This window comes from Lentimicrobiaceae bacterium, assembly GCA_023227965.1.
Classification (GTDB): Bacteria; Bacteroidota; Bacteroidia; order Bacteroidales; family JALOCA01; genus JALOCA01.
Genome location: JALOCA010000004.1, coordinates 57,672 through 115,342, shown reverse-complemented (window position 1 = coordinate 115,342; position 57,671 = coordinate 57,672). Strand labels below are relative to the sequence as shown.

42 protein-coding genes (1 of these 42 only partly in view) are annotated in these 57,671 nt (G+C 38.1%); 24 read left to right on the top strand and 18 right to left on the bottom strand.

Features of this window, described 5'->3' with window-relative positions:
* Nucleotides 1-12: 12 nt before the first annotated feature.
* The gene (rlmH, locus tag M0R21_02615; protein MCK9616705.1) at nt 13-486 is read left to right on the top strand and encodes a 23S rRNA (pseudouridine(1915)-N(3))-methyltransferase RlmH; all 474 of its coding nucleotides are present in this window, start codon (nt 13-15) and stop codon (nt 484-486) included.
* A 13-nt stretch (nt 487-499) separates the two neighbouring features.
* Nucleotides 500-1,093, top strand: coding sequence for a non-canonical purine NTP diphosphatase (locus M0R21_02610; GenBank protein ID MCK9616704.1), 594 nt, complete (start codon nt 500-502; stop codon nt 1,091-1,093).
* Here M0R21_02610 and M0R21_02605 read toward each other — a convergent pair.
* Nucleotides 1,090-2,079: a D-alanine--D-alanine ligase gene (locus M0R21_02605; GenBank protein MCK9616703.1), complete on the bottom strand. Its 990-nt coding sequence runs from the start codon at nt 2,077-2,079 to the stop codon at nt 1,090-1,092. The genes M0R21_02610 and M0R21_02605 overlap by 4 nt on opposite strands.
* A 150-nt stretch (nt 2,080-2,229) precedes the next feature.
* Between M0R21_02605 and M0R21_02600 the strand changes: the two genes are divergently transcribed.
* The 3 genes from M0R21_02600 (at nt 2,230) to M0R21_02590 (ending at nt 6,153) form a co-directional block, all read left to right on the top strand.
* Nucleotides 2,230-3,039 (top strand): PASTA domain-containing protein, encoded by an 810-nt coding sequence (locus M0R21_02600; protein ID MCK9616702.1) that lies wholly within the window; start codon nt 2,230-2,232, stop codon nt 3,037-3,039.
* A 100-nt stretch (nt 3,040-3,139) separates the two neighbouring features.
* Complete coding sequence (locus M0R21_02595; protein ID MCK9616701.1) at nt 3,140-5,104, top strand: T9SS type A sorting domain-containing protein; 1,965 nt, start codon at nt 3,140-3,142, stop codon at nt 5,102-5,104.
* Nucleotides 5,105-5,127: 23 nt separating this feature from the next.
* Nucleotides 5,128-6,153 (top strand): RluA family pseudouridine synthase, encoded by a 1,026-nt coding sequence (locus tag M0R21_02590; protein MCK9616700.1) that lies wholly within the window; start codon nt 5,128-5,130, stop codon nt 6,151-6,153.
* 28 nt (nt 6,154-6,181) lie between these two features.
* Here M0R21_02590 and mqnE read toward each other — a convergent pair whose 3' ends face one another.
* The 3 genes from mqnE to M0R21_02575 all read right to left on the bottom strand — a co-directional run bounded on the left by mqnE (nt 6,182) and on the right by M0R21_02575 (nt 10,961).
* Nucleotides 6,182-7,279 (bottom strand): aminofutalosine synthase MqnE, encoded by a 1,098-nt coding sequence (gene mqnE, locus M0R21_02585; protein ID MCK9616699.1) that lies wholly within the window; start codon nt 7,277-7,279, stop codon nt 6,182-6,184.
* Nucleotides 7,280-7,313: 34 nt separating this feature from the next.
* The gene (locus M0R21_02580; protein ID MCK9616698.1) at nt 7,314-9,197 is read right to left on the bottom strand and encodes a T9SS type A sorting domain-containing protein; all 1,884 of its coding nucleotides are present in this window, start codon (nt 9,195-9,197) and stop codon (nt 7,314-7,316) included.
* Nucleotides 9,198-9,581: 384 nt separating this feature from the next.
* Nucleotides 9,582-10,961 (bottom strand): MFS transporter, encoded by a 1,380-nt coding sequence (locus M0R21_02575; GenBank protein ID MCK9616697.1) that lies wholly within the window; start codon nt 10,959-10,961, stop codon nt 9,582-9,584.
* A gap of 366 nt (nt 10,962-11,327) precedes the next feature.
* On the opposite strand from M0R21_02575, the gene M0R21_02570 reads away from it, so the two are divergent.
* From M0R21_02570 to M0R21_02560, 3 genes are read left to right on the top strand one after another with little or no spacing between them, the layout of a single operon-like run.
* Nucleotides 11,328-14,015 carry a PAS domain S-box protein gene (locus M0R21_02570; protein MCK9616696.1) on the top strand — a complete coding sequence of 896 codons (2,688 nt, stop codon included), beginning with the start codon at nt 11,328-11,330 and terminating at the stop codon, nt 14,013-14,015.
* Between the two features lie 11 nt (nt 14,016-14,026).
* Entirely contained in the window at nt 14,027-14,458 is a 432-nt protein-coding gene (locus M0R21_02565; protein MCK9616695.1) for a response regulator, read from the top strand.
* 22 nt (nt 14,459-14,480) lie between these two features.
* The gene (locus M0R21_02560; protein MCK9616694.1) at nt 14,481-16,772 is read left to right on the top strand and encodes a PAS domain S-box protein; all 2,292 of its coding nucleotides are present in this window, start codon (nt 14,481-14,483) and stop codon (nt 16,770-16,772) included.
* A 202-nt stretch (nt 16,773-16,974) separates the two neighbouring features.
* Here the strand turns inward: M0R21_02560 and M0R21_02555 are convergent, their stop codons facing one another.
* The 3 genes from M0R21_02555 to M0R21_02545 form a co-directional block, all read right to left on the bottom strand.
* Nucleotides 16,975-17,535 carry a hypothetical protein gene (locus M0R21_02555; protein MCK9616693.1) on the bottom strand — a complete coding sequence of 187 codons (561 nt, stop codon included), beginning with the start codon at nt 17,533-17,535 and terminating at the stop codon, nt 16,975-16,977.
* 134 nt (nt 17,536-17,669) lie between these two features.
* Nucleotides 17,670-18,857, bottom strand: a complete 1,188-nt coding sequence (gene ygeW / locus M0R21_02550) for a knotted carbamoyltransferase YgeW (GenBank protein MCK9616692.1) — start codon at nt 18,855-18,857, stop codon at nt 17,670-17,672.
* 39 nt (nt 18,858-18,896) lie between these two features.
* Complete coding sequence (locus M0R21_02545; protein MCK9616691.1) at nt 18,897-20,084, bottom strand: YgeY family selenium metabolism-linked hydrolase; 1,188 nt, start codon at nt 20,082-20,084, stop codon at nt 18,897-18,899.
* 333 nt (nt 20,085-20,417) lie between these two features.
* Between M0R21_02545 and ppdK the strand changes: the two genes are divergently transcribed.
* Nucleotides 20,418-23,207 (top strand): pyruvate, phosphate dikinase, encoded by a 2,790-nt coding sequence (ppdK, locus tag M0R21_02540; protein ID MCK9616690.1) that lies wholly within the window; start codon nt 20,418-20,420, stop codon nt 23,205-23,207.
* 158 nt (nt 23,208-23,365) lie between these two features.
* Here ppdK and M0R21_02535 read toward each other — a convergent pair whose 3' ends face one another.
* A complete protein-coding gene (locus M0R21_02535; protein MCK9616689.1) occupies nt 23,366-24,244 on the bottom strand; it encodes an SPFH/Band 7/PHB domain protein in 879 nt (292 codons plus the stop codon).
* A 319-nt stretch (nt 24,245-24,563) separates the two neighbouring features.
* Here M0R21_02535 and M0R21_02530 point away from each other — a divergent pair, with 319 nt between their 5' ends.
* The 7 genes from M0R21_02530 (at nt 24,564) to M0R21_02500 (ending at nt 35,418) form a co-directional block, all read left to right on the top strand.
* On the top strand, nt 24,564-24,794 hold the full coding sequence (locus M0R21_02530) for a hypothetical protein (protein MCK9616688.1): 231 nt from the start codon (nt 24,564-24,566) through the stop codon (nt 24,792-24,794).
* Between the two features lie 309 nt (nt 24,795-25,103).
* Complete coding sequence (locus M0R21_02525; GenBank protein MCK9616687.1) at nt 25,104-26,012, top strand: carboxypeptidase-like regulatory domain-containing protein; 909 nt, start codon at nt 25,104-25,106, stop codon at nt 26,010-26,012.
* A 212-nt stretch (nt 26,013-26,224) separates the two neighbouring features.
* Nucleotides 26,225-29,413 carry a UvrD-helicase domain-containing protein gene (locus M0R21_02520; protein ID MCK9616686.1) on the top strand — a complete coding sequence of 1,063 codons (3,189 nt, stop codon included), beginning with the start codon at nt 26,225-26,227 and terminating at the stop codon, nt 29,411-29,413.
* 224 nt (nt 29,414-29,637) lie between these two features.
* Nucleotides 29,638-30,519 carry a Fic family protein gene (locus tag M0R21_02515; protein MCK9616685.1) on the top strand — a complete coding sequence of 294 codons (882 nt, stop codon included), beginning with the start codon at nt 29,638-29,640 and terminating at the stop codon, nt 30,517-30,519.
* A 324-nt stretch (nt 30,520-30,843) separates the two neighbouring features.
* Nucleotides 30,844-31,473 (top strand): hypothetical protein, encoded by a 630-nt coding sequence (locus M0R21_02510; protein ID MCK9616684.1) that lies wholly within the window; start codon nt 30,844-30,846, stop codon nt 31,471-31,473.
* A gap of 1,759 nt (nt 31,474-33,232) precedes the next feature.
* Nucleotides 33,233-33,859, top strand: coding sequence for a helix-turn-helix domain-containing protein (locus M0R21_02505; protein ID MCK9616683.1), 627 nt, complete (start codon nt 33,233-33,235; stop codon nt 33,857-33,859).
* A gap of 116 nt (nt 33,860-33,975) precedes the next feature.
* Nucleotides 33,976-35,418, top strand: coding sequence for a putative Ig domain-containing protein (locus tag M0R21_02500; protein MCK9616682.1), 1,443 nt, complete (start codon nt 33,976-33,978; stop codon nt 35,416-35,418).
* Nucleotides 35,419-35,554: 136 nt separating this feature from the next.
* Here M0R21_02500 and M0R21_02495 read toward each other — a convergent pair whose 3' ends face one another.
* Together M0R21_02495 and M0R21_02490 are read right to left on the bottom strand one after the other, a co-directional pair.
* A complete protein-coding gene (locus M0R21_02495) occupies nt 35,555-36,904 on the bottom strand; it encodes an ATP-binding protein (protein ID MCK9616681.1) in 1,350 nt (449 codons plus the stop codon).
* Nucleotides 36,894-38,267 (bottom strand): sigma-54 dependent transcriptional regulator, encoded by a 1,374-nt coding sequence (locus M0R21_02490; protein ID MCK9616680.1) that lies wholly within the window; start codon nt 38,265-38,267, stop codon nt 36,894-36,896. Before M0R21_02490 ends, M0R21_02495 begins: the two co-directional genes overlap by 11 nt.
* 158 nt (nt 38,268-38,425) lie before the next feature.
* Here M0R21_02490 and M0R21_02485 point away from each other — a divergent pair, with 158 nt between their 5' ends.
* The 7 genes from M0R21_02485 to M0R21_02455 all read left to right on the top strand — a co-directional run bounded on the left by M0R21_02485 (nt 38,426) and on the right by M0R21_02455 (nt 45,779).
* Nucleotides 38,426-39,118, top strand: a complete 693-nt coding sequence (locus M0R21_02485; GenBank protein ID MCK9616679.1) for an ABC transporter ATP-binding protein — start codon at nt 38,426-38,428, stop codon at nt 39,116-39,118.
* Nucleotides 39,119-39,230: 112 nt separating this feature from the next.
* Complete coding sequence (locus M0R21_02480) at nt 39,231-41,585, top strand: ABC transporter permease (GenBank protein MCK9616678.1); 2,355 nt, start codon at nt 39,231-39,233, stop codon at nt 41,583-41,585.
* Between the two features lie 1,288 nt (nt 41,586-42,873).
* Nucleotides 42,874-43,065, top strand: a complete 192-nt coding sequence (locus M0R21_02475; GenBank protein ID MCK9616677.1) for a hypothetical protein — start codon at nt 42,874-42,876, stop codon at nt 43,063-43,065.
* 2 nt (nt 43,066-43,067) lie between these two features.
* The gene (locus M0R21_02470) at nt 43,068-43,709 is read left to right on the top strand and encodes a hypothetical protein (protein ID MCK9616676.1); all 642 of its coding nucleotides are present in this window, start codon (nt 43,068-43,070) and stop codon (nt 43,707-43,709) included.
* A gap of 20 nt (nt 43,710-43,729) precedes the next feature.
* Nucleotides 43,730-44,182 (top strand): hypothetical protein, encoded by a 453-nt coding sequence (locus tag M0R21_02465; protein MCK9616675.1) that lies wholly within the window; start codon nt 43,730-43,732, stop codon nt 44,180-44,182.
* A gap of 179 nt (nt 44,183-44,361) precedes the next feature.
* Nucleotides 44,362-45,390, top strand: coding sequence for a HipA domain-containing protein (locus tag M0R21_02460; GenBank protein MCK9616674.1), 1,029 nt, complete (start codon nt 44,362-44,364; stop codon nt 45,388-45,390).
* Complete coding sequence (locus M0R21_02455; GenBank protein MCK9616673.1) at nt 45,387-45,779, top strand: HipA N-terminal domain-containing protein; 393 nt, start codon at nt 45,387-45,389, stop codon at nt 45,777-45,779. Before M0R21_02460 ends, M0R21_02455 begins: the two co-directional genes overlap by 4 nt.
* 161 nt (nt 45,780-45,940) lie before the next feature.
* On the opposite strand, the gene hydA is transcribed toward M0R21_02455, so the two are convergent.
* The 7 genes from hydA to thrC all read right to left on the bottom strand — a co-directional run bounded on the left by hydA (nt 45,941) and on the right by thrC (nt 55,605).
* Complete coding sequence (hydA, locus tag M0R21_02450; GenBank protein MCK9616672.1) at nt 45,941-47,266, bottom strand: dihydropyrimidinase; 1,326 nt, start codon at nt 47,264-47,266, stop codon at nt 45,941-45,943.
* Between the two features lie 95 nt (nt 47,267-47,361).
* Nucleotides 47,362-47,721, bottom strand: coding sequence for a four helix bundle protein (locus tag M0R21_02445; protein ID MCK9616671.1), 360 nt, complete (start codon nt 47,719-47,721; stop codon nt 47,362-47,364).
* A gap of 204 nt (nt 47,722-47,925) precedes the next feature.
* On the bottom strand, nt 47,926-49,197 hold the full coding sequence (locus M0R21_02440; protein ID MCK9616670.1) for an amidohydrolase family protein: 1,272 nt from the start codon (nt 49,195-49,197) through the stop codon (nt 47,926-47,928).
* A gap of 1 nt (nt 49,198) precedes the next feature.
* The gene (xdh, locus tag M0R21_02435; GenBank protein MCK9616669.1) at nt 49,199-51,763 is read right to left on the bottom strand and encodes a selenium-dependent xanthine dehydrogenase; all 2,565 of its coding nucleotides are present in this window, start codon (nt 51,761-51,763) and stop codon (nt 49,199-49,201) included.
* A 13-nt stretch (nt 51,764-51,776) separates the two neighbouring features.
* Nucleotides 51,777-53,096: a carboxypeptidase-like regulatory domain-containing protein gene (locus tag M0R21_02430; GenBank protein ID MCK9616668.1), complete on the bottom strand. Its 1,320-nt coding sequence runs from the start codon at nt 53,094-53,096 to the stop codon at nt 51,777-51,779.
* A 7-nt stretch (nt 53,097-53,103) separates the two neighbouring features.
* A complete protein-coding gene (locus tag M0R21_02425) occupies nt 53,104-54,360 on the bottom strand; it encodes a carboxypeptidase-like regulatory domain-containing protein (GenBank protein ID MCK9616667.1) in 1,257 nt (418 codons plus the stop codon).
* Between the two features lie 12 nt (nt 54,361-54,372).
* Nucleotides 54,373-55,605, bottom strand: coding sequence for a threonine synthase (gene thrC / locus M0R21_02420; protein MCK9616666.1), 1,233 nt, complete (start codon nt 55,603-55,605; stop codon nt 54,373-54,375).
* 102 nt (nt 55,606-55,707) lie between these two features.
* On the opposite strand from thrC, the gene M0R21_02415 reads away from it, so the two are divergent.
* Nucleotides 55,708-55,908, top strand: coding sequence for a hypothetical protein (locus M0R21_02415; protein MCK9616665.1), 201 nt, complete (start codon nt 55,708-55,710; stop codon nt 55,906-55,908).
* Between the two features lie 37 nt (nt 55,909-55,945).
* Here M0R21_02415 and gyrB read toward each other — a convergent pair whose 3' ends face one another.
* On the bottom strand, nt 55,946-57,671 hold the 3' portion of the coding sequence (gene gyrB, locus M0R21_02410) for a DNA topoisomerase (ATP-hydrolyzing) subunit B (protein ID MCK9616664.1). The gene runs 239 nt beyond the window's last position; the window shows 1,726 of its 1,965 coding nt (coding positions 240-1,965); the start codon falls outside the window, past its right edge; its stop codon occupies nt 55,946-55,948.

Sequence of the window (57,671 nt, the reverse complement as noted above, 5' to 3'; positions counted from 1 at the left end):
ACAGCCGAAGGTATGAAAATAACACTTTTACTTTCCGGAAAAACGGAAGATGAATACCTTACAAAAGGGATAACGAAATATACCGGAAGGCTGGTACATTACATACCTTTTGAAATCATCGTTGTACCTTCGCTTAAAAATAGCAAAAACCTTGCCATCGAACAGCAGAAACAAAAAGAAAGTGAGGCTTTTATAAAGAGCATACCTGCTGCGGGTTACGTTGTTTTACTTGATGAACACGGTAAGGAATTCACTTCGGTTGCTTTTTCAGAATTTCTGCAAAAACAGATAAATTCCGGCGTTCGCAACCTATATTTTATTATAGGGGGTCCTTATGGCTTTTCGAACGAAATACTGCAAAGAGCCGACCAACTACTTTCTCTTTCTCAAATGACCTTTTCGCACCAGATGGTGAGATTGCTATTTGTTGAGCAATTGTACAGGGCTTTTACCATTCTCAAAAATGAATCTTATCATCATTTCTAAATACTTTATAACCATGAACAAAACCCCTCTTGTTTTTGCGACCAACAATGCACATAAAATTGAAGAACTGCGTAATATTATCGGAAAGCGCTTTGAAGTATTAAGCCTTAAAGATATAGGATGTGAGGAAGACATACCGGAAACTGCCGACACACTTGAAGGAAATGCTTCCCTGAAATCAAAATATATTTTTGAAAAATATGAACTAAACTGCTTTGGTGACGACACCGGCTTGGAAATTGCCGCTTTGAACGGGAAACCAGGGGTGTATTCGGCGCGTTATGCCGGAGAAAACAAGAGTTTTGATGATAACATTGATAAAGTATTGAATGAATTGGCACATTTTACCGACCGTACGGCTTGTTTCAGAACTGTAATTTCGTTGATTTTTCATGGGAAAGAATTTTTTTTTGAAGGAAAAGTTTGCGGAATCCTGCGCCACGAAAGGGCTGGGGGAAAAGGTTTCGGCTACGACCCCATTTTTCAGCCCAAAGGCTACAACATCACTTTTGCCGAAATGGGAATGGAGGAAAAAAACCGTATCAGCCATAGGGGGATGGCTGTAAATAAACTGATTGATTTTTTAATGCGTGCCGGTAACTCTTAGGCTTTTTTACAAGCTAAGGCATCTTCAATCAACATGGAATAAAGGTTACTGACATTCCATCCCATTTCGCGAACCATTTTCGGAATAATACTTTCTTCTGTAAATCCGGGAACGGTGTTCATTTCAAGAAAGAATAAGCCTTTTCCGGTAAGTATGTAATCGAACCTTACCACACCTTTGCAATTTAATTGTTCGTATAAAAAAGAAGAAGTGACTTTGCACAGCGTTTCCTCCTTGGCAGATAAAGGTGCCGGAACAATTTCAACGGATTTTCCTTCAGTATATTTGGCTTCATAATCGAAAAATTCGTTGTGCGTAACGATTTCACACAGAGGCAAAACATATGTTTTACCCAGCGATTTTATAACTCCGCAGGCAATTTCTCTGCCTATAATAGCTTCTTCTATAAGTATTTCATTATCTTCTGCGAAAGCTTTTTGCATGGCAGCCGGTAGCTGTTCTACTTTGGCTACTTTTGAAACTCCAACACTGGAACCAGAACGGACCGGCTTTACAAAACAGGGCATCTGAATTTCGCTGACAATTTTTTCGAGTGTGATATTGCTGTCGTCCTTCACCGTGAGAGATTTGGCAGTCTGAATATTGAAGGAACTGACAATACAGTTGGTGAAATTTTTTTTGAAACCTGCCGAAGATGTGAACATATCGCAGGAAGTATAGGGTATATTGAGCAGGTCGAAATACCCGGGCAATTTCCCGTCTTCGCCAGGACTGCCGTGAATAGCTATGAAAACACAATCAAAATTAATTTTTTGATCAGCTATCTTGATACTGAAGTCGTTTTTATCTACTACGCTTATTTCGTTTTCATTACCTTTGTATAGCCATGTATCGCCTTTAATGACAATAGGATAAACATTGTAAAGATCAGGGTTGATGTTTTTTTTCACCGCTATTCCGCTCTTTATCGAAATTTCATATTCCCCGGAATCACCTCCGGCAACAAGTGCAATATTCTTTTTCATCATTTTTACAATATATGGCAAAAGTAAATACATTTTACGCATTACACAATAATGCATAAACTTATTATCTTTGCGGCATAAAAACAATAAAAAGGGTAATTTACTGTTATTCTTTTACCTGTTGTCAACCTATTCCTGAAATACACTGTCATGGGTTTCATTAGTTTTGTAAAAAAAAGAGTTTATCTTAAGCATTTTCTTATTTCTGTAATTATCACATTTATTTTAATATTCATTGTATTTCAGTCATTCAATTATTATACCCACCATGGCGAGGAGTTTGTTGTTCCCGATTATGTAGGAATGAAATATACGCAAATCAAGGATTTGCCCAGTAAAGATTTCATGATTAAAATTATTGATTCAATATATGATCCAAAACGTGAACCCGGAATGGTTTTTTCGCAGGAACCTTTACCCGGTTCAAAGGTAAAACGTAACCGGATGATATATCTTACTGTGATAGCCGTACTTCCCGAGCGGGTGAAAATGCCTGACCTTACTGATTTGTCGCTGCGGCAGGCTTCTGCTACTCTGGAAACTTATGGGCTTAATGTGGGCGAACTCAGCTACAAGCCTGATATAGCTAAAAATGCAGTTTTAGAACAATTGTACAGGGGAAGGCAGGTTATTGCCGGTACTTTGCTAAATAAAGGGTCGGAAATTGACCTTGTATTGGGTTCGGGGCTGGGCAATGGAAAAATTCCTATTCCTTTTTTAATAGGATTGAAACAAAGCCAGGCAAAACGCCTGCTTGGGAAAAATGCTTTGAATGTGGGTACGGAAATATTTGAAGATGAACGCGACACTACGCATGCCCGTATATACAGACAAAATCCTGTTTACAGCAACTCTACTTATGTGAATCAGGGTGATGTAATTGATGTTTGGTATCGTTCTGATGAAGAGTTTGATTTTGATTTATATATAAAAAAATATAAAAGCGATTCTCTAAAATAGTATTCAGATAAATGAAACGGACATATTCGTCAATGAAAAACATGGATGAAAAACTCATATGCGGATTTTGCCCGACCAATAAAAAACAAATTATTTACGAATGAAAAAAACACTTTTTTTGGTTCTTATTTTTTTTTCCATAGGAAGTATATACTGCCAGGAGCAGATATCCGGTTTATCAGGCAATCCTGTTATCCGTGAGAGCAAAAAATTACTTCTCCACGAAAAAGGTAAGCTTACCCAGGATACTTTGTTGCTTCCTTTCTTTGAAGATTTTTCCGGTCAGGATATTTTTCCGTCTGTTGACAAGTGGGCTGACGATGCTGTTTTTATTAACAATGATTATCCTTTATACCCGGTTAGTATAGGCGCTGCTACTTTAGACGCCGTTGATAATGACGGAAATATTTATAAAAATGCCAGTATTTTCCCATTCAGGGCTGATCAGCTTACTTCGTTGCCCATACGACTCGATTCGGTTTTTTCGCCATATCCCAGGGCGTTGTCGCCTAAAGATTCGGTTTTCCTGAGTTTTTATTACCAGCCCCAGGGTAGGGGCAATGCTCCTGAAACCGGTGATTCTTTAATACTCGAATTTTTGGTACCCAGAGAATTCGATACCATCTTTGGCACCACTGATACTACCATAGTTGAAAAATGGAACCGGATATGGAGTTCTGAAGGTATGACTGTAGATGCCTTTAAAGTTAAGTATGGAAGTTATTTTCATCAGGTTATACTTCCCATAACCGACAGCAATGCTTATTTTTATAAAGATTTCCGCTTTCGTTTCGTAAATTATGCCAGCATATCCGATAATACTCTGCCGGGCTGGCAAAGCAATTGCGATTTCTGGAATGTGGATTATGTTTATCTTAATTATGGCAGAAACCATGCAGATACAACATATAAGGACATAACATTTGTGGGAAGGGCTCCTTCCATGCTAAAAAAATATGAAGCTATGCCTTATCAGCATTACTGGTCCAGTTATGACAAAGAGATGAAAGATTCGCTCAACATCTACATAAGTAATCTGGGAAATACAAATTACAATTGTACTTATCAGTACAACGTAGCCCGTGAAAATGGATTATCGGTATCTGATTACAATGGAGGAAGTTATGTGGTAAAACCCTTTTATGAGGAAAATTATGTAACCCATCAGCCTTTTGCCCGTCCCCCGGTTGACTTCCTTTTTCCGATAGGAACTGAGGACAGTATCCAGTTCATAATAAAGCATTACCTTACCAATGATACCAGCCTCAGACACCTGGAAAATGATACAATTTCTTTTTTACAAAAGTTTACCAATTATTTTGCTTACGACGATGGTACTCCTGAAGCCGGTTATGGATTAACCCCTGCCGGTGCTCGGCTTGCTTACCGCTTTCAACTGTCGCGCCCCGATACCCTGCGTGCTGTCCGCATTTATTTTAATTCTTTGTACAACGAATCTACTCCCATAAACTTCAATTTATGCGTATGGGCTGATGAACGTAATCTGCCCGGTGAATTGTTGTACAGCAAATATGTTTCAACACCGGATATTAAAAACCATTTTGCAACATACTATTTTAATGATTCTTTGCTTATATTTGACGATCAGCATCGTACATTTTATGTTGGTTGGCAGCAAACAACGGATGATAACCTGAATATTGGTTACGATTTGTACAATAATGCCGGGAGCAACACTTTTTATAATACGGGAAGCGAGTGGTTGCAGAGTATTTATTCAGGTGCCTTGATGATACGACCTGTAGTGGGAAAGGAATTGCAGACACATGGTATTGATTCTCCAACTTTTACTGAAAAAGTTTCTTTGGTTGTTGCACCAAATCCATCGTCGGGAAGGCAGATATCGGTGATTTTACCTGCCGGTTTTCCGGAACAAAACACTTTGATAAGCATTTATTCTGTTTACGGAAACCTGGTTATGCAAAAAATCTTTACTTCAAAGGTTTTTGATGTCAGCGGTCTTTCAGCAGGAATGTACGTGCTCAGGGCTGAAAACACTGTAACAAAGCAGTCCTACACAGGTAAAATGGTACTTACCGATTAATTTTACCATCACTGCCACAAACGATGGAAGAAAACACTGGAATTTCAGAAGAAAATAGTGCGTTGTATGAGCACTACCGTTTTGTGGTTGATAAAGGGCAAAGTTTGCTGAGGATAGATAAGTTCTTGTTTAGTAAAATAGAAAATATTTCGCGCCACAAAATACAATTGGCAACTCGCGCCGGTTGTATTATGGTAAATGATGAAGCTGTAAAACAAAATTACCGGGTAAAACCTCGGGATATTATTACGGTTTTGCTTACTTTCCCTCCGAGAGATACAACCCTACTTCCCGAAAATATTCCTTTAAATATTGTTTACGAGGATGATGATATTATTTTGGTAAATAAACCGGCAGGAATGGTAGTGCATCCGGCTTATGGTAATTTTATGGGAACATTAGTCAATGCTTTACTATACCACTTTTTGCAAAATGGAGAAAAGAAAGCACATCCCTATCTTGCCCATAGAATAGACAAAGATACCTCCGGAATTTTACTGGTGGCTAAAAATGAACTTGCACAAAGTATTTTGGCAAAGCAATTTTTCAATCATACCGTTGAAAGAAAATATGTTGCTTTGGTTTGGGGCGATTTTTCGGAAGATGAGGGAACTCTTACAGCCAATGTGGGCAGAAGTTTTAAAGACAGGAGAATTATAACTGTTTTCCCCGATGGAGATTTTGGGCGGCATGCCGTTACCCATTATGAAGTGATTGAACGTTTTGGATATGTTACCCTCATCGAATGCCAGTTGGAAACGGGTCGCACTCACCAGATACGGGCACACATGAAATATCTCGGGCATCCTCTGTTTAATGATGCCACGTACGGAGGAAATGAAATTATCAAAGGAACTACCTTCAGTAAATACAAACAATTTATACACAATTGTTTTACCATTATTCCCCGTCAGGCATTACATGCCCGTTCTTTAGGGTTTATTCATCCCGCAACAGGAAAATTTATGCTGTTTGATTCAGTTTTACCTCCAGATATGCAAGAGGTTATAGAAAAATGGAGACGGTATGTTAAAGGGAGTTCTGTTTAAGGGAAAAACAGGACTGTATTCTTGTATTTTAGCTGTCTATTTTTATTATATTGTACAGGGAGTCTCTTTCTGCCGGAATCCTTCCTGCCTGTGCAATCAACTTTATCATTTCCAATGAAGACATTTCGGGTTTTGTATCTTCTGCACCTGCAAGGGAATAAATTTTAGTTGTATCGTTAATTGTACCATCCATATCGTCAACCCCAAACGAGAGGGCTAATTGTGCCATTTGTTTGCCCAGCATGGGCCAATATGCTTTAATATGTTGAATATTATCGAGGTAAATACGCGAAAAAGCATAATTTTTCATGTCTTCAATTACAGATACTTCCCCTATTTTGCTCATTTCATTATTTTTACTCCGGTATTTCAGTGGAATAAATGCCTGAAATCCCCCGGTGCGGTCCTGTAACTCACGCAGGCGAGTAAGATGGTCAATGCGGTGGGTGTAATTTTCCACATGCCCGTACAGTATGGTGGCATTGGAAGGTATCCCGAGTTGGTGGGCTGTTTCGTGAATCTCCAGCCAACGGTCGGCATTATTTTTCTTGTTACAGATTTGTTTGCGGATTTCTTCGTCAAAAATTTCCGCCCCACCTCCGGGAATGGAATCGAGCCCACAGTTTTTCAGATACTTTAATCCTTCTTTTAACTTCATTCCAGCTTTGCGGATCATAAAATCCAACTCAATGGCAGTGAATGCTTTAATGTGAATATCAGGTTTAATCTGCTTAATCCGTTGCATCAATTCGCCATAAAAAATTGCATCCCTGTCGGGATGGACGCCACCAACTATATGTACCTCAGTAATGGTATCTCCTGCATTTTTAACCTTTTCGAGCATTTCCTCCGGAGTAAATTCCCATCCGTCAGTTCCAGGTTTTTTGGAATAGGAACAAAACCTGCAATTGTAAATGCAAATATTGGTAGGCTCGATGTGAATATTCCGGTTATAAAATACATATTTGTCATTTTTTTGTTCTCTCACAACATTGGCTAACAGACCTAACAGGGGAAGGTCGGCTTTTTCGTACAAAAAAATTCCTTCAGCAGGAGTCAGTCGTTCTGCCCGGAGGATTTTTTGGGTGATACCATCAAGTGAAGGTAATAAGGTAGCGCTTATCATAATAAATTGAAGAATAAAAATCTTAGTTGAAACTTCAACGAGCGCAGACAATTTTTAGTGCGTTTGTATGCCCGTTTTTTTCTACCCTAAGCATGTAAACACCAGAAATACATTGGTTAAGTACAATTTTTTTCCCATTGTTTTCGTCTACTGCGTAAAATTTCACCGCTCTTCCGTACGGGTCGTAGAGCGAGATGTTTACATTATCGTCTGAAGATAATTTTCCCATGACAATATGAAAAGTATAGTCTGAAAATGGATTTGGATACACTTTCGGAGCAACGAATACAGAAAGTGTTTTGTTGTGGGTATAAAATTCGTTTGCAACGGTAAGAGTGGTGTTAAAAACCCCGATAGTATCATAAGTAACGGAAGGAGGTTCCTTTCCTGAAAAAGAAATAGGGTAGCCTCCTTCGAAAAGCCAGTTGTAAGTGCTTATATTTCCGACAGAATAATCGGTAAACCGGATGCTGCCACCCACGGGTATGGTATCGGCATCAGCAGTAAATTCGGCATAAACAGCATTGGGATTGTTTGAAATGCCATCAAGATAAGAAACTCCGGTATTATCGGGGTCGAGCCAGGGTTTCAACTGCTGGTCGTCAGTGGTGCCGTTTGAAGCCCAATGGTAGGGAAACATTCCGAAATAATCTTTTTCATTAGGAGAATTACAGGAAGAAAGCCCGCCTGTAAGCGTGCCAACAATTCTTCCGTATGAATCTAAAAGCGGAGAGCCTGAGGAGCCTCCTTCTGTTACACCATGTCCGTTTGCAGTTTCGTTCCAGCCTACTTCCCAATGTGATTGCAATCCGTTGTTCATCCATTCAGCGGATAACAAAGGTTGTGTATAGGTTGAGATTTTTTTCACGTCTCCTGCCGGATGGTGGATACAGACTCCGTTTACACTGGGCTGAGCCAAAATACTCCAGCCATTAAAATATGGATTGTATTGAACAGGAATATCATTATCGAGTAAAACCAGGTAAAAATCAGAACCGGTTGAGCCACTGTTACCCCCGTGGGCAATACGGACAGCTCCGGTAAGCGACTGCGACACAGGGGTACTGGCTTGATTTGCACAATCTTCGTACTCGAAATTAAAATAAAATATCCACTGACTGAGATCGGTTGCCGAAGCCGATTCTCCACAATGATCTGCTGTGAGAACATAAGGCGTGGCATCGTTTCGTGTGTTGTTAACCAGTGATCCCGTACACCAGTAATATGAGCCATTTTTTCTTATCAATATCCTTACAACTCCCCGCTTCTGATTTTGCCACCCGTCGCCTTCTTTGCAGTTGATATTCACTTCGCATGGATCAGAAGATTTTTCAGATTTAATAGTTTCAACACCCCTGTAAAAATAGGCAACGTTGTCAATTTCCAATTCGGGAGGGTCTCCGGTAATATTGGGCTGGTACAATTCAAGAGTAATTGCTGTGCCGGTAAGATATTCCACGGCAAAAAGCCCGTTTTCTGAAGAATTTGCCGAAGTATAAGCCCCTTTTACCTGGTTATGTTCATCATCGTAAATGAAGAATTTTGCACCTTCAGGCAGGTGAAATTTGCTGAAATATAGCCCCAGTGCCCTGGCTTCTTTTACCATTATTTTCATTCTCCATATTTTGCCTCCCGTGGGAAAGTTAGTCCATGTACCTGCATTTTGCAGGTTAACAGCAAATGGTATGGCTATTCCTATTCGATAGGGATTGCCTTTTTCGCTTTCTATGGCATCTTCCGCTTTTAATTGCTGATAGTCAGGGGTGGCAAGAAGATACTCCTGAAATTTATCGGGAATGCCTTTTATTGTAAAACTGGGGGGAATTCCTCCTTCACTGATTTGTGCTTTTGCAGGCTGTAGAAAAGAAAAAAAGATTACAAAAATCAAAAAACCAGGAAGGGAAAATATACGTATCATATCATCAATGTATTAAAAATACTTTTTCTGTTGCAGAATGATTATCCGAACACATGGAAATAAAATGTACACCGGCAGGTTCATCGCTCAGATTAATGCGGAATGTAGCTATGATTGACCGAATTACTTTGGGTTCTTTCTGCATACAAATTTTTATCTACTTTCTGTGCCTTTTCTTTCTCTACAGTACCGGTATTTATCAAAAAAGAAGTGAAAAAACAATTAAAAATAAAAGAGTTACACTGAATTTCATTATATTCTATATTTGGTTCTTTTTAAACGGAACAAACTTAGATAAAATTTGTTTTGCAAAGATTGCCACAAAGCTGAATTTAACAAAAAACCCCCGGGTTTTACGACCGGGGGTTTTCAGATGTGAGAATGCTATTTTTTGATGTTAGGCAATTGCAAGCCATAACCTTTCTTCTTGTCTTCTGCTTTCAGCAGGAAGGCAAAAATCAGCGCAAGAAAGCCCAGACACATAAAAATAATCATGGGAAGGGTGTAATTATAACTGTGAATGGTAGCACCGTCTACAATTTTTGTTCCGGTGATACAGTATTTATCCAATACCCAGCCAATGAGGGCAGGAACACCCATCAAACCCCAATTTTGTACCCAAAATATCATAGCGTATGCTGTTCCTAATTGTTTCTCAGGAATAATTTTGGGAACTGAGGGCCACATGGCAGAGGGAACCAATGAAAAACCTACTCCCAGTACTATGATAAGCAAAATAGCCATTATCCAATTGTTAATAAAAGGAATGGCAAACATGGCATGTACAAAAATAAGCAAAATGGCACCCAGTATCATAATGGTTGCACCTTTTCCTTTGCGGTCGTACAGGTTGCCAAAAGTAGGAGTGAGTATCATGGTTCCGAAGGGGAGTAGGCTGGGGATGAGTCCTGCCAGCGATTCGTCTACACCAAATTTGTTTACCATCAAATCGGAAGCATATTTCAGAAATGGAAATACTGCAGAGTAGAACAGCACACAAAGTATTGCAATATACCACCATCCTTTGTTTGTGAATATCATTTTAATGTCATTAAGCCGGAATTCTTCTTCGCTTTCTTCGCTACCGTCTTTACCGGCGGCGATGGAAGCATCCAACTTTTTATCCATGAATGTATAAATAAAGAATGCGATGAGTCCGATACAGAGCATGATAAGACAAAGGAGAATAGGAACAGAAACATCGTTCATGGCTTTAGCAATAGGAGCGGAGGTAGCCAATGCAAGGGCGGTACCCATACGTGCGGTAGCCATTTCGAGCCCCATGGCAAGCGCCATTTCTTTTCCTTTAAACCATTTAACAATAATTTTTGAAACAGTAATACCAGCAATTTCAACTCCTACACCAAAAATGGCATATCCTATTGCCGCAACGGTAACCTGGGCTTTCCATCCGAAAAGCATTGCACCATCGAGTGAATGAGTGGAAATGGCCCAATACTTAATGGCGGTACCTATTACCATAATAATTGTTGCCATCATACCGGTAAAACGTACCCCCATTTTGTCGAGAATGATGCCACCAAAAATCAGCATCAAAAGAAACACGTTGAACCAGCCGTAAGCACTGGTAAAAAAGCCGTATTCTGTACTCGACCAGCCTTTCTGGCTTTCGAGTAAGGGCTTTAGCGGAGCCATAACATCGGCAAGATAATAGCCGCAAAGCATCGTAAACGCAACTACACCAAGCGCCGTCCAGCGAGCTGTCTTGGACTCGCTGAGAAGTTTATGCACTTTTTCAGTCATAGAAATTAATTTTTATAGGTAAGTTATAATGTGAGTTCCAAAATTTAAGCTGCCAAATGTATTAATTTTTGTTTAACTGCTAAAATTTATGTAAAAAACGTTAAGGGATTAAATAGAGAAAATTTTCAGAGCAACCTGCCGGGTTATTTCTTAATTACTTTTTTTAATCTGTTAACGTATAAAAAATACTTGGGCGGCCTTTTTCAGAAATTTATTAAAATTACTTATATTTGAAGACTATTTTAAGACGGGCAAATAAAAAGATTGAAATATAGTTTTTGTAAGAGTGGCATGTTGAAAATATATGATTTGGTGCCATTAAAATAATTTTCGGGGTAATTTTTTACAATGCAAAAATTGTGCGCCATGATAGAAAACGATCCAACTTACGAAGCGCTTCTGCAGGAAAACCTTGCCTTAAGGAATGAATTATCTCAAAAAAAGACGGAACTTAACCGCTATCAAATACTTACTTCAAAAGTTTCCGATCTTATCTGGATTTTAAATTTACAGGGACAATTTACGTATGTCAGCCCATCGATAGAGCGACTCAGGGGGTTTACGGCGGCAGAAGTATACAAACAAACCATCAATGATGTACTCACTCCCGCATCAGCCCGAAAAGCTTTACAATTATTAGCGGAAACGCTGGATGAAGAAGCAAAAGGCATTAAAAAAGACGTTTTTGGTTGCTATGAATTGGAACAAACCTGCAAGGATGGTTCAACGGTCTGGACAGAAGTAATTATTTCTGCTAACAGAGACGAACAGGGTAATTTACTTGAATTTATCGGAGTCAGCAGAAATATCGGGGAAAGGATAAAGATTCAGGAGGAACTTAACAAAAGCGAAGAACGTTACCGGCTTATATCAGAGGTTTCTTCCGATTATGTTTTTTCCACCATGGTGCTTTCGGATGGTTCCTTCGAATTAAATTGGGTAAGCGGAGCCTTCGAGAATATCACAGGTTTTACTTTCGAAGAATACAAGGCTAAAGGAGGCTGGCATGCTTCTATTCATCCCGATGATCTGAAGAAAGAAGATGAGGATTTGCTGAACCTTTTCGGTAACCGTGCCATAAAATCGGAAATCCGCACACTGAACAAACGGGGAGAAGTGGTTTGGGTGCAGGTATTTGCTCATCCTCTTTGGGACAGCGATCGAAATGCATTAAAAGGTATTTATGGCGCTGTACGTAACATCACCGAAAGAAAAATTACTGAACAAAAACTCAGTAAAGCGAACAATCTTTTACAGGCAGTTCTCGATGCATCTTCCGATGCCATTACCATGACCAACCGGAAAGGTGAATTCCAGGCATGTAATAAAATATTGCTTCATCGCTGGGGCAAAACCAGAGAAGAAATTATTGGATTTTCGACAAGCAAAGTGTTGCCGCCATCTGTTTTTCAAAACAGAGTAAAGATTATCAATGAATGTATCGAAGCCCGGAGAGGTATTACTTTTACAGATACTTATGATGAAAAATGGTTCGAAAATACGATAGAACCCATAGTGGAAGCAGATGGTACCATTGAAAACGTTGCTATGTTTTCGCGCGACATCACCCTGTTGAAAAATACATTGGACAATCTGAAAAAAAGTGAGGAAAAATTTGCCAAAGCCTTCCGTTGTAGTCCCGATCCTATTTTAATCACCTTCCTTAACGAAGGAAAGATCGTGGAAACAAACGATTCTTTTATTGCTCTTTCGGGCTTAACCAAAGATGAATGTATTGGAAAAACAACAATCGATATTCATTTATGGATCATTTCCGAACAGCGGAATCAATTTACATCTCTTTTGCAGAAAAACGGCAGGGTGCAGAATTTTGAATGTGATTTCAATTTTAAGGGAAATGTCAGGAACTGTTTGGTGTCGGCAGAAGTCATTAGCCTTAATGAAGAAGAATATATACTTGGCGTAATTCACGACATCACCGAACGAAAAATTGCCGAGTTAAAACTGGAAAACGAGCGTAAACGATTACGTACCCTCATTGAATCCATCCCCGATTTGGTATGGCTGAAAGATCATAATGGCGTTTATATACTATGCAATCCACAATTCGAACTTCTTTTCGGAGCAAAAGAAAAAGATATTATCGGCAAAACCGATTATGATTTTGTGGATGCGCCTATTGCCGATTTTTTTAGAGAAAAAGACCGTAAAGCCATGATGGCAGGAAAACCTTCCATAAACACAGAGGAATTAGTTTTTGCCGGAAACGGATATAAAGGTTTATTTGAAACCATAAAAACACCGATGTACGACGTGGAAGGCCACCTGATGGGTATTTTGGGTATTTCCCGGGATATAACCGAATTAAACGAGCTAAATCAACATCTTGAGAAAAAAGTAGAGGAACGTACCTTGCAACTTGAAGATGCCAACAAGGACCTTGAATCTTTTGCATATTCCATTTCGCACGATTTACGTGCTCCGCTCCGTCATATTGATGGCTTTTCCAAAATTTTAAAAGATGCAATTTCTGAATCTTCTGATGAAACCAACAGGTACTTCCGGAAAATCAGCGATTCGGTTATCCAGATGGGAAGGATGATTGACGATTTGCTAAAATTTTCCCGTTTGGGACGAAAGCCCATACAAACAACGGAAGTTGATTTGAATACCTTGGTTAAAAATGTAATTAATCAATTTGAACCGGAAATCACAAGCCGAAAAATCGAAATGAAAGTTGGCAAACTTCCCGTGATCCATGGCGATTCCGGGCTTTTACAAATGGTTTTTGAAAATCTTATTTCCAATGCCATCAAATTTACATCCAAAAAAGAAAAAGCGATAATAGAAATAGGATATTATAAAGATACTGACCAGAAAAATACTATCTTCGTAAAGGATAATGGAGCCGGTTTCGATATGGCTTACGCGAATAAACTATTTGGTGTTTTTCAGCGCTTGCACACCCAAAGCGAATTTGAAGGTACTGGTATTGGCTTGGCTAATGTTAAACAAATAATTCATAAACATGGCGGAACCATTACCGCCAAAGGCGAAACAAATAATGGCGCAACATTTTTTATTACATTATAAAACATTTTACTATGGAAAAAATTCCTCCAATTCTTTATGCCGAAGATAACGAAAACGACGTTGAACTAACCTTAACGGCTTTTAAACAATGCAAATTAAGCAACCGTATAGACGTTGTAAATGATGGTATCCAGGTTTTGGACTACCTGCAATACAATGGCAAATACCAAAACCGGGAAAAAGAAAAACCGGTACTGATATTGCTCGATATCAAAATGCCAAAACTTGATGGGATTCAGGCTTTAAAAATCATTAAATCGGACGAAGAGCTAAAAACCATACCAGTGGTGATGCTAACCTCTTCGGCTATGGAGAGCGATCTTGTGAAAAGCTATAATTTGGGCGTAAATGCTTATGTGGTGAAACCAGTAGATTATGACGATTTTATAGAAGCTGTAAAAAAAATAGGTTCTTTTTGGGCGATTGTTAATAAAACTGTATAATCAAAAAAAAATAACGTGTGTTATGGAAATGCTCAAAATATTGATGCTCGAAGATGATGAAAACGATATGGAGCTTATTAAACTGGAAATAACCTCCTCCTTAAAGTTTGATTTCCGTTTTAAATGGGTTGTTTCAAGAAGCGATTTTGAACAGGCACTCATAGATTTTTATCCTGATATAGTGTTAAGCGATTTCAAATTACCCCAGCTTAACGGACTGGAAGCTGCAAGGATGGCTCGTGAAATGCACCCCGATACCCCTATTATTATTGTAACTGGTACAATAAGTGAAGAAGCTGCTGCCGACTCTATTAAAGCTGGTGCCTGGGACTACGTGGTAAAAGAACGTTTGCACCGTTTGCCTATAGCAATTGAAGGTGTTTTAAAACTTAAAAATGAAAGGCTGAAACTGAAAGCAAGCGAAGAAAAATTCCGCCTGATTACTACCTACGCTCAGGATGGCATTATCATGATTGATAATGAAGGAAAAATCAATTATTGGAATCCCGGGGCTGAAAAAATATTCGGATATTCTATTGAAGAAGCCAGAAATAAAAATATACATTCCTTGCTGGCTCCTTCAAAATATCATTCGCAGCATTTACCGGCATTCCAACATTTCAGAGAAACGGGCGAAGGTCCCATGCTTGGAAAAGTAGTAGAACTGGAAGCTTTAAAAAAAGACGGAACTATTATTGATATTGAACTTTCCCTTGCCGGTATGCAACTTTCCGAAGGCTACGGTGCGGTGGGCATCGTCAGAGATATTTCGGAACGTAAAAAAGCGGAAAATGAAATCAAACGGCAGTATTATTTTATCGATGCCATGCTGCATTCCATTCCTGTTCCTTTATTTTATAAAGATACCGAAGGCAAATACCTGGGTTGCAACGAAGCTTTTTCCGAAATGTTCGGTAAATCGGCTGAGGAAATCCGTGGTAAAACAGTAAATGAATTATGGCCCGAACAGTATTCCCAAACATACAATGAAAAGGATATGGAACTGTTACGGGATAAAAGCAGGCAACGTTATGAATCCGTTATTCTTGATAAGGATCAGAAAGAATATCAGGTAATTTATGACAAAGCCGTTTTTTATAACGAAAAGGATGAAGTTGCGGGCATCATTGGCACCTTTACCAATATTACTGAACTAAAGAAAAAAGAAGCAGAACTCATATTAGCCAAAGAAAAAGCCGAAGAAAGCGACCGCCTAAAGTCGGCATTCCTTGCTGCCATGAGCCATGAACTGCGAACTCCATTAAATGCGGTTATTGGCTTCAGCAGTTTGATTGATGACAGTTTGCCCCTCGACGAAATACTTGAAATGGCAAAATTAATAAACAAAAGTGGCAATCACCTGCTTAGTATCATTGAATCCATTTTTAATATTTCCATGCTTCAGACAAAAGAACTGAAAATAAGGCCGGAAAGTTTTTCTGTTTATGACGTTTTTTTGGAATTGAAATCATTTGTTGAAGCCGAAATTAACAACGAAAAAAAAGAACATATATCCGTTTTATTCGAGCCCGAACCCAATACCACTTCCACAGCTATCCTTACAGATAAAACCAAGTTAATTCAAATGCTTACCAATCTGTTGAATAATGCTGTTAAGTTTACTGAAAAGGGAAAAATTGAGTTTGGATACTTCTTTTCCGAAAAAGATATAACTTTCTTTGTTCAGGATACAGGAATTGGAATTCCATCAGATAAAACAGATCTGATTTTCGAACGTTTCCGCCAGGTGGACGATACCCATACACGCAAACATGGCGGAATAGGGTTGGGGCTGGCAATCTGCAAAGAAATTTCCGATTTGTTAGGAGGCTCACTATGGGTAGATTCTGAGGAAGGAAAAGGCTCTTCCTTTTACTTTCAGCTTCCCGGTGTTGTAGATATAAATGCAACACCTTTAAATGAAAATACTATAGAAACAGGTTTGCCAAATTTAAAAAATACGACCATTCTCATTGCAGAAGACATAGAATCGAATTATTACCTGATAGAAGCAATGCTTAAAAAAACCAAGGCACAACTTTTATGGGCAAAAGATGGAGATGAAGCCGTTAGAATTGTTGTCAGCGAACCTAAAATTGACATTGTTTTGATGGACATTCGTATGCCCGGCATGAATGGTTACGAAGCCACTTCAGCAATAAAGAAAATACAACCTGCATTGAAAATAATTGCGCAAACCGCTTATGCCATGCCCGACGAAATAGAAAAATGTAAACAGGCTGGTTGCGATGGCTATATCTCAAAACCCATAGTAAAAACAGAGTTTTATGATTTATTAAACAAAATGCTTTAATATTTTCCCGGACAAATGGTTATGGTTAACCACTACGGATCGTACAATGGTGTTTCCCTATCTGCTTTGCAAAAAAAACACATTCTCCAGAATTATATTTCTGATTCTTTTTACAGAATTACATCTCGATAATTTATGGGGATAGATCGCTCCAGCTGCCTTTATGAAATCTATAGAAGATGCTATTTTTTAAAAGAAAAGATTAGTACAACTTAAACCGTAACCCGGCAGAAACAGTCGTAATGTCGTGTCCACATTCTATAAATCCTGTAAGTTTGTTATTAAACTGGTAAGCGGCACCGGTAAACCCTCCAAAATGAAAATTAACAGCGTCATAATCCGGCGAATCCCCATGGTTGCTATGATCATAATTGTCAGAAAAAGCGGTAAAGCGGGGACCGGTAGTAAAACCTGCATATACATCTAAATGTGCAACTTTGATGTAATAATGATATGCTCCGCGTGCAAGCAAAAAGAAGTTAGTCCAATTGTAATTAAAATCATCGCCATCATGATGCAGGAACGAGAAACCAGCTTCTGCTCCCAGAGCAATGGTTCCAGGTCCTACTTCCCAGAAACCCTGTTCAAAATAGCCATAAACACCTGGTCTCATACCCGAGGAATAGTCATAGAAATTAGTGGCTGGACCTATTGCAATCCCTAAATTCATATTCCCTTTTTTAACTTCTTGTGCTTTGCCATAAAATGGCACAACGAACATCAGGGCAATAAATAATAAAATACGTGTTCTCTTTTTCATCATATTAGCTATTTTTTATTATTAATATTAAAAAGTAACGTTAATCTGCACTATTAATTATTATCGGAGATCAATTAAACAAATGAAATACCAAACCCATAAAATACAGGTGAAAAGTTTTAAAAAACTGAAACTTCCTAAAGTCCCGCTCTCCTGTTTCCTCTTTCCAACATACTATTCAGCATGGCAGCAGGGTTGGCAAAACGGTTTGTAAGCATCATGGCGGCTATGATATAAGGTTTATAACCGGCTTCCTTGTAGGTTTCTATACGATAACGTTCAAATACGTTGGCTGCCACTTCCCCTTCGCGGCACGACACACCGGAAATATCGGCAGGCAGGCAGTGCATATACAATGCCTTGCCATCCCGTGTAATCTTCATCTTTTCATCATTGCATTCCCAATGTTTAAAACGTGCATTATTGGCAAGGCATTCTTGTTCTAAAGCCTTTAGCCCGTCCCTGTCGTTATTTTTCAGCAATGCAGTGCGGCGTTCCATCACCGAGAAGGGAGCCCAACTCTTCGGGTAAACAATATCGGCATTTGTAAAAGCTTCTTCCATGCTATTCATCACATGAAAACTTCCGCCCGAAGCCTTTGCATTTTTCCCGGCAAGTTCCACCACTTCCGGAATCAGCGAATATCCTTCCGGGTATGCCAGTTTCACCTGCATACCAAAGCGTGTCATCAACCCGATGATGCCCTGCGGCACCGAAAGAGGTTTTCCGTAGCTGGGAGAATAAGCCCACGTCATGGCAATTTTCTTTCCCTTCAGATTTTCAATTCCGCCAAAGTAATTTACGAGGTGAAGAAGGTCGGCCATACTTTGTGTCGGATGGTCAATATCGCATTGCAGGTTCACTATACCGGGCCGTTGCGGCAAAACGCCATGTTTGTAACCGTCTTCAAGGGCTTCGCCTACCTCTGACATATACTTGTGGCCTTCTCCAAGAAACATATCGTCGCGTATTCCGATGATTTCAGTAAGAAAAGAGATCATGTTTGCCGTTTCGCGAACAGTTTCGCCGTGGGCAATCTGGGATGTCCCTTCGTCAAGATCCTGCACTTCCAATCCAAGCAGGTTACAGGCAGAAGCAAACGAAAAACGGGTACGGGTAGAGTTATCGCGGAAGTTGGAAATACCAAGTCCCGAATCGAAACACCGGGTTGAAATATTCTGATTACGAAGACTTCGTAGTGCTTCTGCTACAAGCATTACCATCATTAGTTCTTCAGGTGTTTTATCCCAGGTAAGCAGGAAATCTTTTTGGTATAAATTTGTTTTCAGAGCAGCAATTTGTTCTGTTATTTTCTTAAAATCCATGATCATTACGTAAAAATATTAAAATTAATCAGTTTTTCTTCAAAAAAGCCACGCAAAGGCAGCGTAAAAGGCAGAAGCATCTACCAGGTCGCTTACGGGAACTTTTTCGTTGGGTGCATGGGCAAATACTTCGTTGCCAGGTCCGAAACCTACTACTGGAATGCCATAATAGCCGTTGATGGTTACACCATTGGTAGAAAAAGTCCATTTATCCACTACCGGTTCTTTGTTAAACAGCTTGCGAAAAGCTTTCACGCCGGTTCGAACGGAATAATGGTCTGCCGGAATTTTCCATGTGGGATAATACTTCTCCATTCCGTAACGCATGCCGGTATATGCCGTTTCTTCATAGTGAAGAACCTCCACCGTAGCATCCATATCTTTGATGATCTCCCGGATTTCTGCCAGGGCAGATTCTTTGGTTTCGCCCCAGGTAAGGCGGCGGTCGAGGTGAAACTGGGCATAATCGGCAACAGCACAAAGAGATGGACTACCAGATTTAATTTCCGAGATGGTAACGCTTCCTTTTCCAAGAAATTCATCCACCGGCAAGCGTTCATTCAGTTTTTCTATTTCAAGAGCGGCACGTGCAGCCATGTAAATTGCATTTTTTCCCCTTTCGGGGGCACTTCCGTGGCAACTAATCCCTTTAAACTTTACTGCCATCTCCATCCTCCCGCGTTGCCCGCGATAGATATTCAGGTTGGTGGGTTCCGTGCTGATGACAACCTCAGGTTGCAGCTTTTCTTCTTCCACTAAGTATTTCCAACAAAGTCCGTCGCAGTCTTCTTCCATCACACTGCCCACAACGTAAAAAGTCATGTCTTTGTCAAAACCCAGTTCTTTCAGAATACGTCCACTGGTAACGGCTGCAGCTACACCGCCTTCCTGGTCAACGGTTCCCCGTCCGTGTACAAATCCGCATTTTATATCCCCACAAAAAGGATCGAATGTCCAGTTTGCAATATTTCCAACGTCCACCGTATCCATATGTCCGTCAATGGCAAGTATTCGTTTCCCGTTGCCAATTCTGCCGATGACATTACCAAGTCCGTCAATGCGTACTTCATCAAAACCGGCATCTTCCATTTGCCGTTTCAGTTCCAGTTGTACTTCTTTTTCGTGCATGCTGGTAGACTTGATCTTCACTAATTTCGACAAGTTTCCGGCAGTGTATTTCTCGTATTTCTTTGCAGCTTCCTGTATTTTTTGTATTATTTCATTCATAATTATTGATTTTAAGTACCTGTGATGCCTGAAAAATAAATTTGCTCCAAAAATACGATTTTATACGATTTCTGAATTCAATACTCCAATTAAGAATTGGTTGTATTATACGCCTGTAAATATACAATGTTCTTTTAACAACGGGATTGTTCATTTCCGAATCCGATACAAATACCGGTAAATTCTGTTATTAGTCCAGCTTTTCCGAAAAAAATCACAGGTATATAAAGTACAAAAACATTAATTTTTATACATTTGCAAAATTTTTGGCGTGTACGCACGTTTTTAATCGAAACTCTTTAGCAAACAATTAATTAAAAAGGAGAATATTCAATGGCAAAAGAAAAAGAAATAAAGTATGTTTATTTTTTTGGAGGCAAAAAAGCCGACGGACAAGCCGACATGAAAAACTTATTGGGCGGTAAAGGTGCCAACCTTGCCGAAATGGTAAACATTGGTTTACCGGTACCTGCAGGTTTTACCATCACTACCGAAGTTTGCACTGCATACTACGAAAACGACAAGAAATACCCCAAAGAACTTGACCACCAGGTAATGGAAGCTTTGGCACATACCGAAGCTGAAATGGGCGCCAAATTTGGCGACAAGAAAAACCCTTTGCTTGTGTCTGTTCGTTCGGGTGCACGCAGTTCCATGCCTGGTATGATGGAAACTGTATTAAACGTAGGGTTAAACAATGAAACCCGGGAAGGCTTAATTAAAAAAACAGGGAATCCCCGTTTTGTTTACGATAGCCAACGTCGTTTGATTCAGATGTACAGCGATGTAGTAATGGAAAAAGCAGCAGGTATTGAACCTGCCGAAGGAAAAGGTGTCCGCGTTCAGTTAGAACATGAATTGGAAAAAATGAAAAAAGCCCGCGGTGCAAAATCAGATACCGACCTTACTGCCGACGACTTGAAAGAACTTATCGAAATATACAAAAAGAAAGTAAAAGAAGTTTTGGGCAAGCCCTTTCCCGAAAACGCAATGGAACAATTATGGGGCGCTGTAGGTGCCGTGTTCCAGAGTTGGATGGGTAAACGTGCCATTGCTTACCGCAAAATTGAAGCTATCCCTGACAACTGGGGCACTGCCGTAAACATTCAGAGCATGGTATTCGGAAATATGGGCGATACATCTGCTACAGGTGTTGCTTTTACCCGTAACCCTGCCACCGGCGACAAATATTTCTATGGAGAATGGCTTGCAAATGCACAAGGCGAAGACGTAGTAGCCGGTATCCGTACACCAAACCCAATTAATGAAGTAGGAAAATCGGAACATACCATTCATCTGGTATCGCTGGAAAAAGCAATGCCAAAAGTTTACAAAGAATTAGATGCTGTTCAGAAAAAGTTGGAAAAGCATTATCATGATATGCTTGATATTGAATTCACCATACAGGATCAAAAACTGTATATGCTGCAATGCCGTGTTGGAAAACGTAACGGCACCGCCGCTGTGAAGATGGCATTGGATATGTTGAAAGAAAAACTTATTGACGAAAAAACAGCTATCCTTAGAGTTGCTCCATCGCAGATGGAAGAACTTTTATTCCCTCTGTTAGACCCAAAAGCAGAAACAAAAGCAGAAGTATTATGCAAAGGTTTACCAGCAGGTCCCGGAGGAGCAATGGGTAAAATAGTGCTGACTGCTGCCGATGCAGTGGAAGCTGTAAAGAAAGACCCGAAAGTAAAAGTTATCCTGGTTCGCGAAGAAACCAATCCTGAAGATATCGAAGGTATGCGTGCTGCACAGGCTGTTTTAACCGCCCGTGGTGGTATGACATCACACGCTGCATTGGTTGCCCGTGGATGGGGAAAATGCTGCATAGTAGGTGCTGCCGACATTAAGATAGATTTCACTACCCGCACCGTTAACATCAAAGGCGAAAAGCTGAAAGAAGGTGATTGGATTTCGCTTAACGGAACAAAAGGTAAAGTATATAAAGGAGAGCTTGCTACTATAAGCGCAACAGAAAACGAAGACCTGCTGAAGTTTATGACCATTGTGGACAAATACCGCAAACTAAAAGTCCGTACCAATTCCGACAATCCGGCAGATGCCCAGAAAGCACGTGAATTTGGAGCCGAAGGTATCGGACTTTTCCGTACAGAACATATGTTCTACGGAAAAGGTTCCGAAGCTCCTTTATTCCTCTTGCGTAAGATGATCATCAGCAAGAATGAAGAAGAACGTCGTGCTGCATTAGCTGAACTGTTCCCTTACATGAAAAAAGATATAAAAGGTACTCTGGAAGCCATGGATAGATTGCCGGTAACTTTCCGTACACTCGACCCACCTTTGCATGAATTTGTACCAACACAAAAAGAAGAACAGGAAAAACTCTGCAAAAACCTCGGAATTGGATTGGTAGAATTTACCGAACGTGCCGACAAGCTGCATGAAGTTAACCCAATGATGGGACACCGTGGCGTTCGCTTGGGTATCACTTTCCCTGAAATCACCGAAACACAGGTACGTGCTATCTTTGAATCCGCTGCAGAACTTATCAAGGAAAAGAAAAATCCTTTCCCCGAAATCATGATTCCGGTAACCTGCGTAGAAACAGAATTAGCTCACCAGTATGAAATCATCAAAAAGGTATATGCTGAAGTTTGTGCTAAATTCAAACTGAAAGAAATACCTCATATGGTAGGAACCATGATTGAGATTCCGCGTGCTGCATTGGCTGCCGATAAAATGGCAAAATATGCACAATTCTTCTCATTCGGCACCAACGACCTTACCCAGATGACCTTTGGTTTCAGTCGTGATGACGCATCGAGCTTCCTGCAACATTATACAGATACAAAAATATTACCGGTGGATCCATTCCAGCAGATTGACCAGAGCACCGTTGGTGAACTGATGAAGATTGCCTGCGAACGTGGCCGTGCTACACGCCCGAATATTAAGTTAGGTATCTGTGGCGAGCATGGTGGCGAACCAACATCCGTTGAATTCTGCCATAAACTGGGATTATCCTATGTAAGTTGCTCTCCTTTCCGTGTTCCTATTGCACGCCTTGCCGCTGCACAGGCTGCTGTAAAGGATATGATGGCTAAAAAAGCTACTCCCAAGAAAAAAGCTGTAGCAAAAAAGAAAACAAAGAAGTAAATTTTGTTAATTCATAGTTGTTTGAAAAGCTGCTCCTCTAAAAGGGCAGTTTTTTTTATTAATAACCTGAGTTTGGGTTAAAAGTTGCAAACCATTTCAATATGTTACATTTCGCCGTAGGCGAGGAAAACCCTCAAGGTTTTAAAATCCTTGGTTGATTAAACGTTTGGATTATCTTTTGGCTTGGCACGCAAAGGTATTACTCCCGCCATGTCGCCAATGATATTAACCAGTTCGCTACCTGTGGGGATAACTATTTTAGCATTATTTGAAAGCGAAACTTCAAGAGTCTGCAATTTGCGGAGTAACTGGGCATTCCCGATGAAATATTTTTCGGCAGCCTCGTTTACCAAACGAATAGCTTCTGCTTCGCCTTCGGCTTGCAATATTTTCGATTGTTTGATACCTTCAAATTCCTTAATCTTGGCACGTTTTTCACCGTCGGCAACGGTTTCGCGCGCAGTGGCATAGTCAATGGCGGCAATTTTTTCGTTTTCGGCTTTTACTACTTTATTCATCGTTTCCTGAACATCTTTGGGCGGGTCAATTTCCTTGAGTTCGGTACGAACTATCTCGATACCCCAGGTTTGTGTTTCGTGGCAAAGAGTGTTGTGCAACTCCGAATTGATTTTTCCACGTTCGCTGTTGGCAGATTTTAGCGTAAGCGTGCCAATAATATTACGTAAAGTAGTACGTGCCAGGTTAACAATTTGCCATTTATAATTATTAACGTTATATTGCGAAGATTTTACACTTATTTCATCATCTTTTACTTTAAAATAAACCTGTGCATCCACACGGGCGTTCAGATTATCGTTGGTTATTATTTCCTGGGGTTCGGCATCTACCATTTGTTCGGTAGTATTTACCGAAAACATGTGCTCAATAATGGGGATTATCCAGTGAAATCCGGGATCGGCAAAACGATTATATTTACCAAGTCGTTCAATTAAACCACGATGGGTAGGGCGTACAATTCGTATTCCTGTAAAAAACAAGAAAACCACGATGGCGATTAAAAAATAAACAGTATTCATCTTTTCAATTTTTAAGGATTTATAAATTTTTATAAAAGTACAACTTTTGAGTGTAGGTATATCAATCCCTCTCATATTTTTTTAATTGCCCATTTTAAAATAGCCTCCAAATAAAGCTTTTTTAATGAATTTCCATAAAAGATATTATCTCTTTAAACAAAAAACTTACTTAGCTATATAAAAAGTTTACTCAGTAACCGGCATGTAGGTTAGGCATCGCAAACCCAACTGCCGGTAGGCTCATAAAACTGACATATGAAACGAGAGAAATTGTATATGACTTATGTTACATTAATGATAAAACCTGTTACATTAGTATATGAAGGTTGAAACATTATTGATGTTTATCATTACATCAATATATAAAATGCAAACAATAACATATGAATATCAAACATCAATGGATGAAAGCCAAGTATTAAAGGATGAATATCAAACATCAATAGATGAAAGCCAAGTATTAAAGGATGGAAGCCAAGTATTAAAGGATGAATGTCAAACATCAATGGATGAAAGCCAAGTATTAAAGGATGAAAGCCAAACATCTTAGGATGAAACCTGAACATCTTAGGATGAAAGCCAAACATCTTTAGATAAATTATAAGCAATTTAAGTTTGGATATAAACAATTATCTATGCCAGGCAAACAGCTTATAATCGTTGGCGTTTTGTGGATTGACAAAAAAAATGGAAAAATAGTCAACCCCATTCAGGATTTATTTAAATATTATCAACTTTTTTTAGGATAAGACATTTTAAAAAATTTTTTATCAAAATAAAAACTTGTATAAAAAAATTATTGTAAATTTATAGCGACTTTTAATAAACTATTTATTATTAACTTTTTAACTTTTATTTTATGGATATTACTAAAGAAAGTAAGCTTAGCATGTTTCTTGTACTTATCCAATGGATTAATGCAAACATGCAAAAACTGGAACATATTCCCGGTTTCATGGCTATTTTTGACTTGTTTAAATCGGATGCCGGGAGGATAGCCGAAATCCGTCCCGAGCAGGTAGAAAGCAAGAAAGGGATAGCCCAATCCAAAACGCAGGCAAAACAAAGCCTTGCTGTAAAACTGAACTCCGTTTCGCGCAAAGGCATTGCTTATGCCGTAATCACCCTTAATCTGCCTCTGCAGGAAGCCCTTCGCTACACCCTTACCGAACTGAGACGCGCGCCCGATACCACGCTGTGCAGTATTGCCCGATTGATTATTGAAAAAATTACCCCTATTCAAAAAGAACTGGAACCTTACGGAATATCGGCAGATGACATCAGCAAGCTATCGGCTTTGCTTGCCACGTATGATGAACTGATCCCCATGCCACGCGAAGGACAGATCGAAAAAAAGGATGCAACGTCGCAAATCAGCAACCTTTTCGACAAATGCGACGGCAACCTGGTAAAGATGGATGCTCTGACAGAAGTGATACACGACACCGACCCGCAAACCTATAACGATTATTGGGATGCCCGAAAGGTGATTAAAACCGCAATTCGGACAATGGCGCTGAAAGCCAATGCAACGGAAAAAGGCAGGGGTATCCCCATAGCCAACGTAGTGTTTGAAATTACCAATACGGCCACCGGCGAAAAAATTACGAAGAAAACCGCCGCCAAGGGCAATTTTTACCTGAAAAACCTGATGGAAGGCGGCTATGAAGTTAAGATTAAAAAGAGCGGTTACCTTCCGCAATCACGTACCATTGAGCTGACTGCCGGTGAAATGTATTTACTGAAGGTGGAACTGGAAAAGGAATAAACCCATCCCCTGCCCTTCCCAAAAGGAAGGGTGAAGGAAGGGGTTTTATTGACTATTTTTCGAAGGAGATGAATAGAACTTAAAATCCAATGAAAAAGGATTTGTTAATGTTTATCAGCTTGTTAATTAATAACTAAATAAGAAATAACTGCTATAATGGTGGTTATAAACTCATTATCTGCAATTACAGAACAAGAAAATTCAGACTATAAATGAAATTTGAAGAATACTATAAAAGATTTAATTACCACAAAGCGAAAGGTCGAGGGATTACAATTTATGACTGTCCTAAAGATATTCTGAATGACTTTATAAGAGAGAATGATGAAAAAGATATCAAATATAAGTTCATTAAAACATCTGAGATAGACGACACTTTTCAAATTAGCTTTGAACTAAAAAACTATGAGATTTTAATAATTTATCAAGATGTTTCTATTAACGAACTAACGGAAAATATAGACTTTCTCATAAATAAATTAATTTATGCTTCCTATTACTTGAATATTCCTATCATATTCTTAAGTAAATTGCCGAAATCAGAGTATATTTTAAAAATTAATGGAGATTTTGTTCATAAAAACTATGAAAGGGTAGTTAATTATTTATTGATTGAACAACTTGTTAATTTACTTGAGATAGTAAATTTCACATTTATATCTCCAAATATGTCAAATGATTTAGACAAGGAGTTTTACACCCCAATTGAAAGAATTTTTAAAGAACAGTGTGAAATAAACAAAATTGATTATAAATCTCAAGTACATATTGAAAATTATTTTGTCGACTTTGTAGTAAACCATCACGGCAAAAAAGCTATTGTAGAATGTGATGGAAGAGATTACCATAATCCAAATTTAGACAAAGAAAGAGATAAGGTGTTAGCAAAGTTCGGTCTACCAATTTTTAGGTTTTCAGGTAGCGAATTATTTCACGATGCTAATTCTTGTTTACAAAAAGTGACACAAGAGTTAACAAATAACTTAAGAAAAACAATCTACGATTTAGATAAAGACTTAGATGATAGCCAATTAAATGCAATAAATGAAATTACAGGTCCAATAAGAGTTCTTGCTCCAGCAGGTTCTGGTAAGACAAAAACTCTTATAAATAGAATTGTTCACATAGTAAATAATGGGGTAAATCCAAATCAAATTTTGGCACTTGCTTTTAATAAAAGAGCAGCCCAAGAGATGATTGATAGAGTTAGTCAAAAAGGTATTATAACAGCTAAAACACTCTCTGATGAAGGTGTTGTTATTAAAACCTTCCATTCTTTTGGTTACGAAATCATCAAAGATACTTTACATTGGAATTTTAATGGAAATAATGAAGCCATAGAAACCAGAAATTTAATGAGGAACGTGGTTGATAGAATACCTGACATTGATTATTGGTTGAAAAATGAAACAGTTGATAAATTTTTAGAAGCATTAAGACGGTCAAAATTAGAGTTACCCCCAATTGAAAACTTTACAGTTGAATTAAAAAATGGAGAAATTGTTTTTGAACCGTATTTCAAACAGTATTTAAATCTTCAGTTTTCTCATAATTTTTTCAACTTTGACGATATGATATATCTTGCTTTGAGAACAATTCTTGAGGATAATGTTCTTCGTCAAAGACTTCAAAGTCAATTTAATTACATATTAATTGATGAATTTCAAGATTTAAACCAAGCACAAATTCTTTTGATGCAGGTACTTGCATTGCCAACTAATAATCTTTTTATTGTTGGAGATGATGACCAAATGATTTATGGATTTACGGGCGCAAGAATTGAACATATTGTTAATTTTCCTAAAAGATATGCTTTTACAAAGGATTTTACTCTTTCAACTAATTATCGTTCAGCAAAAAAAATCGTAAAGCATTCATCGTGGCTTATAAAACATAATAGCCAAAGAGTAGATAAAAATATAAATGCATATGTAGAAAATCCGACTGGTGAATTTAAGGTTTCATTGGCGGACAATTTATATAATCAAGCCGTAAATGCAGTTAATTGGATAAAACAATTAAAAGAAGAAAAAAATTGCAATTGGAATGATTTTACTATTTTATTTAGATATTATGAATTTCAATATCCTATTGCCTTTGTTTTAGATATTGAAAAAATTCCACATTCACCAATAAATAGCCAGAAATTGTTCAGAAAAAATCCAGGTAGAGATATTTACTCATATCTTTCAGTAATTCTGCATCCAACAGATGCAACTCCTGACGATTTTAAACGTATCCTAAAAAGACCAAATAAATACCTTAATAATAATATTATTGAAATTGCAAACGATTGGAATTCATTTCAGAACTTGATAGATGTTTGTAACCAAAATAATTTCAATTTAGAAGCATTGAAAATTGATAGGATACAAGAATTTATTAACCAGATTATTAATTTACGAAACTATGCTCAAACTACAAAATCCCCACACGATATTTTAAATTCTATTATACAAGAATTTGATTTAAAAGAATACTATGAAAATGTTGCCAACATAAATAAAGATGTTGATGTAGCATCAGATGATATTATTATTGAAGTTATTCTGTCAGTTACAAAGACTTTTGATAACATTAATTCTTTTTACGAATTCATACATAACCAAATTACTAATCCTAATGCTAATCCAATTCCTGAACTTGAAGCAAATGATATACAAAATGAAATTTTAATTTCAACTATACACAAAACAAAAGGAAATGAATTTAAGAATGTTGTTTTCTTCAATTTAGCACACAATGGAAAAATAATAGGTTTAAATGAACAAGAGGAGGAAAGAAGGGTTTGTTATGTTGGAATTACAAGAGCAATAGAAAGCATTTTTATTTCTGCACCCTTAGGAAATTACTCTAATTACCTACCTGAAATATTAAAGAATCCAAAATTTACTACTGATGATATTCAAAAAATAAATGAAATCAAAAATGAGCATATATTTAATCTTAACACTGTCAAAAATGAAATTGCCCATAATGATAAAATTATTTTTTCAGTAAAAAAACAATTTCCAGAATTAATTGGAGAAAGTTTAAAAATCAATATAGAAATATCCACACGTAAGATTAGTTTAAAAATTGAAAATCTAAATAGAAAATATCCTGAATTAGAAGGTTCTCCTCTTAAATCTTATTCCATCTTTAACAACTTTTTCTCAGATATTAGAGTAAAAAATATTAAAAAAGCACAAGAGGCAATTGAGAAATTAGTAAAAGACAAGGAAAGGATTATTGACCAGTTAACAGATGAAAGAAAGAATAAAATAAATGAAGCGAGAAATAAGGTGAAAAGTATTGAAAGTTCAAATACTGATTTGAAAGAAAAAACAAGAACAATAAAAAATAAAATAATAGAAACAGAGGACGAAATCTATTATAGAAACTTATTGAAGAAAGAATAAAAGCCGATAACAGCGTTAAGATGTGGAGCAATTAGCAAGGCACACACAATGGTTTTGCGCCAAGTGGGCTGACATGCAAACTTGGAGCTTTGTCCCGGCTGAGCGGAATTTGTAATTCCGCTATTATATTAAAATAAAAATATGCCAACTCAACTACAAGATAAAAATTATCATAAACTTTGGACAGAAAATCTTAGAGTGACAGAATAGATAACATTTAAATTATGAGTAATACAAAAATATCCATACGTTTTTTTGACGATCGCGAAGTGCGGGCCGTTTGGGACGAGCAAAACGCCAGGTGGTGGTTTAGTGTATTGGATATTGTTGCCGTGCTCACCGACCAGGACAACTACACCAAAACCCGCAACTATTGGAAATATCTTAAAGCGAAGTTTAAGAAAGAAAGCAGCCAAGTGGTTAGTGCCACTACCCAGTTGAAATTCCTTGCCCCGGACGGTAAAAAGCGCTTAGCCGATGTGTTGGATTATAACGGTATTGTTGCCTTAGGCAAAGAATTTCCGGGTAAAAAGGCAAACCGGTTTATTGACTGGTTTACATACAGTGATGAAAGCATAGACGGAAAAAGCAAAACAAAAGCGTATGCACTGTTTGAAAGTTCTTTTATCAACAGCATAGAAGTTGGTACAACCAAAGGGTTGCAACAAATACACGCTTATTTGTTTGGCGGATTGTATGATTTTGCGGGACAAATCAGACAAAAAAATATTTCAAAAGGTGGTTTCCAATTTGCCGTATCACACTTTTTAGGCGACACATTAAAGCAAATAGAAGCAATGCCCGAAACTACATTCGACGAAATCGTAAACAAATACGTAGAAATGAACATTGCACACCCTTTTATGGAAGGCAATGGCAGAAGCGCCCGAATATGGTTGGATTTGATACTAAAAAAACGCCTCAAAAAATGCGTAGATTGGAGTAAAATAAGCAAGCGAGATTACATGAATGCAATGATGCTAAGTCCAACCCAAAGTGGTGTTCTGAAATCACTTTTGGATAAAGCGTTCACCACCAAAATAAACGACCGCGAAATGTTTATGAAAGGGATTGACTACTCATATTACTACGAAGAAAATGACTAATGAACCGAGCATGTTTATATAAAAACACAAACCTGCATGAAAATAATAACATGCGAGCTCCATCCGGCATATTAATAACAAATTATTTTCGGATGAAAAAACGGCAAAAGGAGGGGCAGAACACAACGAAAAAAATGAAAAGCGAAACGACAAAATCAAAAACAACGAACCACCCTGCTGAGAGGAATTTGCAATTCCGCTCGGAACATAGCTGTCCCGGCTGAGCGGGATTTGAGATTTATACGGGAATCATTAAGACACGAAAACAGCAAGACTACAGAAATATATACGCACATAACAACCAAAACAAAAAAGCTATACAAAATGAAAAAGACAAGTACTATTCTATGTATTATTCTAATCGTCATGATTATGATTGGATGTAAGAAAGAACAAAAAGAAAACACAACCATGAAAGTTGGAGAGACTAATTCTACAGATTTTTACCAAGATTTTGATCCCAACATTATTTTTCCATCAAATGCTACGGGTTATAAGTATGAATTAGATATTAATGGTGACTCAATAAATGATATAGAGTTTAAATATGTTGCCGATGTTGGAAATTTTTACGGTTATCATGGAACCTATTTGGCTCACATTAACTCAAATTTTTATTATCTTCTTGGTTCATCTGGGATAAAGGTATGCAATGAAAACGATTTGGTAAGTTGTAATGATATTTATGATAATTTAGGGGGTGACTATGAGCCATTTACATTGTCATATGATTATTACAGTTCTGTTCCTGTTCAAATAAATGATACTACATGGGAGTTTAATGACACATCATATTACAGTGGGAACTGGCACAATGTGGAAAATAAGTTTATAGTGTATAAGTTTCTGGATGAAAATGGATGGTATATTGGGTGGATTAGATTAGGATTTAACGACGACGGAAAATTAGAAATTTATGAATATGGATATAAAAAAGTAAATGGCTGTTCATAACCCATGGTATAGTGAATGCATTTTCGGAAACCTGACAGGTTTATCTCGTAAAATAAAACATGAAAGCAGGTAATTACAAATTTTCTAAGGTTCGGAGCAGAAATTGCAAATTCAGCCTGACGGGGAGTTTTTAATTAGCTAATTAGCTAATTAGTTAATTAGTTAATTTGGTGATTTGAAAATGCTGCGGGAAGCAGAATTTAAAAACTAAGAAATAAGAAAGCAAAATTTAAAAATTTTCTAAAGTTTAGAGTGGGAGTATCTGTTAAAATTATGGGAAAAGAGAGTGTATTAAAGTTTTGTTTTAAAAAAATTATTATATTTGAATTTGAAAATAAAAAAAGCGTTACATATTTTATAGGGCTACAAAAAAAGTAAGCCCGTATGTTAAAAATATCCACTGTAAAGTTTGCAGGGGAAATAATTTTGGGTTCTTTGTATTATTGTAAAGTTATTGGGAACGCAGACAAAGTTTGCAGATAGCCAGTGAAAACACTTAGCATCTATAGTAAAATGCAAAGTATGCTCTAAAAACATGCTGTAAAGGGTGGAAAATGGTTCACAAGCGCTAAAAAGTCAATATATTCGCCGAAAAACACTTCATGCGCGCTGTTGATCTTACTATGACTGCTGAAAAACTCGCTATAAGCGCTGAAAATCTTACAAAGCCTGCCGGAAAACACGCTATATAAAGTGTAAAACACTTCAGAAGCCCCCGGAGGGTCGCAAACAAAGGTTTTCGTGTCGCTAACTAAGGTTAGCGAGCAGCAAACAAAACTTAGCGAATGGCGAGCAAAGGTTTTCAGGTCGCAAACAAAGGTTTTTAGGTTGCAAACAAAGGTTTTTGTGTTTAAAGCAAAGGTTTTCGTTTTGCCAGCTAAGGTCGTGATGCCATCAGGAAAGCATTACCATTCCTAAGGTGTTCAAATTCCATTAACCAACAATTTTAGTTTTTATTTTTAAATTCCATAAAGAGTAACCAAATAATAATAGGATTGGGAATGAAATTCCGCTAAATATTTAGCCTTGTAGATAGAAGCAGTAATTTAAGTTGATATGCAGTAGCAAACATCGCTAAAGAAGACCCTGATAGTAAAATGGTATAATCTAATTCAGTTTTATTTATCATTTTCTCTTCCAATTTTGGACTATTTTTCAATAATTTACTGACTTTTTTCTCTTTCTATTTATATTTGCAAATGTAAATGATGGATAAAATGCTATTATATTGGCAATAAAGCAAAAGTGCTTCGGTAGAAAATTTTACTAACTTGAATAAATTATGATTTTGAATTTTTTTACCATAATAACACTTATCAGTGTTTTTCTGACAATAATATTATCGTTATTCTTCTTCGTTACTAAAAAGGGTTTTAGCAATGAAAACAAAATATTAGCAATACTCTTGTTGATTTTTAACCTTCAAATTATCTATTCGTTTGTAACAAGCAATTACGCTTTTCAATATTTTTTAGATTGGCATAAATCTATTTTTTTTGTACGACAAACTTCTTTTCTGGTCGGACCATTAATATACTTCTATGTCAATTCATTTTTGAAACGAAAAAATATCATCAATTATCGCAGCTTATTTCATCTTTTGCCATTTATAGGAGTTCTTTTATTCCTGATGATTTTCTATAAAAATTATAATAATAATTTTATTATATGGGGATCTATATTAGACCTATATGACACTATATTAATTCTGGCGCACAGCTTTATATATATTGTGCTATCTGTATTGAGCATGAAATCAATGAATATTAGTTTTCGGGGTTTTTATAAGCGTATTAAAATTTCTTCCCATAATACCTGGCTTCAATTTCTATTATTAGGATTTATTGTTATTTGGATTGTAAATTTGAATTCTTTCGCAATTTATATGATCATAAGAAAACCTTGGTGGTGTGCATATACAGCAAGCATATATGCTCTTATTGCTTTTTTATTTGTAAATACAATTATGTTCTTTCTATTGTTAAAACCTGATATTTATTACATAGTTGAGAAGTACAAAAACAATAAGCTTAAAGAACATGAAAAGAAAGAATATTTGCAAAAGCTGGATTCCTATATGCAAACAAATAAACCCTTCCTCAATCCCGAAATATCACTAGAATCTCTTGCAAATGAACTTTCTGTAAATCCCAGGATACTCTCACAAGTAATTAATGAAACTTTCCATAAAAATTTTAAATGCTATATCCTTGAGTATCGTATTAAGGAAAGTATGCAAATGCTGGCAGATTCGAAGTACAGTAAACTTACGGTACTCGAAATTCTCTATGAAGTTGGATTTAATTCAAAATCATCTTTTAACAATCAGTTTAAATTATATACAAATTTGACCCCGCAGGAATATCGGTCAAAACATATTGAATAACAAAAGCCTTTCTGTATTTTTTTAAAAAAATAGTCCATTTACACGTAAAAGGACGATAATGGCAATTCTTCGTGCTTGCTTTGTGCAAAATTTTATTAATCTTAATCTTTTATAACATGAAAAATTTAGCACTAGCATTAGTCGTACTTTTCCTGTTTGGTAATGCTGTATTTTCACAATCAATTCCCCCAGATAGTTTGTATTTTGGACAAACGCCTCCGGGTGATTCTGCCATTATCTTTGCACCCGGATTAATTTCGCTGCCTGGTAGGAATGAGCCTTGTATAACTTTTTCACCCGATGGGAAATCTGCTTTTTTTAATATTGAGTTTTATCCAGACCCAACGAAGTTGCCCTTTATTATGTTTACTGAGTATGAAAATGATCATTGGACAGCTCCTGATACCATTCCATTCGCTGTTGGACGAGGTACTGGAGAACCATTCTTTGCTTTTACTAACAACCGTTTATATATGTTTGCGACTAATGCTATTAATGCACAAGGTATAGCGGATATTAGTTATTCCGGTAAACAGGGAAATATCTGGAGTAATCCTATTAGCCTTGGTAATCCTCCTAATTCTGAAAGCTATCAATATCACCCTTGTATAGTTGGCGACACTTCATTATATTTTTCAAGCAGTGCAGGATATATATGCCGAAGCCAATACACCAATGGTGTTTATCAAACCAGAGTTATTCTTCCCAATCCTATTAATTACATTGGCTCTCAAACATGGGGAGATCCTTATGTTTCGCCCGATGAAAGTTATATGATTCTTAAATCCATCCGAACAGGAGGTTATGGCCAAAATGACATTTATATAGCATATAAGAAAATAGACGGAACTTGGACGAATCCCAAAAATCTCGGAAATAAAATCAATACACAATATGATGAAACTTCGGGAGATATTACACCTGATGGTAAATATATGACTTTTGGGTCAAATAAAGATATTCATTGGGTGAGATCAAATTTTATAGATAGTCTGAAATATACCAATTTTGTACCGTATGTAAAAAATTCAATCCCTGATCAGACAGTTACCGTTGGGCAGTCATTCAATTATACAATTTCCGACAGTACTTTTTTTGATGATGATGGCAGCAATACACTAACCTACGGTGCAAAACTTGCCAATGGAAACCCTTTACCGGCATGGTTGACTTTTGACACCATAACACGTACCTTTGATGGTGTGCCAACTATTGTTCAAACTTTGCTTTTCAGAGTAACAGCTACAGATACGGCAGGAGCAACTGCTTCATCAATATTAAAAATTAAAGTAAATCCATTAACTGCAATTAATCAGATAGAGAAGCAGGGTGCCAGAATTTTTCCCAATCCAACAAGTGGGTTAATAAACATATCGTTAGATACATTATCAGATAAAACGACGATTGTTGAAATAAGCAATTTGAAAGGTCAGGTTATCCTAACAAATACATTCAAAAATAACATTCGTATTGATTTGGCGGACAAACCGAAGGGGATATATATAACAAAGCTATTTATTGACAATGAAACAATTATTGGTAAAATTTGTATAGAATAAGTACAAATATTGCAGCTTGTTTGATTCGATAGATTAAAAATTGAGATAAATCTAACGACAGGCAATCAACATTACTTGATACATATTAAGGGCTTTAACCAGGCAGAGAGTTATCAAAAAATGAGACTAAGCAAGACTACAATGTAAGTATAAAACTTGTGGACAGCTCACCTGATTCTACATAAATATTCCCTCTGTGAAGTCTTAATATCTGACGAGACAAGGTCAACCCTATTCCCGAACCATGTTCTTTGGTTGTGAAGAAAGGAATAAAAATCTTCTCAGTTGTATCTTCAGAAATTGGTGGACCATTGTTAGAGATACGGATTATCGGACGATTTTGTTTTGAGGTTTCTACAGATACCCTGATTTTACGGTTCTCCGGAATCTCATCCAGCGCTTCCATAGCATTGTTTAGAATGTTGAGCATGACTTGCGTTAACAGTTTTTTATCACCAGTCAAATCCTTTACGTTGGGCTCAATTTCAAGTTCGAGATTTATCTGCCTGTTTTGCAGTTGTTCTTGCAAAAGAATACAGATGTGCTCGAGCCACTCGCGGATTTGAAATGAAGTAAATTCCGGCTTAGGTATCCGGGTAAGTTTCCGGTAGTTACTCACAAAATTCATCAGTCCGGAGCCACGTTCTTCAATAATATCCAATCCCTGAACCACATTTTCGATGGTCTCCCTGTCAACCCGGTCAGATTGAACAGGCTTTTCTTCTTCAACGAAGAATTTTCGCAGCGTACCGGTGAGTGAAACAATCGGAGCAATGCTGTTCATTATCTCGTGAGTAAGCACCCGGATCAGGTTCTGCCATGATTCAAGCTCCTTTTCGTCAAGTTCCTGCCGGATGTCCTGAAGGGATATCAACTTAGAGACCTTGCCACAATAATGAATCTCTTTTGAACGAATCAGGAGGTTAACCTGCGATTCGCCGGTAAAGCGTTTATAGGTATATGCCTTGCCAGGATGAACTTCTGACAGGATGCTGAAAAGCTCGGGATTTCTCAGCGGAATCAGATGAAGTGGCGTAAAAGAAGGGATTCCAATATATTCAAACGCTTTTTCGTTCATAACCTCCACTTCATTATTTTGGTTAACAGCCATAAGCCCTGTAGTAGCATGCTGAATAAAGGCCTGATAGTATTTTTCAAGGTATGTATTCTGCATTTTAATTTCACTAATCCGATCATTCAAGCTATTGAGACTTTGATATAAATGACGAAGTGATTTCTGGCGAATAGTGGTTGGAAATTTCAGGGAAGAATCGTCGTTTCTGATGGCATCAAAAAAAAATGCAATATGGCGGTTCGATTGATTTACATTGTTGATGATAGAGAATGCCGCAAATGGCACCGGCAGAAGAAAAAGTAAATACCATGGGTCTAAATTGTATGCACTCAGATAGCCTGCTGCCAATGCAGATATTACCATAATTATCGTGGCGACGATGGTGGTCAATGTAATTCGTTTATATCCCATACTTTTTTATTTTTGTGTAGAGTGTGGTACGCGAAATTCCAAGGTTTCGGGCAGCCAGACTGAGGCTCTGACTGTTCTTTTTCAATTCCATTACGATCATTCGTTTTTCCATTTCTTCCAGCGTTAGTGTTTCCTCTTCGTGAAAAGGATGGTGCAGGTTCAAATTGAGATCACATGAAGTTATGGTGTCATTTTCACATAAAATAACCGCTCTTTCCATGGTGTGTTGCAATTCTCTGATGTTTCCTGGCCATGGATAGCTCTTCAGTCTGTCAATCACTTTTGGATGAATATTCGTGCAGTTTTTCTTGTATTTCTGACAATATTTACCGACAAAAAAATGAGCCAGGACATCAATGTCTTCAATGTGCTGCCGTAAGGGCGGAACTTCTAATGGTATGGTGTTGATTCTGTATAAAAGATCCTGCCTGAAGGTTTCTTCCCTGATCATCTGGGACAGATTTTTATTGGTTGTGCTTATCAGTCGTATATCAACCGGACATTCTTTATTGGATCCTACGGGAATAACCACCCTGTTTTGTAATACATTCAACAACTTTGATTGAAGCTGTAACGGAAGGTTCCCTATTTCATCCAGCAACAATGTTCCCTTGTTGGCAAGCATGATTTTGCCTGTACGGTCGTCGTAAGCATCGGTAAACGAGCCTTTGATATGACCGAACATTTCACTTTCAAAGAGAGTTTCTGACATCGCCCCGAGGTCAACGGTAACCAGCAATTCATTGTGCCGTTCCGATAATCGGTGTATCTCTTTGGCAATTAACTCTTTTCCGGTTCCATTTTCTCCGGTAATCATAATATTGGCATCGGTACATGCAACTTTTCTAACCATGTTAAGTATATTCTGCATCACTTGGGAAACGCCAATAATCATTCGATCATCCCTGTTCAGTTCAGTTTTCAGGTCTTTCTCCCGTTTCCGCAGATCATTAACCGTCAGTTTTGATTTCCGGAGCTTCAGCGCTGACTTCAACGTCGCCAGCAATTTTTCATTTTCCCATGGTTTGAGAATAAAATCCGCAGCACCTTCGTGGGTGGCTTTTACCGCAGTTTCAATATCCCCGTATGCAGTAAACATCACCACCTCAATATCAGGTCTTCGCTGCTTTATTTCCCTGAGCCAGTATATTCCTTCATTTCCAGAACTTTCGCCCGACTTGAAATTCATGTCGAGGAGCACAATATCGACATTCCGAATCTCAATTTCATGAATCAGGGAATTTGGATTCGAGATGACAAACACCTCCAAAAATTCAAATTTCAAGAACATGTGCAAAGCATTCAGAACACTTTTGTTGTCATCGACAATAAGTAACCGGCCTTCTTTTGTTTTTATTTCCATAATCACGTTTTTCAAGTCCAAATGTACAGAATATTTACAAGCGACTGTTCAATTTGTGAACAAAAAAATTAGAGGTATTTTATGCTTCTCTGTATTTCAGGGTCTATATCCGATTGGCATATATATTGCAACTCATCAGAAAAAATAAAATTACGACTATGATAAAAACAGTTAAACTCACAAAGCGTTTCAAGACCGACGAAATTGAAACGACCGCGTTGAACCAAGTAAGTTTGGATGTAAAACAAGGTGAATTCATAGCCATCATGGGGCCTTCAGGATGCGGGAAATCGACTTTACTGAATATTTTGGGAATGCTCGATAATCCCAGTGAAGGTACATACATCTTTAATGGAACGGATGTTTCGAAATATAAAGAAAGGAAGCGCACCCAGTACAGGAAAGGTAACATCCAGTTTGTTTTCCAGAGCTTTAACCTGATCGATGAACTCAATGTTTATGAGAACGTGGAACTTCCTCTTCTATATTTGAAGAAATCGGGAGCTGAGCGAAAACAAATGGTGACAGAAATACTTGAAAGAATGAAGATCGGCCACCGGAAAAAACACTTTCCTCAGCAGTTGTCCGGAGGCCAGCAGCAGCGTGTTGCTATTGCTCGTGCAGTTGTACCTTCGCCACAATTGATCCTGGCCGATGAGCCTACCGGAAACCTTGATTCAAAAAACGGCATAGAGGTAATGAACCTTCTGTCGGATCTGAATAAACAGGGAACTACCATCGTTATGGTAACCCATTCACAACGGGATGCTACTTTTGCCCACAGGGTAATCAACTTGTTTGACGGTCAAATCGTAAGCGAAGAGATAGCGCAAAAACAACAGTTGCTTTAGTTATGAAGTGGTCCCGGATATTTCTTCTCATTTTTCCATTAGTAATTAATTGTTATGAATCAGAGCATGCACAAAGGCATCATTAACAATAAAAATTTATAAAAATCTTACTATGAAAGATTTAAAATTTGTCCTACAAATATTAAAGCGCAACCCATTCATGCTTATCACGAACGTGATAGGGCTTGGAATAGCATTAGCTACTGTGATTTTTACACTCACATACATACGTTATGAGTTGAGTTATGACAGGCATTTTAAAACCAGGGACAGGGTTGTAAGACTGTACAGCCGAATTACCGATAATACAAGAACCGAAGTTTATGGCATCTCCTTACGCAAGGCATATACCCAACTACCCGGGAAAGTTCCAGAAATTGAGTCTGCTGTTCAATTATATGGAGGTTTGCAAACATCTGTTCAAAACAAAGAGAACAAAATAGAAAAAATTGGGATTTTCTACGCTGATCCTGAAATTTTTAAGGTATTTGGACTGTCGCTCAATTTTGGTGATGAAAAAACAGCGCTGGTTGCGGAAAAAAGTGCGGTGATCACAACTTCTCTAGCCGAAAAACTGTTCCATACAACCAATTGTATCGGAAAATCAATTGAAACGGATGGTGAACAAGTGATGATTACCGGGGTAATGGATGAAATTCCGAAAAACTCACATTTGAGTTTCGATCTGCTGGTTTCCATGTCCACCCTTAATATGAAATGGTTATCTGCGTCTCTCGAATTTCAAACATACTACCTACTTAAACCAAATATTGATTCAAAAGCGGCAGGCGCTAAGATTGCCAGTGCATATGATATTCTTATGCAGGATTGGGCCAGGACGTTTTTCGCAAAGGTACAATCGGGGGTTGAGCCTCTGACCGATTTATACCTGCATTCCGCTGCAAGTTTATATATCCCGAACCATGGAAGCACAAAACAAATGCTGATGGTTGGATTGATAGCACTGTTTGTCCTGCTCACAGCATTGGTCAGCTATATTAATTTGTTTATTATACAAGGTGAAAAACGCATTACCGAAATTTCAACCCGGACCATGTTTGGCGCCACAAAAGCCAGCATTGCCAAACTGTTTTTTTTAGAAACAGTTATCGTTTTTCTTTTTTCTGCCATCCTGGCATTTCTTATTATCTATAAATCAATGATATACATATCAAACTTATTGCAATCAAAAGTAGATACTCCAGATTTATTATCATTTGGCGGTATTATTTCTTTTGTGATTGTTTTCATCGTGCTTCTTGTGGTTACATCCGGTTATCCTATCCTCTATCTGTCAAGAATGAAATATGCGTTAGGATTGAGGGGAAGAATCTCAAGTACGGGCAACAACAACTGGCTTTCGACGGCATCGGTATTTGTACAATTTACGGTTGCTTCTTTTTTTATCAGTTGTGTCGTTATTATAATATCCCAATTAGGATATATGCACAATGTGCCATTGGGGTTCGAAAGGAATAATGTTATCACAATTAGCAATTGCAGTATGCCAATCTCGAGGAAGTATGAAAGTGTTAAAACTGAATTGTTGCAGTTACCCTTCATTTCTGATGTTTCTGGCGGGGAACACTTCATGGGCGGGGGATGCAGCGGACAGTTCATAAGAACTCTGGCTGACGGGGAAAATAGCAACAAAGCCATCAATGAATACCGCGAAAAACCAGGTTTTGGAGAACTCATGAAATTTACGCTGATAGACGGACAATTTTTCCGTCAATCCAAGGCCGACAGTCAGGCGGTTATTTTAAACGAATCGGCAATAAAATACCTTGGTTTAAAGCCAAAAGCCGGACAACCTGTTATTTATAATGATAAACGGGTTGAAGTTATTGGTATCGTGAAGGATTTTTATTATATGACCAATCCGGGTGAACCTATTGCTCCATTAGTAATTGCAAATTGCCAATGGGGAACTCCTAATATTTATATCCGAAGTAGTAATCCATTGAACCAAAGTCAATTGATGCAAATTAAGTCAATCTTACACCGCTTTGATAAAAATTATATTTTTAACCATAGCACGTTGGCGGATATTTTTGATAGGATGTACAAGAAAGAAAACCGGCTTACAGAAATGGTATCCATCGGAGGAGCTGAAGTGGTTATCATCAGCTTGATAAGCTTACTGGCTCTGACCATTCTTAAAATATCGCGCCGTACCAAAGAAATAGGGATTCGTAAAGTGAATGGGAGTTCTGTCGGACAGATACTCTATGTTCTGCTCAAGGACACACTGATCATTGTTGTCATTGCCATTTTCGTTGCTTCAGTGGGAAGCTATATTGTTATGGACCGATGGCTTGCTGAGTTCGCACTACATATCCATTTACACCCTGGATATTTTTTAATCAGCGCAGTGTTTGTGTTAATAATAGCCATTGTTGCCATAATCTGGCAAGCCTTGAAAGCAGCAACACAGAACCCGGTGGAAGCGATAAAGCATGAGTGAATAAATTATTTAAAACTACAATCATGATAAAGAATTATTTAAAAACTACAATTGCTCATCTCATTAAAAATAAAACGTATTCGTTAATAAGCATCTTGAGCCTGACCATTTGACTGGCAGTGTGTGTTTTGCTATTATTATACGTTCAGTATGAGTTGAGTTACGACCGGTATCACAAAAATGCTGACAATATTTACAGGTTGTGCAATCCGGAACACCCTGCTGAGCGGAGAAGCAGAATTTAAAAACTAAGAAATAAGAAAGCAAAAATTTAAAAATTTTCTAAAGTTTAGAGTGGGAGTATCTGTTAAAATTATGGGAAAAGAGAGTGTATTAAAGTTTTGTTTTAAAAAAATGAAATTTCAGAATTTTTTGAAAGTATCTTAAAATAAAAATCGGTTATTAAAAAAATTATTATATTTGAAATCGAAAATAAAAAAAGCGTTACATATTTTATAGGGCTACAAAAAAAGTAAGCCCGTATGTTAAAAATATCCACTGTAAAGTTTGCAGGGAAAATAATTTTGGGTTCTTTGTATTATTGTAAAGTTATTGGGAACACAGACAAAGTTTGCAGATAGCCAGTGAAAACACTTAGCATCTATAGTAAAATACAAAGTATGCTCTAAAAACATGCTGTAAAGGGTGGAAAATGGTTCACAAGCACTCAAAAGTCAATATATTCGCCGAAAAACACTTCATGCGCGCTGTTGATCTTCCTATGACTGCTGAAAAACTCACTGAAAGCCCCAAAAGTTTTGCAGAGTTTGCCGGAAAACATGCTGTATAAGGTGTAAAACACTTCAGAAGCCTCCGGAGGGTCGCAAACAAAGGTTTTCGTGTTTCCGGATAAGGTTTTCGTTTTACAAGCTAAAGTCATGATGTCATCAGAAAAGCATTACCGTAAGCGAACAAAGGTTTTTGTTTACCAAACTAACATTAGCTGATGAACGCTCAGGGGGGAGTGGAAACGAAATAAGAAATTGCAGAAGGCAGATTTAAGATTGCAGATTTTTAATTAGCTAATTAGTAAATTAGTTAATGTGCTAATTTGAGAATGCAATGGATAAGTACGAAATAACTGGCATATGGGCGTTATACGGACGTTAGTGGCTAGGTTAAAACAGTAACTGGATCAAAATTAGGGCTAATCACCCATTATACTATAAAAGTATTTTAAAAGTGGAGTCAGAACCCACTTTAAAAAACGAACCTGCCCTGTACAGGTGATTTAATACAGGGGCGGATACCGAAAAGCCAGATGAGTAGGCAAATAAAAATCAAAAAAATGAAATTAAAACAAGCAACTCAATTAGCGATTATTGGAGTTATTCTTCAATTAATACCTTTTATTTGGATGTTATTTCAAATGATATTTTTTCATTATGCATATTGTTCAGGATATTTAAATTTTATTTCTGTTATTGGGACAGCATTGTTGCTTCCATTTTTTATAATACTTTTTAAAAGCCAGAAATAGCTATGGAAGAAAATAACATAAATGACATTCTTGGTAGAGAGAGTTCCCAAAGTCAAAGTAATAATGAAGAAAATACATTTAATCCTGATGAAAAGATATTAGGGGTTGTTGGTCAAAAATTCTTAACTTCCTTAATGATAGGAAACGGCTTTTCAACTACTTCACTGATGGTAACTAATAAACGATTATATGCATCTGCTAAAAGTTATACAACAAAAGGTAAATCTTATCAAACACTTGTCGGTGAAATCAAAGATTTGAAATCCATTGGCATAGAATATAAATCAAATTTCTGGTTGATGATTTTAGGAATTATATTAACTCCTTTATATGGTCTTGGTATTATTCTTATTGTATATGCTCTGAGGAAGCGTAAGAGATTTATACAATTTAATTTTGGTGGTGATACAAGTTCTTTGAGTTTACGAGGTATTTCAAATGAAGAAGTTGCAAAATTTATTAAGATCGTTATGCTTGCTAAAGGGAATGAAATAATCGAAATAGAAAAAGTTTCAAATCTTTCAAAAGAAACAACAAAAATGAAAGATAAAAGTCAAGTTGAATTTTGGATTTGTCCACGATGTTCAACGGAGAACGATGCTTCAACGAATATTTGTAAGTCATGTAGTTATTCTATAATTTAAATCACACAAATAAATTGGTTATGGAAGTATTGAATAACAAAGAAATTAATAATACTACCGGAAGGCATTTCCTTTCAGATGAAGATGAAAATTTTAATGCTAAATTAATTTATGTAAGTGGTATTTCCGGTTTTGATAAAATATTAAATGATAAAACGCAAAATGAAATTAGTGCTGTAATTCATTTAATTAAATACAAGAAAGGATTGATGATTCGACTTGCAAAAAATTTTAAAAAATATGAAACTGCAATAAGCTTGTCAGATATAAAAATAATTGCATTAGAAAATCAATCCGAATTTTTTCTTCTGCATATTAATACATCAAATGATAAAATAAATTTTTGTTGTAAAAATTCGCATAAAGATGAAATGCTAAAATTTATTTCAAGTTTAGCCATTAAACCAATAATTATTCAAGCAAATCGAGACAGCGAATATTATAATCAGATTAAGAAAAAATATCTCCGCTGAGCAGAATTTGTAATTCCGCTCGGAACAATGCTGTCCTGATAGTCATCGGGATGCATTTCCGCAATTATTTTAAATGCCTCGTTCTAAAATGTGATTATACAAAAAAGTGAAAAAATGATACAAAAACGTAAAGTTACTTTAGGACGAGACAATATTTAATTTGTAACAAAAAAATTGGCGTGCATAAAAGAAAACATATAAAAACCCTGCCAATAGCTGACCACAGCGGTTTTAGTCCAAAGCCGGGTTGTATTCCGTTTGCCAAAAAGCACCAGTATTTTATTGTTACCGATATAACTATTACTGGCGATGCCCCAAAAGATTTTATCAGGTATTATCAATACATTCAGGATAGCAGTATCCGAAAATCCAATTCGAAAACCTGGCCTCTTTTTCTTGCCAAGCATGGGCATAAACACTATCCTATGGAGTCCATTACCGAATATCTTCTTAACCGCATTGGTGAAGTATTGGGTTTTAACATGTCTGAATCACGTTTAGGGTGGTTTGGTGGACAACTAAGATTTTTATCGAAATATTTTTTAAATCGTCCACATGAACAGGTTCTTGACCATGGTGCCGATTTATATGCAGGTTACCTGAACGACCGTGATTTTGTTGAAGAAATTGAAAAATTGCACAAGTCACCTGAATATTTTACAGTTCAGTTTACTCAAACCGTTTTACAGCATTTCTTCCCTGATGATTATGAGATATTAATGCTTGAATTTATTAAACTATTGGTTTTCGATGCACTTATTGGCAACAACGATAGGCATTTTTACAATTGGGGTGTTATTAGAAATGTTCAGGGAAAGCAAAAACCTGTTTTTTCACCCATTTACGATACAGCTCGCGGATTGTTTTGGAACGACCACGAAGATAAACTTATAGAAATTTACAATAATAAAAATCGGTTATATTCGTTTATTAAAAAGTATTCAGATAACAGTACGCCAAAGATTGGATGGGATGGTTTCAAAAAACTCAGCCATTTTGAATTGGTTGAAAAACTTAAAACTTTACCTTTTACTTTAAATTGCGAAACGATAAAAAACATTTGCAGCGATGCAAAAATAAATGAGGTTATCGGCATGATAGATAAAGAGTTCGGTCAATTAATGAGTTTTAAAAGAAGAGAACTGATTAAAATTTATTTACTATACCGACACGATTGCATCAAGAAAATCTTTAACTTTGCATCATGATTGAAAAGTTGAAAAAGATATTGTGGAAGGTTGATGGTATGGAATTTACTGATAATCCTGTCGGCTCAAAAGGTGCTTTTCAGTTAAAATATGGAAAGCAAGTAATTGGTATTTTGTCCTACGAGAACAATCAATGGACATTTGAATATTCCGATGAATTTAAGAAAAATCAGGTTATTAATCTGATAATTGACTTTCCTGACCCGAATAAAGTATATACAAATGAGCAGTTATGGCCGTTCTTTGCATCGCGAATACCATCTTTAAATCAATCATTTCAATTTAAGAAAATAGATAAGGCTAATATAAAACAAGATGATTCGGTTGGTTTATTAAGATTGTTTGGTAACGAGACTATAAATAATCCATTCAGGCTTTTTGCATTATAATTTGGCTTCTCACAAATTGGTATTATCAGGAGCTTTTATATAATTAATAATTTCCAGACTGATTGATCCCGAGAACCCGGGATGTATTTCCGCTATTATATTAAAATAAAAATATTCCAACAGGCTATTAAAACCCGTCAGGTTTCCAAAACCTGACGGGTTTATCTGTGGTATACAACGCCTTTAAGAAAAACCATTTCAGCAAAACCTTTTACCGGTATTCCTTCATAAATAGTATGGTCGCAGTGCTGGTACTGCGTTTTGGCTGAAATTACCATTTCTTTATCCGGGTTCCAGATAACAAGGTCGGCATCCATGCCCTTGCGTATATCGCCTTTGTGTTGCGATATGCGGAAAATTCTGGCAGGATTGTCAGAAACCAGTTCCACAAAACGATTCATCGAGATGCGTTTTCCCAATACGCCATAAGTGTAAAGCAGTTGCAACCGGAATTCAATGCCTCCCGTTCCGTTGGGAATCCGGGTAAAATCATTTTTCCCAATATCCTTCTGTCCATGTAGATTGAACGGGCAATGGTCGGTGGCAACGGTATCAATCACTCCGCTTTGCAAAGCATCCCAAAGCGCTGCCTGGTCAGCTTTACTACGTAGCGGCGGACTGAATACATAAGCTAACGCCTCAGCATCCGGTTTTTGATAACAACTGTCGTCAAGCAACAGGTAATGAGGGCAGGTTTCGGCAAAAAGTGGTAAGCCTTCCCGCTTTGCACGGGCAATAAGTTCTACCGATCCGGCAGAAGAAATATGAACCAGATACGTAGTACAGCCTGTCTCCCTGCAAAGGGCGATTACCTGTTTTACTGCCGCTGTTTCCGTTTCTACGGGGCGCGACAACGCATGATAACGCGGAGCCGTTTGTCCTTGTTTTAGCATCTGCCGTTGTAGCCGGACAATTTTATTACCGTCCTCGCAGTGCACCAAAACGGTTGCGCCAAACAAGGCAGCAGTCTGCATCACTTTTTTCAAATCTTCCGGCTCTATACCGATAGTGTTTTTGTAAGCTAAGTACGTTTTAAACGAGCGTATGCCTGCTTCCTGCACACACCAGGCCATTTCATCTGCCGTATGCGAAGTCCATTCCGAAATGCCCATATGAAAATGGTAATCCGTGAGACTGTTCGTGGATTCATTAAAGCGTTTTTTAAATGCAGATTGCAACGATTCGCCTCTGATGGGGGTAACAAAGTCGATGAAATAAGTAGTGCCTCCGGCAAGGGCAGCGCGGCTGCCACTTTCAAAATCATCGCATGATGGTCCGGCTGGCGTATCGAGATGCAGATGAACGTGCGGGTCAACTCCCCCCGGAAATATCAGTTTGCCCGTAGCATCTATGATTTTCATCTTCTTGGAAGGTGGCAATTCCTCATCCGTAAGCGAAGAAATTAAGCCATTTTCGACAATAATATTTGTCCGGTCGGTGTCTTCCGAAGTGATGAGGGTTCCGTTTTTGATGAATAATCCAGGCATTTTAAGGTCAATTACGAATTACGAATTACAAATTACGGGAAATCAATTAACAATTACGAATTAACAATTACGAATTACAAATTACGAATTACGAATTACGTTTTTTGGGATTTAGAAGTGATCTGGATTTTCCCAATTATTTTACAAATTTCTTCTGATTGGTTTAGTAAGCCAGTGGACTTTTCGTTATCAAGATAATCAGTCGCCTGTAATAATTTTATCCAATAGATTGTTTCTCTTGCTTCTTTGTAGGCAATGGAAAGCTTGGAAATAAAATCAGCCTTTGATTGAGCACCAATCGCTTCTTCTATATTTGCACCAACGGATGTTCCACATCGTAAAAGTTGTTTTGACATCACAAATTCATGTTTTTCGTTAGATAGAAACTTATATGCATTGATAATTTGTATTGCAAAATCAAAACTTTTCTTTTGTATTACATTATCACTCTTCATACTCAAATCAATTATCAATTAACAATTACGAATTACAAATTACGAATTACGGGAAATCAGTTAACAATTACGAATTACGAATTACGGAAAATCAATTATCAATTACGGAAATTCTTTCAGCATTAAATGGACTCTGACATGACTTATATGGTTTATAACTTTCAATCAAAATTTAATTCGTAATTCATAATTCGTAATTCGTAATTATACCCTCCGTTCCATCATTTTTCCCCAAAGCCTCTTCCCTTCTTCTTTTGAAAACCTCAGAATCTCCTCTTCGTTTACCGTGATGATTTTTTTGTCCTTTACAATTAGTTTTCCGTTGGAAATTACATGTTGCACGTGTCTGGTTTCCAAGCCGAACAGGAAATGTCCCAGAAAGTTGGAAGCGTTTATTTCCGTTGGCGAATCATAATCGAGTACCACTAAGTTGTTGTCCCCGTCGCCGGAAAAATGGTTTAAAGAGAGGTATTTATGCACGTTGCGGAAACGGCGGTACATCCCCGGATAGTCAATGCTGTCGAATCCCTGTCCGATGTAAAAAGCCGCTTTGGCGCTGCGAAGCATGTCGCTGTGCATCCCATCGGTTCCCAGCATAATATTTTCGCTCAGTCCTCTGGAATTAAAGTATCCTACATTATTGTTCAGGTTGCTTTCCGGATTTTGAACCACCCAGACCGGGGAATTCCGGAGAATTTTTCTTTCGGTTTCGTCAATATGCAGACAATGACCAAAGATGGTTTTTGGACTTTCTAATGCGCCTGCGTCTTTCAAACGATTTACGACCCTTTTCCCATAGGTATTCAGGCAATGTTGCTGATCATATTCTCCTTCCGCCACATGGATGTGAATGCCAGAATTCATCCTGCCGGAAAGAGATATAGCCTCTGCCAGCGTTTCTTCCGAAACGGTAAAAGAAGCATGCAATCCCACCAGTCCCTGGTTTTTCTTCAGATAATTTTCCGTTTCCTCCAAACCTTTCATGGCAATGGCAATACCATCGCGGTCGCTGATTTCGTAACAGAGCAGGTGCCCAACGCCCACTTTATCGAAAGCTTTGGCAATGGTTTCCAGCGAGCCTTCCACGGCAAAAGGCGAAGCATGATGATCGATGGCAAAAGTTACCCCGTTTTTGGCGCAAGCCACAGCCGTAGCCAGCGCACTTGCTTCTATCATGTCTTTATCAAGGCATTTGTCCAGCGTCCACCAGACATATTTCAGTATCTCATAAAAGTTCTCCGGCGGCTTTTCCGGTGCGGGCATGCCTCTCGACAAAGCCGAATATACATGATGATGCCCACAGGCAAAAGATTTGGTTACTAACTTTCCGGTACAATCAAGAATTTCCTCTTTGCCGTCCTGCGGGATGGCAGAAAGAAACTCGATGCCATCATTTTCGCTTATGCGGATGTTGACTTGCCTGAATTCGAGAGTCTGCCAATGGATAAAGGTGGCATTTTTAAGTATTACAGCCATATTATTTTCTTTTTAAAGGTAATGAATAACGACGTTTGCCATCGAAATCGCAGAAAGCGTTGGCAACGGCGGCGGCGGTAGGGACCAGCCCGATTTCACCCAAACCTTTGGCTCCGTATGGTCCCACAGGATCTTCCACTTCCACGCCAAGCACCACAATTTCCGGCATATCTTTAGGTTTGATGATTTGTAAATCTTTGATTTTATCCGAAACGAGATAGCCATCTTTCATCGGAAGCTCCTCGGAAAGAGCATAACCTAATCCCATGTGAACAGCACCTTCCACCTGTCCTTCAAACATCTGCGGATTCATAATTTTCCCTGCATCGTGGGCAGCATACACCGTGGTGATTTCACCTTTCTCATTCATCTCTACCAACTGGGCGGCATAGCCATAGGCAAAATGTGTAATTACTTCTTCAACCTCCGCTCCCGGCTTGGTAGTCCAGTCGCAGGTATAATTTCCTTTGTAAACCTTGCCCGAAAGTTCTTCCAGCGGGTGGTTTTCCAAATCTTTACGGATGGCTTTCGCCGCATCGAGGATGGCATTGCCCAGCAAGGCGGTCGCCCGCGAAGAAGTTGTCATCCCGGTAGTGATCCCGGCTTTGGTGTCAACAATCACTTCCACGCATTCGGGCGGAATGCCGGTTTCCTGATGCAGGGTTTGGATAGCCATATTGTGCACCCCCTGCCCCATTTCCGTCCAGCCATGGTGCAAAACGACCCGTTTGCCGGAATATATCTCGATAATCACATCACTAAAATCAGCCATGCCATTGCCCACTCCTGAATTTTTGATGCCACAGGCGAGCCCTTTTATTTTTGCCTTGTCGTAAAAAGGTTTTACGGCAAGCAGGCATTGACGGACGCCAACTCCTTTTTTCAAAACCTGCCCGGTAGCGGTCATCCCGCCTTCATCCAACGCATTATCGTAACGGAACTGCCAGCGGTCGAAGCCACCCATCTTACAAAGTTCATCTATACAACCTTCCAGTGCAAAGCAAACCTGGTTGGCACCGAAGCCGCGCATGGCTCCGCTCGGAATATTGTTGGTATAAACAGTCAGCGATTCAAGATTTACGCAAGGGAAATGGTAAGCGCCGGTGGCATGTCCGGCAACGCGTTCCATCACCTTATTTCCTACCGAAGCATAGGCGCCGGTATCGCCCACCGCTTTCAAACGGATAGCTGTAAGTTTGCCGTTTTTATCGCAGCCAACAGCAATATCCATAAACACAGGATGCCGTTTAGGATGCATCCGGATGGATTCTTCGCGCGTGAGCCTGACTTTTACAGGTCTTTTCATATGCCAGGCAAAAAGCGCGGCAAATCCCTGAACCGTCATGTCTTCTTTTCCGCCAAAACCTCCGCCGGTAGAAACCAGCGTTACCCTTACCTCTTCTGCCGTAAGGTTAAGCAAATTGGCAACCTGCCGTCGGTCTTCATAAATTCCCTGCCCGTTAGAATACAAATGAATACCATCATTTTCAGGCAAGGCAATGGCCGTTTCTGTTTCCAGAAAAGCATGTTCTATCCGTTGTGTCTGATAAAAACCCTTGGCAACAAAATCTGATTTTTCCAAAATCTCTTCAGCATCTCCTCCGCGGTAAACCCTGCAGTTTTCTAAAAGATTATTCCTGTCGGGATGCACCTGAGGAGCATCTTCTTTCAATGCTTCCATTGGATCGGTAACAGGCGTAAGTATCTCATAATCTATTTTAATAAGACTTGCTGCCTTACGGGCAGCTTCTTCCAAATCGGCAACCACACCGGCAAGCACATCACCAATGTAGCGGGTAGTTTCGCCGGTTTTTATCATCAGCGGCCAGTCGGGAAAAATCAAACCTGTAAAACGGTTACCCGGAATATCTTTGGCAGTGAATATTTTTACAACACCCGGAAGCTTTTCCGCTTCAGCATGATCTATTTTTAAAATCTTAGCTTTAGGATGATCGCTAAACCGTAATGCTCCGTAAAGCATACCATCAAAATGCAGGTCGTTGACAAACGGACGTTTTCCCAAAGCCGTTTGGTAAGCCTGGTATTTTGGATAAGAAGTTCCCACTTCTCCAGTAAGTTCTGAATATTCAATCCCGGTTCTTTCGCGAAAAGCTTTTGCCGCCTGTTCAATGGCATCTATAATTTTTACATAACCCGTGCAACGACAAAGATTTAGCGTGAGCGCCTGCCGAATTTCTTCCCTTGTCGGGGATGAATTTTTCTGCAAAAGCACATGGGTACGCATCAGAAAGCCGGGGGTGCAAAAGCCACATTGCACGGCGCCTTTTTCCACAAAAGCTTTGGCAAGTACATCCCGAACTTCCTCTGGCAAACCTTCGAGGGTATTCACCACTGCACCTTCCAGCTTTTGCATGGGCGTAACGCAGGAAAGTTTTGCTTCACCATTGATTTCCACCATGCAGGCACCGCAAGCCGCCTGAGCGTTGCAACCGTCCTTCACCGAAGTGATGTGCTGCTTGTTCCGGAGATATTTCAGCAACCTAAGCTGCGGATCGCCGGAAAAGGTAACCGGTAAACCATTTAATATAAATCTGATTGCAGTCATAACGTTTACAAATTTAAAGGGTATATTTAAACCAAAACAATTTTTTAGGGAATGTAAATGAACTTTTTGCAATACAGAAAACGGTATTATTTTCTATTTGAATTTTCTCCGGAAACAATGCGTTTTCAAGCGTAATATAATTCAATGCCTTTCCGGTTTTTGTATCAATCTTACTGATGTAACCGATTCCATTTACCATTTTATAGCAATAAAAATCGCCACTTTGATATGCTTGCAAAACTCTGCAAAAACCTTGTTCAAGGCAAAAGTCAATCATTAGTGTTTTTAACTCCTGCCCTGTTTTACCAAAAATATGAAGTTGGTGATTAACTAAATCGAATGCAAAAATGCTATCATTTTTAACAAATAACGGATTATAAGATGACTTTGATATGTTTTGAAAAGCTGCTGTCTTTTTAAATAAATCCAGAGATACTTTTCGTGCATGTGGAGATTCCGACATTTCCGGAGTTACGTTGTAATATTCTAATAAACTATTATATGTGCTTTGTGCATTAGAAAATTCCCCATATCTTTGTGCAATCTCCTTTTGTTTTTTCTGATCATAAATTTTAAAGAAACATTGCTGATAACTGGAATCAATACCAATTAAATAATAGTTATATTGCTGCAAAAAAGTATTGTATTCCATCGTAATAATATTTTCAGAAGTAGCGGCTAACGTATTACCTAAAACCTGATCAAAATATTTTCTGGAAACTGCAGAGTAGAAAGAGATATTTCTGTTTTCGTCTATACGCAATTGCCTCACGGAATCATCCGCTATCAGATGTACCTGATAAAACAAATCGGTGTAAAATCTATCTGATTTGAAAGGTATAAATTGTCTAAAAATGGCTTTTACCGGATTGTATAATTCATGGAATTCAAGAGCCGTCTTGCCATTGACTTGTAATAATAAAACAATAAGGTCATTCGTAATAGTATAATCTATAATAGTTTCCGTTTGCTTCCCGGAAAAAGAATTTTTAGTTGAAATCTCAAAGATAGGAAGTTCGACAATTTTTGGTATTAAAAACACTGTATCTAATATAGTTTTTACTTGCGAAAAAGTCACTTCTTTAGATAAATAATTTACATGCGAAAAAACTGCTGACTTATCTTTCTTTTTAATAATTAACTGAAATCTGCCAAAACCGTCAGAAATCGTTCCGGAAAATTTATCAACAGAAATATTTACATTAGAAATAGGTTGGCGAGTAATTGAATCAAGAACAACACCATGAACTGGTTTTTGGGTTTGTGCCTGAATGTTCAGATATATAAGCATTGAAGCAATTACAATTAAAGCGTATTTATAAATGCCTTTCATCCGTTGGTTATTCTTTTATTTTTATGCCAAATAATGTATTCTTTTTATTTTCATTATGAAAGTCATGATAAAGGAAATAAATGCATCCATCATTTATTTGTATGTTCTGCGGAAAAGAAAATGGAATCTTTATAATATTTTTCAATTGCCCGTCTGCTAAATCAATTTCTGCAACTTGACATTCTGCATTTTTTGAAAAGATAGTATAAGCCTTATTTCTGTATTTATCTGTTATAATCCGGTGAACCCAATTTTTTTTATTTATATAAGAAATAGAAATACTATTAATTAGGCTTAAATCTTCGGAATACACTTCAATATTCCCGGATGCATGATTAAAAAAATAAATTTTATTATCTATTTTACTTAGTGCAAGATACGACGGAGGGTACATAATAGTTTTTTCAAACCGGATTCTTGCAGAAATATCGGACATCCCTACTGCATTATTTTTAATCAGCCATGATATATAATCACTTGCTTCTTTTGCCTTTCGTTTTTCATTCGAAGTAATAAAAATTTTTGATACATTATCATGCTTATTCACCCCGTAATATTCTTGCAGATATTCATTAGAAGTTTTTGTTTTAAAAATAAGATAATCTTTTATGTCAAACATGCAATCCGATACGGCATCATTAAATTTGTCAATGCTTACACTGAATGGAAAAGATATTCCTAATGAGTCAATATTTATTTGGAATACAGAATCTCTTCCAATCAATTGATAACCACCCATACAATCAATAAATAAGCCTCTTGGTTTAAAAGAAGATGACAAATAAAGACTTGTAATGGTATCGTTTAAACTGCGAAGCAAAATTAATTTATAAACATTTTTATAAAGATCGTTTCCAAGAACCAAAATATTTTTTTCGATAAAGATGTAATCGCTTACCCAGAATAAATCTCTCTTAATTTTTTTTGAAGTAATCGTAGCTTCCTGCAGATGGGTCATTTTAGGCATCAAAAAAACAGCAGCGGGCTTTGAAAACGTTGCATTTAGAAGACTGATGGTATCTGTCTGGAATGATAAATGGGAAAAAATTAGGACAGCTTTGTTATTATCAATGTTAAGCCGAAAGTATCCTTTTGCATTGGTTGAAGTGCCTGTATTTGCTCCTTTTACAACGATATTTACATTTTCGACGGGAATGTTATCTGTAATATCAAAAACATAACCGCTTACCTGGCTTTTTAATGTCCCATTAAGTAAAAATGAAAAAAAAATTATCAATAAGATATTCCGGCAATGAAAAGTCATAAACAAAAAAAATTAAACATCTTTGTAAACAAATTCACCATTTTTAACCGTTTCCGGCAAAGTAACCAGCGATGAAACAGCATTCAAATCCTTCAGTCCGCTTCCGGTAAGCAGAACAGCAATCTTGCTGTCGTTTTCCGGCGGATTTGTTTCACAATATTTCAGATATCCTGCAAAAGCGGCCGCACCGGCAGGTTCGGTAAAGATTCCAAAATTCCGTGTCAGCTTCAGAGAAGCATTCAGAATGGCATCATCAGGCACGGCAATGCCTTCTCCATTATATTTCAGCAGAAAATCCTTTGCCATGTAGAAATTCCGGGGAATGACCACCGAAATGGAGTCGGCTATGGTTTGTGCGGAAGATGGTTTAAAAGTTTCAGAATGGAGGTTGCGGATGATGCTGTTACTTTCTTCTGCCTGCACGGCAACAATCCGTGGCATCTTTTCGATAATGCCAAGCATCAGCAGATCTTCAAAGCCTTTGTAAACCCCGGAAAGGATGACGCCATCGCCAACAGAAACAAAAATCATATCCGGTACCTGCATCCCGCACTGACGGAAGAGTTCAAAGGTAGCCGTCTTTTTTCCTTCAATGGTAATCGGATTGTAAGCCGTATTCCGGTTGTAGAGTCCGTATTCCTTTGTGGCTTGCAGGCTGAGATCGAAAGCTGCATCATAATTTCCATCCACCGGGACGATGGTTGCACCGTACAGCATTATCTGCAATAACTTAGCTTTAGGCGCCGTTGCCGGAACAAAAATCACCGCTTTTTGCCCCTGCGAAGCACAGATGCCTGCCAGCGAAGAGCCGGCATTACCGGTGGAGGCAGCAACGATGGTATTGATTTGATTTTCTTTGGCAAAAGCCGAAACCAATGCCGATGCCCTGTCCTTAAACGAAAATGTAGGATTATGCGAATCGTCCTTCAGAATAAGCTGATGCGTACCGTTTCTGCTCTTTTGCTGCCAATGATAAGCCGGAGTATTTCCAACTTTCAGCGGGCCGAAGCTTTCCAGTGAATTTACCGGCAGTATATCAAGAAAACCATTTTGAGATAAGTTTTTAAAAAGCTCACCCGGCGCAACATTTTTGCGGAGTTTATTGTAATCGTAAACCGTTTTCAGCACTCCTCTGGGCGGAGCATCCGGAGTATTGCCGCTTTCGCAGGATGGACAAAGGTAACGGACACCGCCGGCAGGATATTCTTTTCCGCAATTGACGCATTGGTAAAAAAATTCGGGCATGTTTTCTAATTTTTCATGTGTTATTAATTTCTTAATTCATTGGTCACATAGCCTGCCCCGATTTCTCGGGGGAATATCCATAAAATATCATCCTCGGTTGGTATGAGCATAGCCCTTATGGATATTTCATCAAAATTATTAAAAAACAAATATCAGAAGAAAAAATTAAAACCGTATTATTTTAACCTTCCAGCGTACGAAGTACCTGGAAAAGGTTTTTATGGGAAGAGTTTTTTTATATTTTTAACTCTTTCCCCCGATTTAATCGGGCTTGGAAAGTTTAGGTTTGATATATCTAAATAGCTTTATTCATGATGGCTGCAACATTTTCTACATGTAGCTATACATCAATATTGGCATATTTGGCGTTTTTCTCGATGAATTCGCGGCGGGGTGGTACTTCATCGCCCATCAGCATTGAAAAAACACGGTCGGCTTCGGCAGCATTTTCAATAGTTACTTGGCGAAGTGTACGGAATTGCGGGTTCATGGTGGTATCCCACAACTGTTCGGCATTCATTTCGCCCAGACCTTTATACCGTTGGATATGAATTCCTTTATCACTGCCATTGTCTGAAAATTGTTTTACCAATTCGAGCCGTTGTTCTTCTGTCCAGCAGTATTTTTCGGAATTGCCTTTTTTAATCAGGTAAAGTGGCGGGGTAGCAATGTAAATATAGCCTTCTTCAATCATTTCTTTCATGTGGCGGAAGAAGAAAGTAAGAAGAAGTGTGGCAATATGGCTACCATCTACGTCGGCATCGGTCATAATCACAATTTTATGATAACGAAGCTTGTCCATATTGAGGGCTTTAGTGTCTTCTTCGGTTCCAATGGAAATGCCGAGTGCAGTAAACATATTTTTGATTTCTTCGTTTTCAAAAATTCTGTGTTGCATTGCCTTTTCCACGTTCAGAATTTTACCTCTGAGTGGTAAAATTGCCTGGAAACGGCGGTCGCGTCCTTGTTTGGCAGTTCCGCCTGCCGAATCTCCTTCCACGAGAAAAATTTCGCATTGAATAGGGTCGCGTTCGCTGCAGTCGGCTAATTTCCCTGGTAATCCTGAGCCAGAAAGAACTCCTTTGCGCTGTACCAGTTCGCGGGCTTTCCGTGCGGCATGGCGGGCAGTAGCAGCAAGAATAACTTTGTTTACGATGGTACGGGCTTCTTTGGGATGTTCTTCCAGGTAGTAGTTGAGCTGCTCGCCTAAAAGCTGATCCACAGCACCCATCGCATCCGAGTTGCCGAGTTTGGTTTTTGTTTGTCCTTCAAACTGGGGTTCCTGTACCTTTAAAGAGATGATGGCAGTAAGTCCTTCGCGGAAGTCATCGCCGTTAATGTCGAATTTTAATTTGGCAAGCATACCTGATTTTTCAGCGTAGGCTTTCAGCGTACGTGTTAGTGCCCTGCGAAAACCTGCAAGGTGAGTTCCCCCTTCGTGGGTATTGATGTTATTAACGTAGGAATGGAGGTTTTCGGCAAAGGAAGTGTTGTATTGGAGTGCTATTTCCATGGGCATTCCATTCTTTTCCCCTTCAATACAAATAGGATCGGGCATCAACCGTTCACGGTTTACGTCTAAGTAATCAATAAAGTCTTTGAGTCCTTCTTCTGAATAAAAGGTTTCAGAAATGAAATTTCCGTTTTCATCGGTTTCTCGTTCATCGGAAATGGTAAGGGTGATTCCTTTGTTGAGAAAGGCAAGTTCGCGCAGACGCGAAATAAGGATTTCTGATTTGTAAACAGTGGTATTAAAAATACTACTGTCGGGATGAAAAGTTATTTCAGTTCCGTTAATATCAGTTTCTCCGATAACTTTTACATCATACAAAGGTTTTCCATAAGCATATTCCTGTACAAATATTTTTCCTTCCCTGAAAACCCTTGCTGTAAGATGTTCGGAAAGGGCATTTACGCAGGAAACGCCCACGCCATGCAAACCACCCGAAACTTTATACGAGCCTTTATCGAATTTTCCGCCGGCATGCAACACCGTCATTACAACTTCCAGGGCTGAGCGTTGTTCTTTCTCATGAATTCCGGTTGGGATACCACGACCATTGTCG

Bases quoted from the DNA above. Each gene is read 5' to 3' on its own strand.
- M0R21_02515 (MCK9616685.1), top strand. From the start codon at position 29,638: ATGAGTAATACAAAAATATCCATACGTTTTTTTGACGATCGCGAAGTG.
- M0R21_02610 (MCK9616704.1), top strand. From the start codon at position 500: ATGAACAAAACCCCTCTTGTTTTTGCGACCAACAATGCACATAAAATT.
- M0R21_02570 (MCK9616696.1), top strand. From the start codon at position 11,328: ATGATAGAAAACGATCCAACTTACGAAGCGCTTCTGCAGGAAAACCTT.
- M0R21_02465 (MCK9616675.1), top strand. From the start codon at position 43,730: ATGGAAGTATTGAATAACAAAGAAATTAATAATACTACCGGAAGGCAT.
- M0R21_02455 (MCK9616673.1), top strand. From the start codon at position 45,387: ATGATTGAAAAGTTGAAAAAGATATTGTGGAAGGTTGATGGTATGGAA.
- M0R21_02520 (MCK9616686.1), top strand. From the start codon at position 26,225: ATGAAATTTGAAGAATACTATAAAAGATTTAATTACCACAAAGCGAAA.
- M0R21_02500 (MCK9616682.1), top strand. From the start codon at position 33,976: ATGAAAAATTTAGCACTAGCATTAGTCGTACTTTTCCTGTTTGGTAAT.
- M0R21_02565 (MCK9616695.1), top strand. From the start codon at position 14,027: ATGGAAAAAATTCCTCCAATTCTTTATGCCGAAGATAACGAAAACGAC.
- M0R21_02600 (MCK9616702.1), top strand. From the start codon at position 2,230: ATGGGTTTCATTAGTTTTGTAAAAAAAAGAGTTTATCTTAAGCATTTT.
- M0R21_02440 (MCK9616670.1), bottom strand. From the start codon at position 49,197: ATGGCTGTAATACTTAAAAATGCCACCTTTATCCATTGGCAGACTCTC.
- M0R21_02485 (MCK9616679.1), top strand. From the start codon at position 38,426: ATGATAAAAACAGTTAAACTCACAAAGCGTTTCAAGACCGACGAAATT.
- M0R21_02475 (MCK9616677.1), top strand. From the start codon at position 42,874: ATGAAATTAAAACAAGCAACTCAATTAGCGATTATTGGAGTTATTCTT.
- M0R21_02480 (MCK9616678.1), top strand. From the start codon at position 39,231: ATGAAAGATTTAAAATTTGTCCTACAAATATTAAAGCGCAACCCATTC.
- rlmH (MCK9616705.1), top strand. From the start codon at position 13: ATGAAAATAACACTTTTACTTTCCGGAAAAACGGAAGATGAATACCTT.
- hydA (MCK9616672.1), bottom strand. From the start codon at position 47,266: ATGCCTGGATTATTCATCAAAAACGGAACCCTCATCACTTCGGAAGAC.
- M0R21_02470 (MCK9616676.1), top strand. From the start codon at position 43,068: ATGGAAGAAAATAACATAAATGACATTCTTGGTAGAGAGAGTTCCCAA.
- M0R21_02445 (MCK9616671.1), bottom strand. From the start codon at position 47,721: ATGAAGAGTGATAATGTAATACAAAAGAAAAGTTTTGATTTTGCAATA.
- M0R21_02495 (MCK9616681.1), bottom strand. From the start codon at position 36,904: ATGGGATATAAACGAATTACATTGACCACCATCGTCGCCACGATAATT.
- M0R21_02605 (MCK9616703.1), bottom strand. From the start codon at position 2,079: ATGAAAAAGAATATTGCACTTGTTGCCGGAGGTGATTCCGGGGAATAT.
- ygeW (MCK9616692.1), bottom strand. From the start codon at position 18,857: ATGGATTTTAAGAAAATAACAGAACAAATTGCTGCTCTGAAAACAAAT.
- M0R21_02575 (MCK9616697.1), bottom strand. From the start codon at position 10,961: ATGACTGAAAAAGTGCATAAACTTCTCAGCGAGTCCAAGACAGCTCGC.
- mqnE (MCK9616699.1), bottom strand. From the start codon at position 7,279: ATGATAAGCGCTACCTTATTACCTTCACTTGATGGTATCACCCAAAAA.
- M0R21_02525 (MCK9616687.1), top strand. From the start codon at position 25,104: ATGGATATTACTAAAGAAAGTAAGCTTAGCATGTTTCTTGTACTTATC.
- M0R21_02505 (MCK9616683.1), top strand. From the start codon at position 33,233: ATGAATATTAGTTTTCGGGGTTTTTATAAGCGTATTAAAATTTCTTCC.
- M0R21_02510 (MCK9616684.1), top strand. From the start codon at position 30,844: ATGAAAAAGACAAGTACTATTCTATGTATTATTCTAATCGTCATGATT.
- M0R21_02555 (MCK9616693.1), bottom strand. From the start codon at position 17,535: ATGATGAAAAAGAGAACACGTATTTTATTATTTATTGCCCTGATGTTC.
- M0R21_02425 (MCK9616667.1), bottom strand. From the start codon at position 54,360: ATGACTTTTCATTGCCGGAATATCTTATTGATAATTTTTTTTTCATTT.
- M0R21_02415 (MCK9616665.1), top strand. From the start codon at position 55,708: ATGAGCATAGCCCTTATGGATATTTCATCAAAATTATTAAAAAACAAA.
- M0R21_02535 (MCK9616689.1), bottom strand. From the start codon at position 24,244: ATGAATACTGTTTATTTTTTAATCGCCATCGTGGTTTTCTTGTTTTTT.
- M0R21_02530 (MCK9616688.1), top strand. From the start codon at position 24,564: ATGAAGGTTGAAACATTATTGATGTTTATCATTACATCAATATATAAA.
- M0R21_02590 (MCK9616700.1), top strand. From the start codon at position 5,128: ATGGAAGAAAACACTGGAATTTCAGAAGAAAATAGTGCGTTGTATGAG.
- M0R21_02560 (MCK9616694.1), top strand. From the start codon at position 14,481: ATGGAAATGCTCAAAATATTGATGCTCGAAGATGATGAAAACGATATG.
- M0R21_02580 (MCK9616698.1), bottom strand. From the start codon at position 9,197: ATGATACGTATATTTTCCCTTCCTGGTTTTTTGATTTTTGTAATCTTT.
- xdh (MCK9616669.1), bottom strand. From the start codon at position 51,763: ATGACTGCAATCAGATTTATATTAAATGGTTTACCGGTTACCTTTTCC.
- M0R21_02430 (MCK9616668.1), bottom strand. From the start codon at position 53,096: ATGAAAGGCATTTATAAATACGCTTTAATTGTAATTGCTTCAATGCTT.
- thrC (MCK9616666.1), bottom strand. From the start codon at position 55,605: ATGCCCGAATTTTTTTACCAATGCGTCAATTGCGGAAAAGAATATCCT.
- M0R21_02595 (MCK9616701.1), top strand. From the start codon at position 3,140: ATGAAAAAAACACTTTTTTTGGTTCTTATTTTTTTTTCCATAGGAAGT.
- M0R21_02545 (MCK9616691.1), bottom strand. From the start codon at position 20,084: ATGAATGAAATAATACAAAAAATACAGGAAGCTGCAAAGAAATACGAG.
- M0R21_02490 (MCK9616680.1), bottom strand. From the start codon at position 38,267: ATGGAAATAAAAACAAAAGAAGGCCGGTTACTTATTGTCGATGACAAC.
- ppdK (MCK9616690.1), top strand. From the start codon at position 20,418: ATGGCAAAAGAAAAAGAAATAAAGTATGTTTATTTTTTTGGAGGCAAA.